A 57671-nucleotide genomic window follows, 5' to 3' on the forward strand; every position below is an offset into this window, starting at 1 on the left:
GCACCGGCATCGTGCACCAGGCCCCGGCCTACGGTGCCGACGACCAAGAGGTCTGCGCGGCCGCGGGCATCCCCGTGGTGCTCTCGCTCGACGACGGCGGCGTCTTCACGTCCCAGTTCGGCGAGGTCGCCGGCATGCTCTGGTCGGACGCGAACAAGCCGCTGACGAAGGCCGTGCGCGACGCCGGACGTCTGCTCCGCCAGGCGTCCTACGAGCACAGCTACCCGCACTGCTGGCGCTGCCGCAAGCCCCTCATCTACAAGGCCGTGTCGTCGTGGTTCGTCCGCGTGACCGAGCTGCGCGACCGCATGGGCGAGCTCAACCAGGACGTCAACTGGGTGCCGGACAACGTCAAGGACGGCCAGTTCGGCAAGTGGGTCGGCAACGCCATCGACTGGTCGGTGTCCCGCAACCGGTACTTCGGCACGCCGATCCCGGTCTGGGTCTCCGACGACCCGGAGCACCCCCGTACCGATGTCTACGGCTCGCTCGCGGAGATCGAGCGTGACTTCGGTCGCCTGCCGCTGAACGCCGAGGGCCAGGTCGACCTGCACCGCCCGTTCATCGACGACCTGACCCGCCCGAACCCGGACGACCCCACCGGGCAGTCCACGATGCGCCGGATCACCGACGTGTTCGACGTGTGGTTCGACTCCGGGTCGATGCCGTACGCCCAGGTGCACTACCCGTTCGAGAACGCCGAGTGGTTCGACGCCCACAGCCCGGCCGACTTCATCGTCGAGTACATCGGGCAGACGCGCGGCTGGTTCTACGTCATGCACGTGCTCTCCACCGCACTGTTCGACCGGCCGGCGTTCACGAACGTCATCAGCCACGGCATCGTGCTCGGCTCCGACGGTCAGAAGATGTCGAAGAGCCTGCGGAACTACCCGGACGTGTCCGAGGTCTTCGACCGCGACGGAGCCGACGCCATGCGCTGGTTCCTGATGTCGTCGTCGGTGATCCGCGGCGGCAACCTCGTCGTCACCGAAGAGGGCATCCGCCAGGGCGTCCGCGAGTTCCTGCTGCCGCTGTGGTCGACGTACTACTTCTTCACCCTCTACGCGAACGCCTCGGGCGCCGAGGGGTACCAGGCGAGCCGCAGCACGGCGAGCACCGACGTGCTCGACCGGTACCTGCTCGCGAAGACCCGGGTCCTCGTCGCGGACGTCACGACGCACCTCGACGCGCTCGACACCCCGCTGGCCGCCCAGGCGATCCGCGACTTCGCCGACGTGCTCACGAACTGGTACGTCCGCCGGTCGCGCGACAAGTTCTGGGCGGGCGCCGAGTCGTCCGCAGAGGCGACGGCCGCGTTCGACACGCTGTTCACGGTCCTCGAGACACTCGCCCGGGTGTCGGCGCCGCTGGCGCCCCTCGTCACGGAGGAGGTCTGGAAGGGCCTGACCGGCGACCGCAGTGTGCACCTGACCGACTGGCCGGACGCCGCTGAGTTCCCCGCCGACGACGCTCTGGTCGCGGCGATGGACCGCGTGCGCGACGTCGCCTCGAAGGGGCTCGCACTCCGCAAGTCGACCGGCAAGCGGGTCCGCCTGCCGCTGGCGACCCTGACGCTCGTCGTGCCGGACCCCGCCGCGGTCGAGCCGTTCGCGGACATCCTCCGCGACGAGCTCAACGTGAAGCAGGTCGTCCTCGAGGAGCAGGCCGAGGAGTCACTGGCGCAGTACGGCATCGAGCGGAAGCTCACCGTCAACGCCCGTGCCGCCGGCCCCCGCATCGGCAAGGCCGTGCAGCAGGTGATCCCGGCCGCCAAGAAGGGCGACTGGGTGGCGACCGAGACCGGCGTCACCGTCGGCGGCATCGACCTGGTCGAGGGCGAGTACACCCTCGACCTCACGGTCGCGGACGCGGCGACGGCCGTGGCGTTCCTGGACGGCGGCGGCTTCGTCGTCCTCGACACCGTCACGACGCCCGAGCTCGAGGCCGAGGGCCTGGCCCGCGACGTCGTCCGCGCCGTGCAGCAGGCCCGCCGTGACGCCGGACTCGACGTCGGCGACCGCATCGCCCTGACGCTCCGGGTCTCGACCGCCGCCGCCGACGCGGTGCGCGAGCACGACCAGCTGATCGCCGGGGAGACCCTGGCGACGACGATCGACGTCGTCGCGACCGACTTCGGCGCGGACGACCCCGCGACCGAGGTCGGCGACGACGCGAAGGTGTCCGTGGAGGTGGCACGCGCATGAGCGACAGCAACGAGTACGACGCGCACGACGACGACATGGCACCCGACGACACGGACGACCTCGCCCCCGACGGGGTCGAGATCCCCGTCGGCCCGGCCGGCGACACCGCCCCCGGCGACGCCCTGCCCTACGGCGGTGACGACGACGAGGTCAAGCGCGTCGAGGCCGCCCTGTACGCCCGGATCGGCGAGCAGTCGCCCGAGCACCGCCTGACCGCGACCCGCCGTGCCGTCGAGCTGCTCGGCGACCCGCACCTGGCGTACCCGGTCATCCACATCACCGGCACGAACGGCAAGACCTCGACGGCCCGGATGACCGAGAGCATCGTCCGCGCCCACGGCCTGCGCACCGGCCTGATGACCAGCCCGCACCTGGTGTCGATCCGGGAGCGCATCGTCATCGACGGCGAGCCCATCGAGTCGAGCCGCCTCGTCGAGAACTGGGACGACATCACCCCGATCCTCGAGATGACCGACGCCGAGCTCACCGCGAAGGGCGAGCTGCCGCTGACGTTCTTCGAAGCGCTGACCGTCCTGGCGCTCGCGTGCTTCGCCGAGGCGCCCGTCGACGTCGCCGTGATCGAGGTCGGCATGGGCGGCGAGTGGGACTCCACCAACGTCGTGCAGAGCCAGGTGCAGGTCTTCACCCCGATCGCGATCGACCACGCGAAGCAGCTCGGCAACACCGTCGCCGAGATCGCCCGGACGAAGTCGGGCATCGTGAAGCCGTCCTCGTCCGTGGTGTCGAGCGCGCAGACGCCCGAGGCCCTCGCCGAACTCGAGCGGGCCGCCGAACTCACCGAGTCGACCCTCGCGGTCGAGGGCACGGCCTTCCGGGTCACGAGCGACACCCCGGCCGTCGGCGGACAGCTCGTCAGCGTGCAGGGCATCGCCGGCACCTACGACGACCTGTTCGTGCCGCTGTTCGGCGCACACCAGGCCCACAACGCGGCCGTCGCCATCGCCGCCGTCGAGTCGTTCCTCGGCCGCGGCAGCCAGGCCCTCGACGAGGACGTGCTCAGCGAGGGGCTCGCGAACGCCACGAGCCCGGGTCGTCTGCAGCCGATCGCGACCGGGCCGACCGTCGTGGTCGACGCGGCGCACAACCCGCACGGCGCGAAGGCCCTCGCCGACGCGCTGCCGGTGGCGTTCCCGTCCGACCACGTCGTCGGCGTCGTCGGGATCCTCCGCGACAAGGACGCCCGCGGGTTCGTCCGCGCCCTGAAGGACACCGTCGCCACGTTCGTCGTGACGCAGCCGCCGGGTGAGCGGGCGCTCGACGCCGACGAGTTCGCCCGGGTCGTCGTGGACGAGGTCGGCAACGACCGGGTCGTCGTCGAGCCGTCGCTCGCCGGTGCCCTCCAGGAGGCCCGTGACCTGGCCGACGACGCCGACGCCGAGGACGCGATGGTCCTGGTCGCCGGCTCGATCGTCATGGTCGGCGCCGTGATGGAACTCGTGCACCGGGAAGGCGGGTCGAAGTGACGGACGCAGGACGGGCCTCCCGGCCGCCGCGCGCACCCCGGATGCGACGTCCGCGTCGCGACCGTGGGGCGCGCGAGAGCCTGCTGTCGATCACCCTGGTGCTCGAGGCGATCATGTTCTTCTTCCCGATGCTCGTCGTCTTCGGCAAGCACACCCTGCCGGCCGGGCTGGCCTTCGGCGGCGGGATCGCGGCGATCGTGATCCTGGCCCTCGCGTCCCGTCTGACCGGTTCCCGGGCCGGTGTATGGTTCGGGTGGCTGCTGCAGGCGGCCATCCTCGCCACCGGGTTCATCGAGCCCTTCATGGTCGCGGTGGGCGTGGTGTTCCTGGCGCTGTGGGTGTTCTGCTTCGTCAAGGGCGGTCAGCTCGACCGCCAGAACGCCGCCCGCCGAGCCGCACTCGGCGAGGACTGACCCACCACCACCCCCGAACCGCAGGGAGTCCCGCTGTGTCCGAACTCGAAGAGACCCTCGTCCTCGTCAAGCCCGACGGCGTCGCCCGCCAGCTCACCGGTGAGATCCTCCGCCGGATCGAGGCCAAGGGCTACGAGATCGTCGACCTGAAGATGCTGACCGCGCCGCGCGACCTGCTCGACAGCCACTACGAAGAGCACCAGGGCAAGCCGTTCTTCGAGCCGCTCGTCGAGTTCATGCAGTCCGGTCCGGTCGTCGCCGTCCGCGTGGCGGGCAACGGCGTCATCGCCGGGTTCCGTTCGCTCGCCGGCACCACCGACCCGACCTCCGCCGCGCCGGGCACCATCCGTGGTGACCTGGGCCGCGATTGGGGCCTCAAGGTCCAGCAGAACCTGGTGCACGGCTCCGACTCCACCGAGTCCGCCGCGCGCGAGCTCGGCCTCTGGTTCGCCTGAGCTGAGCTACTTCGACTGAGCCGAGTCGCAACGACGAAGGCCCCCGCACTCGAGAGTGCGGGGGCCTTCGTCGTTGTCCGGTGGCTACTTGCCGCCGTTCTGCTCCACGAAGGAGGCGAACGACTGCGCGTCGGACCAGGCGTTGGTGCCGGTGCCGTTGTACTGCTTGCCGTTGACGATGACGGTCGGCGTACCGGTCAGCTTCGGCAGGTCGGAGTTGGCGAGCGGCTGGGTCAGGACGCGGTTCGTGGCGTCACCGACCCAGGCGGCGAACTTCTGGTCGGTGATGCAGGACTGCACCTTCGCGTTCGTCGCGCCGGCCTTCTTCGCGATCTTGGCCAGCTCGTCGTTCGTCAGACCGCGGGTGTTCTCCGACGGCTGGTTCGCGTAGAAGGCGCTGTTGACGTCGAGGAAGGCCTCGGGGTCGTAGTTCGCGACGCAGGCGGCCGCGGCGGCCGAGCGGGTCGAGTACTTCGAGCCGAGCGAGGAGCGGTCGAGCAGGTTGAACGGGTGCACCTCGAGGGTGGCGGTGCCGTCCTTGACCCACTGCTTGATCTGGGTCATGTTGCCCGTCTCGAACTGGTTGCAGATCGGGCACATGTAGTCCTCGTACACGGTGATGTTCGCGACCGAGTCGTCCTGCTTCGTCGCCGTCGGCTTGCCGCCCTCGGGGATCGCCTTCGTCTCGACGGGGACGATCTTGCCGCTCTTCCCCGTGAGCAGGATGCCGTCGCTCGCCATGTTCTTCGGTCCGGGCCCGACGGGCTGGATCGAGTTCGCGACCACGAGCACGACGATCGCGACGACCGCAAGGGCGCCGACGATGATGCCGCTGATCAGGAACGTCTTGTTCCGTCGGCGGCGGGCCTGCTCCTTCTGGCGGGCCTCGCGGGCACGCTCGCGCGCGGCGTTGCGGCGCGCCTTCTTGCTCTCGTTGTCGCTCATCGGGAACGAGCGTAACGGCTCCGACCGTCGGGACCGGGTCCCTGCGCTGGGAAGACCCCAGGAATCAGGTGACACGTCACCGCGGAGGCGCGCCCGGCGCGGCCTGTGCGTGGTGCGTGCGCGGTCCGCGCGTGAGCGCAGACGGTCAGAGCGTGCTGAGGAGCAGCGGGAACTTGACCAGGATCGTCACGATGATGAACAGGATGTTCGCCAGCGGGATCGCCCAGCAGAACGGCAGGAGCGCGCGGCCCACCCGACGTGCGCCGGCGCCGAACGGCAGGTTGCCCTTCGCCAGGTTCCAGACCGTGGACACCCAGAACAGCGGGATCGTCATGGCCCAGACGAGCATGCACCAGAGGCAGAGGTACCCGATGAACCAGACGGTCTGCGTGAACAGCCAGGTGACGAAGACCCAGGCCAGGAACAGGCCGGCGTTGAAGAGGACCCAGAACCACTTCGTCCCGCGGAAGCCCGCCAGCAGCGCGACACCGACGGCGATCGGCGCGACGAAGCCCATCATGCCGAGCAGCGGGTTCGGGAAGCCGAACAGGTGCCCCTGCCACGTCGTCATGACGTTCGAGCAGTTGAGGAACGGACTGACGTCACACGTCAGTACCTTCTGTGGGTTCTCGTACTTCGCGAACTCGTCCACCACCAGGTTGAAGGCGGCGAACAGCCCGACGGCACCCGTCACGATCAGCAGGATCGCGACGGCGACGGGACGGCGGGGAGCAACAGACGTCGAACTCACGGCGTCATCTTCGCACGGGCCTCCCGGCGTTCTCCCTGACCGCGTGCGATGATGGGGGAGTCACCCGGCCGATCCGGGTGACGACGAGAACTTGCCGGGCCACCGCCCGGACGTGATGGTGCTGTGACAGAGCACCGTGACCGGACGACGCGTCACCTCCGACGCCGAGCCGCCGTGAGCCGGGTGCCCACGACGACCGGGCGCGGACGAGACGCCGATCGGTCACTGACAGCAGCGAGCGCGGGGGCGGAGTCGCCGCCCGCACCGATACGAGAGAGTTCCCGCCACCCTCGCGGGTGAGTGCGGGGTCGAGGAGTGCACCAGTCCATGGTGGAGCAGAACGAGAACCAGAACCAGAACACCGACGACGCGCCGAAGCGCCGAACCCGCCTGTTCGGCGGCCGTCGCGCCCGGTCCGGCGGCCTGGAGGCCCATGACCCGTCCGACACGTCGACCGACGCCGTCGAGACGGTCGCCTCGGACGAGGTCGACGAGGTCGATGAGGCGCCCGCAGCGGCAGCCGCGGTCGACGCCGCCGAGGCGCTCGACGCCTCCGACGGTGCCGACGTGTCGGACACCGCGGACGTCACCGACACGGCCGAGGCCGACGTCGAGGCGGCTTCGGTCGAGACAGCTGCGTCCGAGGCGGCCCCGGCCGTCGAGGTCGTCGTCCACACGACCTCGGGCGCGAGCACCGCGCCGGAGGACGTCAGCACCCTGACGGGCGACATCCCGGTCGTCAGCGACGCCGCCGAGCAGGACACCCAGGCTGAGGCGGCACCGACCGACGCCGTCGAGGGCTCCGACGCGGCCACGACGACGGACGGAACCGACGCGCCGGACGCGGAACGGGCCTCCCGTCCCGAGGACACGACCGCGCCGGCACCTGCCGAGCCGTTCGTCCCGAAGGCGACGAGCACGCTCAGCCTGATCTTCCACGCCCCGGTGCTGCCGGAGCTGCCGGCCCGTTCCGAGCGCGAGCACGACCGTGACCGCGGCGACCGGTACGACCGTTCCGACCGCCCCGAGCGTTCCGGACGCGGCTCCCGCTCCGGCCGGTACGACCGTTCGGACCGTTCGGACCGGTACGAGCGTGACGAGCGTGACGACCGCGACGACCGCGACGACCGACCGGCGCGCGACGACCGCGTCGAGCGTTCGGACCGTTCGGACCGCTGGGACGACGAGGACCGCGAGGAGCAGGGTGGCAGCCGCCGCCGGACCCGCCGCCGGGGGAGCAGCAGCGACCGCGAGCAGGCCGAACCGCGCCGCCGCGAGCCCGAGCTGATCACCGAGCCGCAGCGCATCAAGGGCTCCACGCGCCTCGAGGCGAAGAAGCAGCGCCGCCGTGACGGCCGTGACGCCGGACGCCGTCGCCAGGTCGTGACCGAGGACGAGTTCCTCGCACGCCGCGAGAGCGTCGACCGCCAGATGATCGTCCGGTCGAGCTCCTCGACCATCGAGATCGGCGTGCTCGAGGACAACGTCCTCGCCGAGCACTACGTCACCAAGTCGCAGAACGTGTCGCTGATCGGCAACGTCTACCTCGGCAAGGTGCAGAACGTCCTGCCGTCGATGGAGGCCGCCTTCGTCGACATCGGCCGCGGTCGCAACGCCGTCCTCTACGCCGGCGAGGTCGACTGGAACTCCGTCGACACCAGCCACGGCCGTCGCATCGAAGCCGCGCTCAAGCCGGGCGACAAGGTCCTCGTGCAGGTCACGAAGGACCCGGTCGGCCACAAGGGTGCGCGCCTGACCAGCCAGGTGTCCCTGCCGGGCCGCTACCTGGTCTACGTGCCGAACGGCTCGATGAACGGGATCTCCCGCAAGCTGCCGGACACCGAGCGTGCCCGTCTCAAGAAGATCCTCAAGGAGGTCCTCCCCGAGCACGCCGGCGTCATCGTGCGCACCGCGGCCGAGGGCGCCACCGAGGACCAGCTGACGCGCGACGTGCAGCGCCTCACCAGCCAGTGGGAGGCCATCGAGAAGAAGGTCCAGAGCGGCCAGGCCCCGGTCATGCTGCACTCGGAGCCCGACCTGCTCGTGAAGATCGTCCGTGACGTCTTCAACGAGGACTTCACCAAGCTCATCATCGACGGCGAGTCCGCCCGCCAGACGATCGACGAGTACCTGTCGGCCGTCGCGCCGGACCTCAAGGACCGCGTCGAGCTCTACCAGGGCCCCGACTCGTTCGAGGAGCACCGGATCAACGAGCAGATCGAGAAGGCGCTCGACCGCAAGGTCTGGCTGCCCTCCGGTGGTTCGCTCGTGATCGACCGCACCGAGGCCATGACGGTCGTCGACGTGAACACCGGCAAGTTCGTCGGCTCCGGGGGCAACCTCGAGGAGACGGTCACGAAGAACAACCTCGAGGCCGCCGAGGAGCTCGTCCGTCAGCTGCGTCTGCGCGACATCGGCGGCATCATCGTCGTCGACTTCATCGACATGGTGCTCGAGGAGAACCGGGACCTCGTGCTCCGTCGTCTCATGGAGTGCCTGAGCCGCGACCGGACCAAGCACCAGGTGGCCGAGGTCACCTCGCTCGGTCTCGTCCAGATGACCCGCAAGAAGATCGGTGTCGGTCTGCGCGAGTCGCTCGACGAGGTCAACGCCAAGGTCAACGACAACAACGCCGACCCGGGCCCGACCAAGGGCCGTCGCAAGCCCCGCGGCGGGAACGGCAACGGCAACGGGAACGGCACTGCCCCCGCGGCCGAGCCGAAGGCGTCGCAGGCGCACCAGATCACGGACGACGTGAAGCACGCGCTGTCCCGGATCGCCGCGTCGACGATCCCGCACGAGGAGTCCGACGTGCCGGTCACCGGCATCGCCGGTGCTGCGTCGCCGGTGTCGCCGGTCACGCCCACGTCGCCGGTCGCCCCCGCGGCCGAGGCGCCGAGCGAGTCGACCGGTGGCTCGAAGCGTCGACGTCGTCGTGGCAGCCGTGCCGGTGATGCCCAGCAGGCGAGCACGGATGCGCAGCAGGCGCCCGCCGATGCGCAGCAGGCCTCGGGCGACAGCCAGCAGGCGCCGCAGGCCCCGGACGCCCCGGAGACGCAGCACGCGCCGCTCGAGACGCCCGCTCCGGAGGTCGTGCTCCCCGCGACGACGACGGGTGTCCACACGCGGTCCACGCGATCCGAGTCCGCACCGGCGGAGTCCTCGTCGGCGCAGCGGTCCGCTGCCGCCGCCGAGCAGCCGGCTGCCGCACCCAAGGAGCGCCCCGCCGGTCGCCGTCGGGTCAGCTCGTCGGCCCCGGTCACGCCGGCCGACACGACGGTCGCCATCCTCGACATCCCGGTGGGGGTCGCCAAGCGCGAACCGCGTCGGGTGAGCGAGGAGGCTGCGGAGTCGCTCCTGGACTCGGTGCTGCAGGCACTGCCGGAGCCGAAGCAGCCCGGTCAGGGTCGTGCGCGGTCGCGTCGCGTCTCGTCGGGCAGCATCAGTGCCCCCGCGAACCCGACGGCCACCGAGGGCGACGGCACCGTCATCCTCGGGCAGTGATGTGACGGACGAGCAGCGTCCGACCGGTCGTGGCCCGGCTGCGGGTCACGACCGGTCCGGATCCGGCTGGGGTGCCGTGCCGCCGCGTGCGGTACCCCCGCCGGGGTCGTCCGGGCCCCGGTCGGCCCGTGTGCCCGTCGTGGCGCCCGGGGTGTCCACCCTGGCGACGACGGGTGCCGCCCTCACGGTGGTCAGCGTCGTCATGGTCGAGTTCCTGGCGGGACTGATCGGCCTGGTCGGCACGAGCACGATCGTCGGGCCGTTCCGGAGTCACGGCGGCACGAGCCTGGTCGAGGCGTTCGTGCAGAACGTCTTCGTCGCGCGCTTCCCGTTCTGGCTGGCGGCCTTCCTGGTGCTGGTGACCCTGGTGCCGGTGGTGCCCCGTGCGCCGCTGCCCGTCGTGCTCCTGCGCGCCGTCCTGGCAGGCGCTGCGGGCACGGTGGCGCTCGCCCTGGTCGGCATCACCACCGGGGCGTACGACGCCGTCCAGCAGCGGGGTCTGGGCGCCGGACTCGGTCGCTTGTTCGTGGAGGCCGTCACCACGCCGCTGCAGCTCGGGCTGCCGATGACCCTGATGCTCGTCGGCTCGGCGACGGCCGCGTGGCTGTGGCTCGGGCGACACCCGCGCTGACGGCTGCACTGCCGCACCGCGATGCCCGCGCTGCCGCGCCCGCGACACGCCGGTCCGGGGGTTCCGCGGAACCCGACTTCTCCGGCAGGTCGGAGTCGACGGTCAGCGCTCCGTGCGGGACGGCTTCCGCTTGTCGCGCTGGGGCACCCGCAGTCCGCTGGCGATCAGGCGCAGCACCAGTTCCCGCCCGGTCACGGCCGAGGCGCCGGAGGCCACCAGTTCGGCGTAGCGGTCCTGCGGCACGTCGTAGTGGTCGTGGTCGAACGCACGCCGCGGGACACCCGCCCGGTCGGCGAAGGCGTGCAGCTCGTCGTAGGATGAGTCACTGACCAGGTGTGACCAGAGCGTGTCGTGCGCGGGCCAGGCCGGGGGATCGATCAGCACGGTCATCCCTCGATCGTACGCGTGTCGGCGTTTGACCCGCCTGGTCGGATCGAGTATTCTCGATCCCTGGTGTCAGCGGGCCGTTCTGCCTGCGTCGCCGATCGTCCCGGGGTCACTCAGGACGCTCGCGCAGAAGTGGGCACCCGAGACTTCCCTCAAGCAGAGTTACGTAAGGATTCCACGTGGTTTACGCAGTAGTGCGCGCCGGCGGCCGTCAGGAGAAGGTCGAGGTCGGCTCGATCATCACCATCGACCGCATCAAGGCCGACGACAATGGCAACATCGACCTCGCGCCGGTGCTCCTCGTGGACGGGGACAAGATCACCTCCGCCGCGGCCGAGCTCGCGAACGTGACGGTCACCGCCGAGGTCCTGGCCGACCTCCGCGGCCCGAAGGTCGTCATCCAGAAGTTCAAGAACAAGACCGGTTACAAGAAGCGCCAGGGCTTCCGCGCGGACCTCACGCGCGTCAAGGTCACCAAGATCGCATAGGCGGGAGACAGACATGGCACACAAGAAGGGTGCGAGTTCCACTCGCAACGGTCGCGACTCGAACGCTCAGCGCCTCGGCGTGAAGCGCTTCGGTGGCGAGGTCGTCAACGCCGGTGAGATCATCATCCGCCAGCGCGGCACGCACTTCCACCCGGGCGCCAACGTCGGCCGCGGTGGCGACGACACGCTGTTCGCCCTCTCGGCCGGTGCGGTCGAGTTCGGCACCAAGGGTGGCCGCAAGGTCATCAACATCGTCAACGCGTAGTCGCTGACGACGAGCTTCACCGGGAGGGGCAGGCCGTGTGCCTGCTCCTCCCTTGCTTTTCCCCGCAACAACAACAGGAGTGACCCATGGCGACGTTCGTCGACCGCGTGACGCTGCACCTCTCAGCAGGCAACGGCGGCAACGGCTGTGTGTCCGTCCGTCGCGAGAAGTTCAAGCCCCTTGCGGGCCCCGACGGCGGCAACGGCGGTGACGGCGGTGACATCGTCCTCGTCTCCGACCCGCAGGTCACCACGCTGCTCGGCTACCACCGCTCGCCGCACCGCTCCAGCCGCAACGGCCAGCCCGGCATGGGCGACCACCGCAGCGGGGTCAGTGGCGACACGCTCGAGCTGCCCGTCCCCGTCGGCACGGTCGTGTACGACGAGAACGGCGACGTGCTCGCGGACCTCACCGAGCCCGGCATCCGCGTCGTCGTCGGCCCCGGCGGCCAGGGCGGTCTCGGCAACGCCGCGCTCGCGACCACGAAGCGCAAGGCCCCCGGCTTCGCACTGCTCGGCACCCACGGCTGGAGCGGTGACGTCAGCCTCGAGCTGAAGACCATCGCCGACATCGCCCTGGTCGGGTACCCGAGTGCCGGCAAGTCCTCGCTGATCGCCGCGATCTCGGCCGCCAAGCCGAAGATCGCCGACTACCCGTTCACCACGCTGACCCCGAACCTCGGCGTCGTCGAGTCGGGCAGCACGCGCTTCACCGTCGCCGACGTCCCGGGTCTGATCGAGGGCGCGTCCGAGGGCAAGGGCCTCGGCCTCGAGTTCCTGCGTCACGTCGAGCGCTGCGAAGCCCTGCTGCACGTGATCGACTGCGCCACGCTCGACAACGGCCGTGACCCGATCAGCGACCTCGACGTGATCCTCCACGAGCTCGAGCAGTACCCGGTCCCCGAGGGTCAGGTCCCGCTGCTCGAGCGCCCGCAGCTCATCGCGCTCAACAAGATCGACGTGCCGGACGCCGCCGAGCTCGCCGCCTTCGTCACGGCGGAGTTCGAGTCCCGCGGCTACCGCGTGTTCCCGATCTCCACCGCGTCGCACAAGGGTCTGCGCGAGCTCACCTTCGCCCTGGCCGACGTCGTCGAGAAGGCCCGCACCGAGCGCGCCGCCGAGCCCGCGGTCGAGCGCATCGTGCTCCGTCCGAAGGCCGTCGACGAGAAGCCCTTCACGGTGCGTGCCGAGGGCGGCGAGGAGCACCGCTTCTACCGCGTCCGCGGCGGCAAGCCCGAGCGCTGGGTGCAGCAGACCGACTTCACCAACGAAGAGGCGATCGGCTACCTGGCCGACCGGCTCGCCAAGCTCGGGGTCGAGGACGGTCTGTTCAAGGCCGGAGCCGTCGCCGGGTCCACCGTGGTCATCGGTGGCGAGGGCGGCATGATCTTCGACTGGGAGCCGACCCTGACCTCCACCGCGGAACTCATCACGAGCGCCCGCGGGACGGACTCCCGACTCGACCTCAACGCCCGCCCCACGCGCAACGAGCGTCGTTCGGACTACTTCGAGCGGATGGACGCCAAGGCCGCAGCCCGTGCCGAGCTCGAGCAGGAGCGCATCGCCGGCCTGTGGGCAGACGACGACACCGCGGCCCAGTCGGTCGAGCAGACGACGTCCGAGCGCGACTGAGCACATGGCCGGACCGAACACCGGGGCGAGCTCGGACACCGTGCCCGGACCGAGCACCGTCGCGGAGCGTGCGGACATCCCGCGCGCCCGCCGGATCGTCGTGAAGGTCGGTTCGTCCTCGGTCAGCGGTGACAACGCCTCGCAGATCGGTCCGCTCGTCGACGCCCTGGTCGGCGCCTACCGCCGGGGCACCGAGGTCGTCCTGGTCTCCTCCGGCGCCATCGCCACCGGGTTCCCGTTCCTGGGGCTCGAGGGGCGTCCGGAGGACCTCGCCACGCAGCAGGCCGCAGCAGCGACCGGGCAGGCGGTGCTGGTCTTCCGGTACCAGAAGGAACTCGACCGGCACGGGGTGACCGCGGCGCAGGTCCTGCTCACCGCGGGTGACCTGCAGAACCCCACGCACCGGGTGAACGCCCGACGGGCGATGAACCGGCTGCTCGAACTGCGGGTGCTGCCGATCGTGAACGAGAACGACACCGTGGCCACCCACGAGATCCGGTTCGGCGACAACGACCGGCTCGCGGCGCTCGTCGCCCGACAGGTCGAGGCAGACGCCCTGGTGCTGCTCTCCGACGTCGAGGCCCTGTACACGAAGCCGCCGGAGCAGCCCGGCGCCACCCGCATCGACGAGGTCCCCTTCGGCGACGAGCTCGCCGGGGTCACCTTCGGGTCGATCGGGGCAGCCGGGGTGGGCACCGGGGGAGCCGGTACCAAGGTCGCCGCGGCCCGCCTGGCGGCCGAGGCCGGCACGTCCGTCCTCGTCACGGCCACCGCGCTCGTCGAGCGCGCGCTCGGTGGCGAGCACGTCGGCACCTGGTTCCGGGCCGCACCACGCACCTGACGGTGGCCGCAGGGCGGACGGGAGGCACGCCTCCAGTCCGACTCGTCACCGCGGACTGCTGACCTAGGATCGGGTCATGTCGCTCACCGCTCCCGCGCAGGCCCACGCGGCCACGCCCCTCGTCGACACGCTGACGGCCGCCCGGGCCGCCTCGACGGTGCTGGCGACCACGCCGACGGCCGGCAAGGACGCCGCCCTGCGGGCGATCGCACTCGAACTGCGTGCCGGCACGGCGGAGATCGTCACCGCGAACCACGAGGACCTGGTCGCGGGGGAGGACAGCGGGCTCAGCTCGGGTCTGATCGACCGGTTGCGGCTCGACGTCGACCGGGTGGACGCACTGGCGGACGCGGTCGAGCACGTGGTGGGGCTGACCGACCCGGTGGGGGAGCACGTCCGTGGCTCGGTGCTGCCGAACGGACTGCAGCTCGCGCAGGTCCGCGTGCCCTTCGGCGTCGTCGGGGCCATCTACGAGGCGCGCCCGAACGTCACGGTCGACATCGCGGCCCTGGCGCTGAAGTCCGGCAACGCGGTGGTCCTCCGAGGCGGGTCGGCAGCGCAGCGCACGAACGCGGTGCTCGTCCGTCGGATCCAGGACGCGATCGCCTCGGTGGGGCTCCCGCGGGAGCTCGTGCAGACGATCGACCCGCTCGGACGCGCCGGGGCGACCGAACTCATGCGTGCCCGCGGACTGGTCGACGTGCTCATCCCGCGGGGCAGTGCCTCGCTCATCCAGACCGTCGTCACCGAGTCGCAGGTCCCCGTCATCGAGACCGGTGCCGGCGTCGTGCACGTCTTCCTCGACCAGTCCGCACCCCTCGAGCGGTCCGTCGACATCGTCCTCAACAGCAAGGTGCAGCGACCGAGCGTGTGCAACGCCCTCGAGACGCTGCTGGTGCACGAGCGGGCGGCCGAGCGCCTCCTGCCGGTGCTGGCCGACCGTCTCCGCGCCGCCGGGGTGACCCTGCGGGGCGACGACGCCACCCGGACGATCGTGCCCGGGGTGCTGCGGGCCACCGAGGCCGACTGGGCGACCGAGTCGATGGACCTCGACCTGTCGATCCGCGTCGTCCCCGACGTCGACGCGGCGATGGCGCACATCGCGCAGTGGTCGACGCACCACACCGAGTCGATCGTCACGAACGACGTCGACACGGCCGAGCACTTCCTGGCCGGGGTGGACTCCGCCGTGGTGATGGTGAACGCTTCGACGCGGTTCACCGACGGCGGGGAGTTCGGGTTCGGCGCCGAGGTCGGCATCTCCACGCAGAAGCTGCACGCCCGGGGCCCGATGGGGCTGCCCGAACTCACGAGCACCAAGTGGCTCGTGCGCGGGCAGGGACACATCCGCGGCTAGGATGGTCCGGAGTCTTCCTCGATCGATCGGAGCACTGCCAGATGTCACTCCTCGCTGAGGCCGCAGAACACGCGGCCGGCGTCCCCGCGATCGTCTTCCCGATCGTCGCGGCCTGCGTCTTCACCCTCCTCGGCTTCGTCACGTGGAGCTTCCGCGACGTCGCCTACCGCCACTCGCACAAGTTCCAGGCCACCCGGCAGCACGAGACCGGTGTGGACGAGTTCGGCCACTCGAAGATCTGATCCGCCACCCGATGCTCGAGAGCACGGGTCGGCCGCGCATCGGGGTGATGGGCGGGACGTTCGACCCGATCCACCACGGTCACCTCGTGGCAGCGTCCGAGGTCGCCAAGCACTTCGACCTCGACGAGGTCGTCTTCGTCCCGACCGGCCAGCCGTACATGAAGTCCGGCGTCACGGATGCCGAACACCGGTACCTGATGACCGTGATCGCGACCGCGGCGAACCCGATGTTCACGGTCAGCCGCGTCGACATCGACCGGCCCGGACCGACCTACACGGTGGACACCCTGCAGGACCTCCACGAGCAGCGGCCCGACGCCCAGCTCGTCTTCATCTCCGGGGCGGACGCCGTCCAGCAGATCGTCGACTGGAAGGACCACGACGGCCTCTGGGACCTCGCGCACTTCGTCGCCGTGACCCGGCCCGGCCACCAGCTGAGCATCACCGGACTCCCAGAACGGGACGTTAGTGTGCTCGAGGTCCCCGCGCTGGCGATCTCCTCGACCGACTGCCGCGACCGGGTACGGAGCGGGTCCCCCGTCTGGTACCTCGTGCCCGACGGTGTCGTCCAGTACATCTCGAAGCACCATCTGTATCGGAGCGTTGCATGAGTCCGTCCGACGCGCAGCCGCCGCTGTCGCGGCGTCAGATGCGTGAGCGCGAGCGCGCCGCCTCTGGCGGTGCCCAGCCCGTGACGCCGCCGCCGACCGTCGCCGCCGCCTCCACCACGCCGGAGGCCCGTCGTCGCCCCGGCTCCCACGTCGCCCCCGGGGCGGCCTCGGCCGCTCAGGCGGCACCGCGATCCGCAGGTGCCGCGACCGGTGTGTCCGACGTTCCCCCGGCCTCCGCGACCGAGATCGTCCCCGGCACGGGCGGGATGTCCCGTCGGCAGCTGCGGCTGCTGCGTGAAGCACAGCAGCAGGGTGGCCGTCCGGTCCCGCTGCAGAACCCGACCCCGCAGTCGTCCGACCGCACCGTGCAGGACGTCCTCGGCACACTGACGGACCCGTCCGCCGGGCCCGCTCCCGACGCGCAGGTGCCGCCGCTGTCGACCCCGGTCGAAGCCGCAGCCGCCGGCATCGGTGCGCAGTCGTCCCTCGTGCCGCTGACGGTCGACGGGCCGACGGACGACCTGGTCCACGAGGGCCGCGCCGACGAGGACCGGGCCGACGAGGACCGGGCCGACACCGACATCGATGCCGACTCGCGCGTCGACTCCGACTCGCTCGCCGGATCTGACGAGACTGCTGTCGACGCCGAGCCGTCCGTCGCTGCGACTGATGCTGCACCGGCGGACGTCGACTCCGATGACGACGCGGCCCCGGCGATCGAGGACGACGAGCCCTCGCACTGGCAGGACCCGAACCCCGAGATCTCGCACCTCGAGCCCGCAGCCGTCGAGCAGGCCACCGAGGCCGACGGCTCCCCGGACGCCATCGAGCCCCTCGAGGAAGCCGCTGCGCACGGCGAAGAGCCGCGTCAGCACCGCACGACCTGGGCCCCGCACGACGCCGACCCCGACGCGATCATGGCCGCGACCGACGACGTCGCCGCGCCCGCCACCGACCTGCCCGCAGCGGCCCCCGGTGTGTTCCCGCTCGACCTCGACGACGACGACACGAACGAGGTGCCGGTCGTGGTGCCCGCGGACGCCCCCGTCTCGCGACCGTCGTCCGCTGCGCAGCCCGGGTTGACCCCGCGCCCGACGTCCGCCGACGCCCCGCGCGAGCCGAAGCCCGTGACGACGGCCTTCCAGCCGCCGGCCGGCCACTGGTCGACCTTCGCGCACGACTCCAACGACGCCGAGGTGCACGACGAGGAGACCGGCACCCGCCGCGTCGCCGAGTCGCACACGAACGCACTGATCCTGCCGAACTCGGCGCTGGCCGACCCCACCGGTGCGTTGAACGCCACCGGCGAGGTCATCCTCACCGGGTCGATCGACCTGCCCTCCTCGCTGTCCTCGACCGGGTCGCACCGGCCGATCGACGGTGCCGAGGTCGACCGCCTCCTCGAGCAGCACGACGAGCAGCCCGACACGGACGCCAGCCCGGTCCGCGCGAGCCGTGCCGTGTCGAGCCACACGTCGACGCGCCAGGTCGTGCTCGCAGCCGCCAAGCCGAAGGACTCGAAGACGCCGGTCGTGCTGGCCGTCGCCGCGAGTGCCGTCGGTGTGGTCGCGGCCGGTGTCATCGTCGTCGCCCTCGTCGCGACGAACTTCTTCGGCTCCTGAGCGAGCCCGGAACACCCACGACCAGCTCGGACCGTCTGGCCCCCACACCAGCCACGGTCTGGCCTATGATCGTGACCCATCATGAACATCCAGGCGACCGCGTCGGGATGACCACCGGAAGGAATCCGTGACCGCCTCCGCTCGCGCACTCGAACTGACGCAGATCGCCGCTCAAGCGGCGGACTCCAAGCAGGCCGAGGACCTCGTCGCCCTCGACGTCACCCGACCGCTCCAGCTCACCGACGTCTTCCTGCTCGCCACCGGCCGGAACGAGCGCAACGTGCTCGCCATCGCCGACGAGATCGAAGACCGTCTGCTCCAGGCGGGCGCCAAGCCGCTGCGTCGTGAAGGCCGGAGCGAGGGCCGCTGGGCGCTCATCGACTTCGGGGACATCGTCGTGCACGTCTTCCACGAGGAAGAGCGTCAGTACTACTCCCTCGAGCGTCTCTGGTCGGACTGCCCGGTCATCCCGCTCGAGCTGCCTTCCGACCAGGCGCAGGCTGCCGAACAGTCGGCCTGACACCGGCCGCCAGCGCGACGCGCCCGGGTGGCGGTGACGATTTCGTCACCCGGTGTTCGCGTGGTGTACGCTGTACTGGTGCCTCCGGGGAACCGGAGGAACGCGAACTGGCCTTCTGGTCAGTCGTTCTGGGTCTGTGGCGCAGCTGGTAGCGCACCTGCATGGCATGCAGGGGGTCAGGGGTTCGAGTCCCCTCAGATCCACCAGAACCGGGAAGCCCCGGCACTCATCGAGTGCCGGGGCTTCCGTCGTTCCGGAGCCGGAGCCGGTGCTCGACTCGGGGCTCGACACCGCGGTGCCGATACGCTGAGCGCATGAGCAGCGCTGCACCCCGGTCCGGAACCCAGACGTCCATCGCCGCCGGCGGGTACACCGCCGACATCGCGAGCGTCGGAGCCACCCTGCGGGCACTGCGGCACGACGGCCGAGACCTCGTCACCACGTTCGACGCCGACGAGGTCCGCCCGGTCTTCCGCGGGGCCGTCCTCGCACCGTGGCCGAACCGCGTCGTCGACGGCCGGTACACCTTCGACGGGGTCGAGCAGGAGCTGGCGCTGACCGAGCCGAAGCGGTCGCACGCCCTGCACGGGCTCGTGGCCTGGACCGACTTCGCCGTGCTCGAACAGGACGCCGACCGGGTCGTCCTCGCGACCACCGTGCAGCCGCAGGAGGGCTACCCCGCCCGTGTCGAAGTCCGGGTCGAGTACCGCCTGGACGCCGACGGCCTGCACACCACCATCACCGGCACCAACACCGGGGACGACCGTGCTCCGTGGGGGACCGGCCCGCACCCGTACCTGGTCGCCGGCGCCGGCACGGTCGACGACTGGACGCTGACGCTCCCTGCAGCCGAGGTGCTCGAGGTCACCGAGGACCGGCTCATCCCGACCGAGCTGGTGCCCGTGCACGACGAGTTCGACCTCCGCCAGCCGACGGCCATCGGCAGTCGCTTCATCGACCACGCCTTCACCGGCTTCGACCGCGACGCCGACGGCATCGCCGCCATCACCGTGGCCGCGGCCGACGGGCACGGCGTCCGGGTCGCCTTCGGCACCGACTGCGGGTGGGCCCAGGTGCACACCGCCGACCACGTCGTCCCCGAGTACCACCGCTCCGGACTGGCCGTCGAGCCGATGACGTGTGCCCCGAACGCCTTCAACGCCGACGCCTTCGCCGGTGACGTCGACGCCGGCCTCGTCGTGCTCGAGCCCGGCGCCGCACACGCCGCCACATGGACGATCTCGGCAGTCTGAGCGCCACGCCGGACCGTCCCGTGGGCTCGCCGCGGATCGTCGTCCAGCGCCTCGCCGACGTCCCCGACCTCGGGGAGCTGGCCGCGGGCAGCGCCGGGGACCTCGTCTGGCTCGACTCGGCGCTGCCGGCCGGCGCACCCCCGGCAGCGTCACGCCGTGCGGCCTGGTCGGTCCTGGCGGTGTCGGACGGCCCCTTCGCCGCACGACTCCGGCACCAGGACCGGATCGCCCACGTCACGGTGTCCGAATCGGCCGTCCGGTGGTTCGGACCGAGCCGGACCGAGGACCGCCCGGCCTTCGCCGTCCTCGACGAGCTGCTGCACGCCATGCCGACGCTCGACGAGCCCGTGCCGGGGTGCGCGTTCGCCCTCGGCTGGGTGGGGTTCCTCGGCTACGAACTCGGCCGCGAGGTCGACGGACCCGACCGGACCGCGGACGGACACGCCGACGCCGACCTCCGGTTCGTCGACCGGGCGGTCCTCGTCCACGCGGACGGTCCCGCCTGGGCGGTCGCGATGGTGGACGACGACGCGCCGACGGCTTCGCGAGCGAACCGCGCGTGGCTCGCGGAGGTGCTCGTGTCGACGACGCGGGACGACGTGCCGGTGGTGCCCCCGGGCCTCCCGGCCGGCGGCGCGACCGACGACGTGGTCGTGGTCGGGCGTGTCCCAGCGGCCAGCGCTGTCCCGGTGGCCGACGGCCGCGTCCGGGAGGCCCGTGGGCGCGTCCGCCGCGCCGCTTACGAACTCGCCGTGGACGCGTGCCGACACGAGATCCGCGAGGGCAACGCGTTCCAGGTGTGCCTCACGACCGCCTTCGCGGTGCCCGACCCCGAGTCGGCTGGGCCGTCTGCGCCGCCGAGCCGCGACGACGACCGGTACCTGGCTGAGTACCGACGCGTGCGCGCGGGGGACCCGGTGCCGTTCGGCGCGTACCTGCGCTGGGGGGACCTGCGGATCGCCAGCCGCTCGCCGGAACGGTTCCTGCGGATCGACGCGGACGGCGGCGTGCTCGCCGAACCGATCAAGGGCACCCGTCCCCGCCACCCGGACCCGGCGACGGACGCGGCGACACGCGCGGAGCTCGCCGGCAGCGCGAAGGACCGCGCCGAGAACGTGATGATCGTCGACCTGCTGCGCAACGACCTGCTGCGGACGGCGCGCCCGGGCACGGTGCACGTGGGGCGGCTCTGCGAGGTCGAGTCGTACGCCAGCGTGCACCAGCTGGTGTCGACGGTCGCCGGGGTGCTGCCGGCGGGGGCCCGACGCGCCCTGGTGGTGCGGGCCGCGTTCCCGCCGGGGTCGATGACCGGCGCACCGAAGCGCAGCGCGACGGCGATCGCGGACCGCCTGGAGGGCGCGCCACGCGGGGTCTACTCGGGGGTGATCGGGTACTTCTCGGCGAGTGGGGCGGTCGATCTGTCGGTGGGGATCCGGACACTGGTGACGGTCCTCCGGCCCGACGGCAGCGTGCGGAGTCGGTCGCTCGGCGCCGGTGGTGCGGTGACGTGGTCCTCCACCGCGGCGGACGAGGCAGACGAGGTCGAGGCGAAGACCCGGTCGGTGCTCGGCGGGGTCGGGGCCGCGGCGCACTGGTAATCAGACCCTCCTGACCAGTCGAACGGGTGTTCGACCGGTTGTCCACCGGATGTCGGTGCCGGTTGACATGATCGAACACATGTTCGAATATGAGGGCATGCAGACGGCGGCGGCACTCCGGTCGCCCGATGAGCGAGGCGACCGCGGACGCGGGGACCTGGAGCACATCGGGCGGAACGGTGCTGCTCGGGACGGTGTTGGTGTGCGTGCTGGTGCTGGTGCTGGTGCTGGTGCTGGTGCTGCGGGTGTGCGTGCTTCCGACCACGTCAGTGCAGCTCGGGCGGCGCTCGACCGGATCACCTCGCTGCGGTCCCGGGTCGCCGACATGGAAGCGACCCGTGTGGACACCGAGGGACTGCCCACGGCGGACGCCCTCGCGCCGCTGTTGCCGGGCGGTGCCATCCGTGCCGGGGGCACGTACTCCGTGCCGGAGTCGGTGCTGCTCGCCCAGACCATGCTGCAGGCGGCCTCCGCGGCCGGAGCCTGGTGCGCCGTGGTCGGGGTGCCGTCCTTCGGTGTCGAAGCCGCAGCGGCGGCCGGCATCGACCTGGACCGACTCGTCCTGGTGCCGGACCCGGGCGACCAGTGGCTGGCGGTCACCGCGGCCCTCGCCGACGTCGCCCAGATCGTCCTCACCCGGCCGCTCGGCCGGGTGGTGCCCGGTGACGTCGCCCGGCTCTCCGCTCGACTGCGACAGCGCGGGGCCGCCCTCGTCGCGCTCGGGTCCTGGCCCGGTGCGGACGTCACGCTGCGCGTCACCGAGTCGCACTGGAGCGGCATCGGCCAGGGGCACGGCTACCTCACCGAACGGCGGGTGACCGTCACGGCATCCGGTCGTGCCGGAGCCGTCCGGCCGACGAGCACGGAGCTGCTGCTGCCCGCGGCGGACGGTTCGGTCCGCGCGGCGGTCCCGGTGGCGGCCTCGGCCGGTGCACGGGTCCTGCGTCCCGTGGCGGTGGCCTCGTGAGCCCCCGCGGACGCCGGGCGTTGGCCGCCGGACCGCGTGGCGGTGCCGTGCTGCCGGGTGCCGGAGGGTCCCGAGCCGGGCTGCCCGGGGTGGGGCTGCCCGGCTCGGAGGCCGTCCGGGCCGATGCGCTCAGCCGCGGTGCCGGTCTCCCCGAACCCCCGCCGACCCGGACGATCGTGCTCTGGTGCCCGGACTGGCCCGTCATCGCGGCTGCCCGGGCCGCCGGTGCACCGCCGGAGCGGCCGTTCGCCCTGATCGCGAAGGGCCTGGTCTTCGCGAGCTCCGCCTCGGCACGCCAGGTCGGGGTGGTGCGTGGTCTGCGGGTCCGCGAAGCGCAGGCGCGCTGCACCGACCTCGTCACGCAGCCCTACGACGACGCCCTCGACCACCGGGCCTTCGAACCGGTCATCCGCGCGATCGAGGCCGCAGCACCCGGGGTCGAGGTCCTGCGCCCCGGGACGATCGCGCTCCGTGCCCGCGGACCGGCGCGCTACCACGGTGGTGAGCGGGCAGCGGCGACCATCCTGGCCGGCATCGCCGCCGACCACGGGGCCCCCGGTGTGCGAGCCGGTGTGGCGGACACCCCGTTCGCGGCGGAGCAGGCAGCCCGGGCACGGCCGACCCGCCCGGGGGAGCGCGTCCGGATGGTGCCGGTCGGCGGATCGGGCTCGTTCCTCGCCCCGCTGCCGCTCGGTGTGCTCGGCGACCCCGACCTGGCGATGGTGCTCGGGCGCCTCGGCCTGACCACGCTCGGCGACTTCGCCGCGCTCACCGACGAACAGGTGCGCGACCGCTTCGGCGTGCCCGGGGCGTTCCTGCACCGGCTCGCCGGCGGCCGTGATCCGCGTGAGGTCTCCGCGCGGGACGTCCCGCCCGACCTCGAGGTCCAGGCGTCCTTCGAGCCGCCCCTCGACCGTGCCGACCAGATCGCGTTCGCCTTCCGCCGTTCCGCCGACGAGTTCGCGGCGAAGCTCCGGGCGGCGGGGCTCGTGGCGACGACCATCCGCGTGGGCATCGTCGACGAGCGGGACGTCCTGCTCGAACGGGTCTGGGCACACCCGCGGTGGTTCGACGCCGCCGACGTGGTGGACCGGGTGCGCTGGCAGCTCGCGGGCGGGGTCGACCCCACCGGGCTCGAGGCGCCGGTGACCACGGTCGTGCTCGAACCGGTCGCGGTGGACGACCTGGCGAACCACGAGCGCGGGCTCTGGGGCTCCGGACCGGACGAACGGGTCCACCACGGGTTGGCCCGCGTGCAGGGCATGGTCGGACACGACGGGGTCGTCACGCCCCGCATCGGCGGTGGTCGCACCCTGGCCGAACGCATCGTGCTCGTGCCGTGGGGCGACGCCCCGGCCGGTGGCGAGCGCGCGCTGGCCGTGGTGCGGGACCGCCCGTGGCCCGGCAAGCTGCCGGGTCCGCCACCGGCGACGGTCCTCGAACGACCCCGCCCGGTGGACGTCGTGGCGGCGGACGGCGGGTCCGTGGACGTCGACGACCGCGGCACCCTGACCGGCGAACCCGAACGGTTCCGCTCCGACGGTGACCGCGGGGGGCGGTTCTCCGCCGTCACGGCCTGGGCCGGTCCCTGGCCGCTCGTCGTGCGCTGGTGGGAGTCAGGCGGACGACGACTGCACCGGCTGCAGCTCGTGGACGACGACGGGCGGGCCTGGTACCTGGTCCTCGCCGACCACCGCTGGTGGGCAGAGGCGATCGCGACGTGAAGGACGGTTCCTGATGGGGTACAACAACCCGCCGATCCCGTGGTCGCAGTTCGAGCGCGCCCTCTCGGACAAGCGCAGCCCCGGCACGACCCCCGAGGGCGACGGCGGTGACAGCCCGGCCTGGTCACGGAAGCGCGCGCCGTACCGGCCGACGGACCTCGCGACGCCGGACGCACCGACGGCCGTCCCGTACGCCGAACTCCACGCGCACTCGACCTTCAGCTTCCTGGACGGCGCGAGCCCGCCGGAGCACCTGCTGGAAGAGGCAGCACGCCTGGGCCTGCACGGACTGGCGATCACCGACCACGACGGCTTCTACGGGGCAGCCCGGATGGCCGAGGTCGCCGAGACGTACCCGAGCATCACCACCGTCTACGGCGCCGAACTGTCGCTCGGGCTCACCGAGCCGCAGAACGGCGTCCCCGACCCCGAGGGCTCGCACCTGCTGCTGCTGGCCGACGGGCAGGACGGGTACCACCGGATGGCCGGCGCGGTGACGGCTGCGCACCTCGCCGCGGGGTCCGAGAAGGGTCGGCCGCGGTACGACCTCGACGACCTGGCGGAACGCTCGGGCGGGCGGTGGCGGGTGCTCACCGGCTGTCGGAAGGGCAGCGTCCGCCAGGCCCTCGAGCGCGGCGGTGAGAGCGCGGCCGAGCAGGCCCTCCGCGCGCTGCTGGACCGGTTCGGCACCGGCAACGTGGTGGTCGAGCTGTCGGACCACGGCGACCCGCTCGACAGCGCCCGGAACGACGTCCTCGCCCTCCTGGCCGACCGGCACGCGCTGCCCGTCGTGGCGACCGGCAACGTCCACTACGCCACCCCGGACCGGTTCCCGGTCGCGACCGCCCTCGCCGCGGTCCGGGCCCGCCGCAGTCTCGACGAGATCGACGGGTGGTTGCCCGCCGCCGACACCGCGCACCTGCGCTCCGGTGCCGAGATGGCGCGGCGGTTCGCACGGTGGCCGGGTGCGGTCGAGCGGAGCGTGGAACTCGCCGACGAGCTCGGGTTCGCACTGCGGACGGCGAAGCCCGGTCTGCCCGACCTCGACGTGCCGGACGGGCACACCCCGATGAGCTGGCTGCGCGACCTCACCTGGCGCGGGGCCCGCCGGTTCTACCCGGGTGACGCCGACGGGGTCGACGCGCACAAACGGGAGCGCATCGAACGCGAACTGTCCGTCATCGAGGACAAGGGCTTCCCCGGGTACTTCCTCATCGTCCGCGACATGGTGCAGTTCGCCCGCAGCCGGGGGATCCTCTGCCAGGGGCGCGGGTCGGCGGCGAACTCGGCGGTCTGCTTCCTGCTCGAGATCACCGCCGTCGACTCGATCCGGTACGGCCTGCCGTTCGAACGGTTCCTGTCGTCGATGCGCGACGAGGAACCCGACATCGACGTGGACTTCGACTCCGATCGGCGTGAAGAGGTGATCCAGTACGTCTACGACAAGTACGGCCGGTTCAACGCCGCACAGGTCGCCAACGTCATCACCTACCGGCCGAAGGGTGCCGTGCGGGACATGGCGAAGGCACTCGGCCACAGCCCCGGGCAGCAGGACGCCTGGTCGAAGCAGGTCGAGCGGTGGGGCTCGGTCACCGAGAGCCAGGACCACGACATCCCGCAGCCCGTGGTCGACCTGGCCCAACAGGTGCTCGGGTTCCCGCGGCACCTCGGCATCCACTCGGGCGGCATGGTCCTGACCGACCGGCCCGTGGGCGAGGTCGTGCCGATCGAGCACGCCCGGATGGACGGCCGGACCGTGCTGCAGTGGGACAAGGACGACTGCGCCTACATGGGGCTCGTGAAGTTCGACATGCTCGGGCTCGGCATGCTCGCCGCACTGCAGTACTCGTTCGACCTGGCGGCGGACCACTGCGGGGAGCGGTGGGACATGCACTCCATCCCGAAGGAAGAGCAGGGCGTCTACGACCAGCTCTGCCGTGCGGACACCATCGGGGTGTTCCAGGTGGAGTCCCGCGCCCAGATGGGCACACTGCCGCGGCTGCTGCCCCGACGCTTCTACGACCTGGTCATCGAGGTCGCCCTGGTCCGTCCCGGGCCGATCCAGGGCGGCGCGGTCCACCCGTACATCCGGCGTCGGACCGGCGAGGAACCGGTGACGTACCTGCACCCGGCACTCGAACCGGTGCTGGAACGGACGCTCGGGGTGCCGCTGTTCCAGGAGCAGCTCATGCAGATGGCGATCGCCGTCGGGAACTGTTCCGGCGACGACGCCGACCTGCTCCGCCGGGCGATGGGGTCCAAGCGCGGCCTCGAGAAGATCGACCGGCTGCGGGACAAGCTCTACCGGGGGATGGCGGAGAACGGCATCCACGGCGAGGACGCCGACACCATCTACGCCAAGATCCAGGCGTTCGCGAACTTCGGCTTCGCGGAGAGCCACTCGATCAGCTTCGCGCTCATCGTCTACGCCAGTGCGTGGATGCGCCTGCACTACCCGGGAGCCTTCCTGGCGGCACTGCTCCGGGCGCAGCCGATGGGCTTCTACTCACCCCAGACCCTCGTCGCCGATGCCCGGCGACACGGCGTCAGTGTGCTGCGGCCGGACATCCTGCGGTCCGAGGTCGACGCCAGCCTCGAACCCTTCGAGGACCAGGACCGGCCCGGCGGCCCTGCCGGTCATGCTCCCGGCGGCTCTGCCGGCCATGCTCCCGGCGGGCTGGGGGACGCGTGCCTGGCGACGGAGCAGCCGCCGGTGCTGCCCTTCGACCGGGACGCCGCGGACGACACCGCCGCCCACCGTCGGGACGGCGCGTTCGCCGTGCGGCTCGGGCTGGCCGAGGTCGCCTCGCTCGGCCGACGCAGTGCCGAGCGCATCGTGGCCGAACGGCGGGCGAACGGCCCCTTCACCGACATGTCCGACCTGGCACGTCGGGTCGGTCTGACGACGGCGCAGCTCGAGGCCCTCGCCGCCGCCGACGCGTTCGAGTCCCTGGGCATCGACCGTCGTGCCGGCATGTGGTCCGCGGCGCAGGCTGCGGCGGAGCGGGCCGACCAGCTGCCGGACACCCAGGTCGTCGTGCAGCCGCCGTTGTTCGGGCAGATGACGAGTGGGGACGTCCTCATCGCGGACATGTGGTCGACGGGGATGTCGACCGATGACCACCCGATGGGACACCTCCGGCCGGGGCTGTCGGACCGCGGGGTGCTCAGCGTCGAGGACACCCGGACGGCGGAGACCGGCCGACGGGTCGAGGTCGGCGGCATCGTCACACACCGGCAGCGTCCGGCGACGGCGTCGGGGATCACCTTCCTCAACGTCGAGGACGAGTCCGGACTGGTGAACGTCATCTGCAGCGTCGGCGTCTGGGGGAAGTACCGGCGAGTGGCGCGTGAGTCGCCGGCGGTCGTCGTGCGGGGGATCCTCGAACGCTCACCGGACGGCGTGGTGAACCTGGTGGCGGACCGGATCGAGCACCTGCCCCTCGCGGTCCGGACCCGGTCCAGGGACTTCCAGTGACCAGCCTTCCAGTGACCAGCCGTCCAGCGACCAGCCTTCCAGCGACCAGCCGCCCAGTGACCCGGTGCCCAGCGACCCGGTTCGCCGAGGCGTGTCAGCGTGCCGGGCTCGGTGCGGTCCGCACCTCCGGGACACGGATGGTGACCTCGAGGCCGCCGGTGGGGAGGTTGCGGAGGGTGGCCGAGCCTCCCGCCCGTTCGGCGACGGCCCGGACGATCGCCAGTCCGAGGCCGGAGCCGCCGGGCATCGGGATGCCGGGGGCGGCGTCCGGGTCGCGACGGGACGTGCGGGCCTCGTCCGGCCGGGTGAAGCGGTCGAACGCGACGGGGACGAACGACTCGGGGACACCGGGGCCGTCGTCGGTGATCTGCAGGACGCCCTCGCCGGGGGTGGTCCGCCAGGTGACGACGACGCTGCCGCCGCGGGGGAGCGCGGCGACGGCGTTGCCGGCGGTGTTCGTGACGAGTTGTGCCATCCCGCCGGTGTCGAGCCGGTACTGCGGTTCCACCGTGCCGCCGCCGATGCCCGGGCCCGAGCCGCCGACCGCGACGGGTGGGTCGAGCTCGAAGTCGACGGTGACGTCCTTGGCGCTCGCGATGAGCCGGACGCGGTCGACGGCGGCCATCACCTCGTCGCCGAGGTCCGACCACGCGGTGGCCGTCTCCGTGGCACCGTCGGCCGATCGGCGTTCCGACTCCTCGATGCGGGACAGGGTGAGCAGGTCGTTGGCGAGCCTCGAGAGCCGGGCGACGCTGGTCTTCGCCCGCTCGATGTGGGCGGCGAGGGCCTGGGCGTCGTCCCCGTCGAGCGAGGCCAGGTCGAGCTGGGTGGTGAGGATCGCGAGCGGGGTGCGCAGCTCGTGGCTGGCGTCGGACACCATCTGCCGTTCCCGCTCGGTGGCCTGGCGGGTGCGGGCGAGGAAGGCGTTCAGGGTCGTGGCGAGGGACGCCAGTTCGTCCTGGGCAGGGCCGACCGGCAACTCGGCGCGTTCCGGGGCGACGGAGAGTCGTTCGGCCTCGCGACGCATCCGGGTGACGGGACGCAGCGCGGTGGTCGCGAGCACCCAGGACGCGACACCGAAGGCCACCAGGATCGCCAGTCCGGTGACGGACAGCGTCGTGGTGAGGTCGTCGACGACGATCGCCTCGGCCTGGGAGTTGCGGGCGGCGACCACGGTCCAGCGGCCGGCCTGGTTGACGGGGTGCTCGATGACGACGCGGTACTCCGAGTCGCCCACGTCGATGACGGAGGTGCCGGCGGGGGTGGTGCGCAGGCTGCCGAGTGCCTGTTCGAGACGGCCGGGCATCGACGACAGGGTGATGTCACCCGTCGGCGAGACCACGGCGACGAACTGGGCGTTGCCCGGCGGCGAGAGGTTCGGGTCGCTGTCGACCTCGAGCGTTGCGACGTACGGGTCGGTGTCGGCGTCGAGCAGTGTCTCGGTGGCGCGCGCGACGACGCTGACGACCTGCAGCCGCATCACGAGCACGAGCAGCGCGATGACGACGGCCGCGATGACCGTCGACCCGATGGTGATGCGGAGTCGCAGCGACAGCGCGCCCACGGTCCACCGGGGCGGCCGCGCGGGTGCTGCCGCGTCCGACCGCGTCACGCGGTCGTCACGCGCCGATCAGGTCGAGCCGGTAGCCGCGACCACGGACCGTGCTGATGGCGACGGTGGCCTCCTGCGCGACGAGCTTCTTGCGCAGGTACGAGATGTACTGCTCGACGACGTTCGGGTCGACGTGCTGCGAGCCGTCCCAGACCTCTTCGAGGATCTTCGGCCGGTCCACGACTGTGCCGACCGAGCGGGCGAGCAGCCGGAGCAGCGCGAACTCGGTGGGGCTCATCGCGACCCGCTGGCCCTTGATGGACACGCGGCGGGCTTCGGAGTCGATGGAGACGTCGCCGACCTCGATGGTGCGGGGGGCGCCGACCGGCTCGCGACGACCGAGGGCGCGGAGCCGGGCGGTCAGTTCGGCGAACGCGAACGGCTTGGTGAGGTAGTCGTCGGCGCCGGCGTCGAGCCCGAAGACCCGGTCGTCGACGGCGTCGCGTGCGGTGACGAGCAGGATCCGGACCGGGTCCTCTCGCTCGCGGACACGTCGTGCGAGTTCGAACCCGGACATGCCGGGCATCATCACGTCGACCACGGCGATGTCGTACGCCTGCTCACCGAGGGCGATCAGCGCCTCGACGCCGTTCTCGACCGCGGTGACGCGGTACCCCTCTGCCGCGAGCCCGCGCTCCATGAGCGCGCGCATCTCGTCATCGTCCTCGACCACCAACAAGCGCATCTGGACCTCCTGCGACCCATCGTGGCACCGAACCGGCTCCGGCGGGCGGATCGGTACCCGCGAGGCCTGAACACCGTCACAGCAGATCTGGGCTCCGGCTGCGCCCTGTGGACAGGTCGAGACCCGTCGGTACTGGCCGATCGCATCGCGTTGCTATGCTCCGGCCCGGACGCTGTACCCGACAGACCGTCCTGTACTTGGGGGCACCATGCACGACCCGGACCATCCGGAGATCGTCCGCTTGCGCGCCGAACTCGACTCCGCCTGGAAGGGCGTCGTCGGCCTCGGCTCGCTCGACGGACCACATCGCGACCGCGTCGTCGCCGACCTGCACACCGCCGTGCCGGACGCAGCGGGGCGCGCTGCGCGTGCCGCCGGCCGGGAGGCGGTGGTCGCCGAGATCCGCCGGTTCGCCGACCTCGACGTGGCCGGCTCCGACCCGTCCTGGCCGGCCGCCGGGGTGTGGGCGGACGTCCTCGAGACGGCACGCCAGGCAGCGTGTGGCATGGACGAACCGGTCCACTGAACCGTCGAACCGGTCTGCTGGCCCGTTCCGCGGCTCGGACCGCTCAGTCGTCCTCGCCGAGCAGTTCCTCGCGTACGCGTCGGACGTCCTCGAGCAGCGCCCCGATGAGCACCCAGTGCCGCGAGTTCGGCCGGACGACCGCGAGCGGCGCCGTCAGCGCGTGCTCGACCGCGGTCTCCTCCGGACCCTCGGCGAGCTCACCCGGCGTCAACCGTGTGGACTCGACCTGGGCCCCGAGGCGGCGGACGTCCGAGCCGATCCGGGCGACCTCGGTGGCGATCCGGCCGACCATCGGGTCGTCCCGGAGGTCCGGCGCCGTGTTGTCCCGGACGGCGCGGGTCATGCCGGTGACGCGGGTGACGAGGACGCGCAGGTGTTCGGCGACGGCGACGTCCCGCTCGAGGATCGTCCGGTGCCGTCCGCCGCGGGGGTTCATGGCGAGCGAGTCCCGGGCCGAGGTGAGTGCTGCCTCCGTCCGGGCGTGCTGCTGGCGGAGCGCCCGGGCCTGCAGCAGCGCCGCGTGCCACTGCTCGTGGTCCCACCCCTCGGTGAGTCCGACGGCGATGCGCTCGAACGCCGCCGCGGTGTCGCGTGCCAGGCGGGCGACGGCCAGGTGTGCCGGTTCGAGCAGCACCGGCGGCACGATGACGGCGTTCACGACGAGGGCGACGACGGCTCCGATCACGGTCTCGAGGATCCGGTCGGCCGAGTAGTTCGGCGTGACGACCCCGGCGGTGAGCACGAGCATCCCGCTGATGCCGACCTGGGTGGCCGAGGTGGGCGTGAGGCGCAGGGCCCAGGCGAGCAGGATCGCCAGAACGACGACGAGCAGCACGATCCACACCGCGTCACCGAGCAGCAGGTGCACCCCGGTCGCCAGGACCACGCCGAGCAGGACCCCGGCACTGCGCTCCAGGCCCTTCACGAACGACTGGTTGATGCTCGGCTGCACGACGAGCAGGGCGGCGATCGCGGCGAACGTCGGGAACGGTCCCCGGATCAGCAGCTCGCACAGCAGCACCGCCGCGACCACCGCCACCGCGGTCTTCACGACCTGCAGGAAGGGGGTGCGGCTGGAGCTGCGGAGGCGCCTGACCGGGTTCACCCCTCCACGCTAGCCAGGACCCGCACGCCGAGCCGACCGACTACGCCACGAATCCGCGCACACACGGTTGACTGTCGCCGTGTGGCCGAACCATGAGCGCGTCATCCCCGAGGCCTTCGCCGGGTCGGGGACGAGCGTCGTCGCTGCCCGCGCGCACTCGGTCGAACCGTCGGGCAACGGCTACCTCTACGGCTACGAGGTGGACACCGTCGACCGGAACGGCCAGCGCGCCACGGTCCTGACGTACGTCGACACGGGCGGCACCCACGACCAGAACAGCGCCATCGTCACCGACCCCGCGTCGGGGGAGCCGGTGTCGGTGTGGGCCTACCCGAACGACCCGGGCCTCCCGGTCCTGCCGCAGGTGACGTACCGGGACGCCGTCGCGGAGCTGCTGACCACCCTCGGCATGCCGGTGACGGACCCGACCCTGACGGTGGCCGCGTACCGACCCGGCAAGCGCGCCGTGGTCCGTGTCGACGCGCCGGAGCGCACCCTCTTCATCAAGATCGTCCGCCCGCACCGGGTCGCCCCGATCGTCCGGACGCACGAGCAGTTCGCCGCGGCCGGTCTGCCGGTGCCCCGCGTGCTGTCGAGCCGTGGGGACGGGCTGCTCGTCCTCGAACTCGTCCGGGGCGTGCCGGCCGGCAGCCGGATCACCGAGATCGCCGACGACCCGCGCTTCGTGGCGTCGCTGGCGGCACTCACCGGTCGCATCGCCGCGGTGCCGATGACGCAGCAGGCTCGGGCCGACGCGATGGACCACGCGGACTGGCACCGCCGGACCCTGACGACCGCGCTGCCCGGCGACGCCGAGGAGATCGACCGCCTGTACGACGCGATCGGACGTCGGTCGATCGGCTGGAACGCGGCACAGAAGCAGGTGGTGCACGGCGACCTGCACCTCGAGCAGGTGTTCGTCGACGAAGACGAGCCGTGGCGCATCTCGGGTCTGCTCGACATCGACACCGCCGGGTGGGGCCACCCGGTTCGCGACGTCGGTGCGGTCGTCGCGCACCTCGTCGTGACCGGGCTGTGGCACCGCTCCCGTGGCGACGTCGACCGCGGGGCCGCCGCCGAGCGCCTCGCAGACGCGGTCGCGCGCGACTGGGCAGCCCGGAACCCGCAGGAGGCCGAGCGTCTCGGTCCGGCGATCGGCGCGCAGCTCCTCGCGCACGCGGGTGGGCAGGCGACCACCGGGTCGGCGAACGGGATCGCGACGGCGGAACAGCTGCTCGCGGCGACGCGAGCCGCCCTGGCGGAACCGGCCCCGGGCCTCCCCTCCGGTGCCGGCCGGCCGCGGTCCGCACCGCGCGTCTGACGCGGTCCGCACCGCGCGTCTGACGCGGTCCGCACCGCACGTCTGACGCGGTCCGCACGCACGTCCGTCACGGTCCGCGCCGCCGTCGTGCCGGTCGCGCCGTGTCCCGGCCGGGAGGCCCGCCACGCGCGGGGTGTGGAGAGTCGCCTCCGTCGGGGGCTGGGGAGTAAACTGACCGCGCACGCACGGCGTGCTCGCATGTCGCGGCGATCCCTGCCGCGACGACCGGTCGCTGGCCGGTGCGGGCCGCAGCCGCGTCGCCTGGCAGGTCAGACCTCCAGGACGTTCTCCGGGGGACCTCCTCCGGGATGGGGGCGTGCGTGAGACGCCGCCGGACTCCCGCGCAGACCGTCACATCGACCACCGGCCCGCACCTGGGCCCGCGATGCGGCCTGTCGGATCGATCCGGCGTGCTGCGGGCCACGGCGGCCCGTGGTGGACACCGGTGCGACGGCCACGACACGGGGCAGCCGCACCACACGACTTCCGCCCGTACCGGGTGGCTCGCCCCGACGAGGGCGGAACAGGAGGAGCCTTGGCTCGATCAGGTACCCGTCGCGCTGCCGGTGGCACGCGGACGGCTGCGCGCCGGACCCGGCCGCTCGACAACGACGGCCTCATCCCCGTCCTCGCCCGCGCCGTTCGTGAGGTCGAAGCCGCAGCACAGCGCGGCCCCCTCAAGGCGACGAACCGCACGAAGTTCCAGGCGGTCGCCCTGCTCATGCGCGAGGAGCGTGCCCGCGTCAAGGCGGACGCCACGCTCACGGACTCGCAGCGTGCAGAGCAGCTGAAGCGCCTGGACGGTGTCGCGACGATCCTCGCGAAGACCGCGGCGCGGGACACCAGCGTCATCCAGCTCCTCACCGAAGAGGCGCAGGTCTCCGAGGCGACCCGCACCGTGAAGCGCGACATGATGATCGACGCCGGTCTCGAACTGCAGCCGGAGGACCTGGTCATCGCGGCCGAGCCCACCGCCGCGGTCGAAGCCCCCGAGCGGTCCGTCGTGCCGCAGTCGGTCGTGCGTCGTCAGCTCGCCAACCCGTTCCTGCCGCCGGACTTCGCGCTCGCCGACCAGCCCGTCGCGCACCCGCGGCGCCTGGCGAACTGGGAGCTCTTCGGTCCGCTCTTCAAGTCGTTCGAGTACGGCGCCGGCGGGGGAGCGGCCTCGATGCCGCTGCCCGAGCCGACGACGCTGCAGACCCCGGCCGGTGCCTCGCTGATGAAGCACCAGGCGGAACTCGTCACCTCGGCAGCGCGGGGGCACCGCACCTTCCTGCTCGCCGACGAGCCGGGCCTCGGCAAGACCGCGCAGTCGCTGATCGCCGCCGATGCTGCCAAGGCCTTCCCGCTGCTCGTCGTCGTGCCGAACGTCGTCAAGACGAACTGGGCCCGTGAGGCCGAGCGCTGGGTCCCGAACCACCGCGCCACGGTCATCCACGGCGACGGCCAGGACCTCGACGGGTTCGCCGACATCATCATCGTGAACTACGAGATCCTGGACCGGCACGTCGGCTGGCTCGGGTCCTTCGGGTTCAAGGGCATGGTCGTCGACGAGGCGCACTTCATCAAGAACAAGGACTCGCAGCGGTCGAAGTTCGTGCTGCAGCTCGCCGAGAAGATCCGCGAGCGCACCGCGAACCCGCTGCTCATGGCACTGACCGGTACGCCGCTCATCAACTCGGTCGAGGACTTCCGCACGATCTGGGAGTTCCTCGGCTGGATCGACGACAAGAAGCCCCGCGCGCAGCTCATGAACGAGCTCGAGGAGATCGGGCTGACCCCGGCCGACCAGGGCTTCTTCAGCGAGGCGCGGAAGGCCGTGATCGACCTCGGCATCGTCCGACGCCGCAAGGTCGACGTGGCCGCGGACATCCCGGCACGTCGGATCGCCGACATCCCGGTCGAGCTCGACGGCGACGAGGGCCGCTCCATCCGCGACGCCGAGCGCGAGCTCACCGCGAAGCTCGTCAAGCGCTACCACCAGGCGCTCGCCGCCCGCACCGGCCAGGCGCCGGTCGAGGGCATCGACGAGAAGCTCGTCCGCCAGGTCGCCCGCTGGGAGCTCGAGGACCAGGACGCCTCGTCCACCGGCGAGAACGTGTTCTCGATGGTGCGTCGCATCGGCCGTGCCAAGGCGCAGCTCGCGGCGGACTACGCGGCGCAGCTCGCCTCGAACGTCGGCAAGGTCGTGTTCTTCGCGAAGCACCTCGACGTGATGGACCAGGCGGAAGAGGTCTTCGCCCGCCGGCACCTGCGCACCGCGACGATCCGTGGCGACCAGACCCCGGCGCAGCGCACGGCCGAGATCGACTCGTTCGTGAACGACCCGGACGTCGCCGTCATCGTCTGCTCGCTGACCGCGGCCGGCGTCGGCCTGAACCTGCAGGTCGCCTCCAACGTCGTCCTCGCCGAACTGTCGTGGACGAGCGCCGAGCAGACGCAGGCGATCGACCGCGTGCACCGCATCGGTCAGGAGGAGCCCGTCACCGCGTGGCGCATCATCGCCGCGCAGACGATCGACACCAAGATCGCGGAGCTCATCGACTCGAAGGCCGGGCTGGCCGCACGCGCGCTCGACGGCTCGGACGAAGAGGTCGTCGACTCCGGCGACATCCAGCTCGACGCGATGGCGGCGCTGCTGCTCGACGCGCTGTCGCGGTAGCGCGCGGCGCGGCGCGGGCGCGTGCGCTGGCGCTGGCGCTGGCGCGGGCGCCCGGCTGGCGCCGTTCGGCTGCGCACAACAGGAACCCGCTCGAACCATGGGAGACCGTGGTTCGAGCGGGTTCCTGTTGTGCGGGTCCGGCTGGCGCCGGGGCCGCCGGGGCCGCCGGGGCCGCCGGGGTCGCGGGCGCCGCGGCGCAGCGGGTCAGACGCGGGACTGCACCTCGGCCAGGGACGGGTTCGTCGCCGTGCTGCCGTCCGGGAAGACCAGCGTCGGCACGGTCTGGTTGCCGCCGTTGACCTCGGCGACGAGTTCGGCCGTCCCGGGGGTGGTCTCGATGTCGACCTCGCGGAAGGGCACGCCCGCCTTGGTCATCTGGTTCTTCAGCCGGGCGCAGTAGCCGCACCAGGTGGTCGTGAACATGGTGACGCCGCCGGCCTCGGGCACGAACGCGTCACGGGTGATCGTCTCGCTCATGTGCTCACGGTAACCCCGGATCCCGGGAGGCGCTTGACCGCCTAGTCCTACATAGGTAGGTTGATGACATGGAACCGTTGGTCCGCGTCACCGCACCCACGCTCGACGTCCTCGCCGCCCTCCTCGCCGCCGAGGGGCCGGCCTGGGGACTGCGGCTCATCAAGGAGCTCGGTCGCCCGTCCGGCACCGTCTACCCGATCCTCGAACGACTCGAGCGGCAGGGGTGGATCACCTCGGACTGGGACGACGACGCCGATCGGCCCGGCCCGCGTCGCCGCCTCTACGAGTTCACCGCCGACGGGCAGCGGGCCGCGACCGACCTGGTCGCCGCCCGACGCGCGGCCGAGGCCAACGCCTCCCGTCCCGCCACCCGTCCGAGCACCCGGCCGGTGACCTCGTGAGCGCCCTCAGCCGTGTCCTCGTCGACACCGCGGTCGCCGTCTCGCCGGCCGAACACCGGACGGTCCGCCGCGAGCAGTGGCACGCCGACCTCCGCGACGCGGCCGAGCTGGGGCTCTCGCCGACCGCCCTGGCCTTCGGCGCCCTGACCACCGCACTGTTCCACCGCCGAGGGGCTCGGCGCACCACCTGGGGAGACACCATGACCACCACACCGTTCGCCGCACCCGCGGCACCGCACACCATCCGGACCGTCCCGCTGCTGGTCACGGTGGCCGTCCTGTCCGTCCTGATGGCGGGACCGTGGCTGATCCTGCAGCCCAACTCCGGGTACGAGAGCGCCGTCGACCGCATGATCGGCGTCGGCGGTGTCTGGCTGCTGCTCGACCTGGTGCCCGGTGCTGCGATCAGCGCGGCGATCCTGCTCCTGCCCGACGCCGCTGCCCGCCGTCGGCGCCTCGGTGCGGTCCTCGTCGCCGCCGCAGCCGTCGGGGCGGTCGTCGCGCCGTTCGTCGGACCGCCGTCCGGGTGGCCGGTGAGCATCCTGCCGACGGTCGTGCCGCTCCTCGTGGCACTCGCCGGCTGGCTCGTCGCCATCGACGCTCCGGGCCGTGCCTGGCTGCTCGTGCTGCTCCCGCTCGGAGCGGCCGCCGTGGACGCGGCCGGGGTGCTCTGGCCGCTCGTCCCCGCCCGACTCGTCCCGTGCCTCCTGGCCCTGCCGGCGCTCTCCGTCGTCGTCGCCGGACTGCTCGCCTGGACGACCTCGCCCCTCCGCCGGCGCACCCGTGGCGAGGACCACGCCCCCACCCTGGTAGACAAGACCGTGTGAGCGACACGCACCTCGAGATCGAGCGCACCTACGACCTGTCCGCCGACGCCGCACTGCCCGACCTGGTCGGCGTCGGTGGCATCATGCAGACCGACACCCAGGAGCCGTTCGAGCTCGACGCCACCTACTGGGACACCCAGCGGTACGACCTGGTCGCCGCCCACGTCACCGTCCGTCGGCGCACCGGCGGACACGACGCCGGCTGGCACATCAAGCGCGCCGAGTCCGACACCGTCCGCCACGAAGAGCACTTCCCGCTCACCGAGGACCCGGACACCGTGCCCGTCGAGGTCCTCGCCGCACTCTTCACCGAACGGCGTGGCCGCGGACTGCGCCCCGTCGTCCGGATCACCACCACCCGCACCGTCACCCGCCTGCTCGACGAGGACGGTGACCAGGTCGGCGAACTCGCCGACGACCAGGTCGTCGCCGAACGCCTCGACGACGACGCGCCGGACCACCCGACCACGTGGCGGGAGGTCGAGGTCGAAGCCGTCGAGGGCGTCGACCCGCAGATCGCGCACGAGCTCTTCGCCGCCCTGGACGGTCGGTTCGCCGCCGTCGGCGCCGGCCCCGCCGCAGTCGCGTCCAAGCTGGCACGTGGGCTGGCGGGGGCACCGGCACCGCGCCTCCAGACCGAGGAGAAGCCGCACAAGGGCACCGCGGCCCGCGCACTCACCAAGCGGTTGCGGAAACTGCGGGGCACGCTGCTCCGCCTGGAGGCCGGACTCCGGTCCGGCGCTCCGACCGACCTGTCCGAGGTGGCTGAGACCGCCCTCGGCATCGCCGCGGTCCTCGGCTCGTACCGGCCGGCGTTCGCCGACGGCGACGAGATGGACCGCGCCGCCGCTGCGGCCGATGCGCTCGCGGCCGTCACGGCACGAGCCGCCCTGGCGGAGTACCTCGTCGACCGGTTGCCGCGAGCCTCCAGCCCGGCGCAGGAAGCACTCATCGACTCGATCACCCGCGAGCGGATCCTGGCCTCCACGCGCCAGCGCCGCGACGACGCCACCCGCGAGGTCCTGCTGTCCCTGCACGAGGAGTCGTTCCTCGAACTGCTCGACGCCCTCGACGACGCCGTCGAACGCCCCCAGCCGACCGAGTGGGCACTCCGCGACCCGAAGCGCGTCGCCCAGGACGTCTCGGCGATCGAGAAGCCGCGCGTCCGCGACCTCGTCCGTGCAGCGGTCGGAGACGACCCCGCCGATGAGGCCGGTGACCGCGAGGCCACCCAGCGCGCCTGGCACGCCACGCTCCGGGCCCGGATGGCGATGGACGTCCTCGGCGACGACGCGTTCCCGCACGCGCTCTGGAAGCGGATCGGCACCGCGGCCGACGTGCTGACCGAGCGGGTCCGGTCGCTCCACGCGCTCGAGCAGCTCCGCGTGCAGGCCGGCATCGCCGAGCGCGCGGGTGAGGGCACGTTCGGGTACGGCGTCCTGGCCGGCGACCGGGTCCGCGTGGCCGAGGAGTCCTACGACGAGGCGGTGCACGCGCTCAACCGCGTGTGACGCACGGTCCGTCCGCACACGACGACGGCGCGCACCTGAGCAGGGTGCGCGCCGTCGTCGTGTGCCCGGGCCGCAGGGCTACGGGGCTGCGGTGCCGTGGGGCTGCGGTGCCGTGGGGCTGCGGTGCCGTGGGGCTGCCGGTCAGCCCGCCGCGATCGGGTCCGCGCTCGCCGCCGCGGGGGAGACGTCGGCCAGGCCGAGCACGTCGAGCAGCCAGGCCAGCTCAGACGCACGCTCCTTCCACGAGTCGTACCGACCGCTGACGCCACCGTGTCCGGCGGACATCTCGGTCTTCAGGAGCACCGGCGCACCGACCTCCCGCAGCTTCGCGGTCCACTTCGCCGGCTCGACGTACAGCACGCGGGTGTCGTTGATCGAGGTCACGGCGAGGATGCGCGGGTACTGCACGTCGTCGCGGACGTTCTCGTACGGGGTGTACTCGCTCATGTACCGGTAGACCTCGGGGTCGTGCAGCGGGTCGCCCCACTCGTCCCACTCGATGACGGTCAGCGGCAGGTCCGGGTCGAGGATGCTCGTCAGTGCGTCGACGAACGGCACCGCGGCCAGGATGCCCGCGAAGCGCTCGGGCGCCAGGTTCGCGACGGCGCCCATCAACAGACCGCCGGCGCTGCCGCCCTCGGCCACGAGACGCTCGGGTGTCGTCCGGCCGCTGTCGATGAGGTGCTCGGCGACGGCGACGAAGTCGGTGAACGTGTTCTTCTTCGTCAGGGTCTTGCCGTCCTCGTACCAGTGACGGCCCAGTTCGCCACCACCGCGGACGTGGGCGACGGCGAAGACGACACCGCGGTCGAGCATCGACAGACGCATCACGCTGAAGCCCGGGTCGATCGAGTGCTCGTACGAGCCGTACCCGTACAGGTGCAGCGGGGCCGGGGCGTCCGCGTCGACGGCGTCACGGCGCCACACGAGGGAGATCGGGATCCGTGTGCCGTCGGACGCCGTCGCCCAGTCGCGCTCCTGCACGTAGTCGGCCGGGTCGTAGCCGCCCAGTACCGGCTGCCGCTTGAGCACCGTGACCGCACCGGTCGCCAGGTCCAGGTCGCTCACCTCGGACGGGGTCACGAAGGACGTGTAGCCCAGCCGGAGCGTCGGCTGGTCCCACTCGGGGTTGCCGCCGAGCCCGGCCGAGAACAGTGCCTCGTCGAAGGGGACCTCGTGGGCGTCGCCGTAGCCGTCGCCCACGATCGGGATGATCGCGATCCGGGGGAGTGCCTCGGACCGGTACTCGAGCGCCAGGTGCCCGGCGAAGGCGTCCACCGACTCGATGCGTCGTTCGGGGTGGTGCGGGACGACGACACGGCGGTCGGACTCGGACGTCGGGTCGTCGGCGGGGACGTCCACCAGCTCGAAGTTCTCGGCGCCGTCGTTGTGCAGGACGAGCAGCCGGTCGCTGCCGCCGACGATGGCGTGTTCGATCTCGTACTCGACGCCGTCGCGACGGGGCCACACGACGCGGAACTCACCGGTCGGGTCGGACGCGTCGAGGACGAGCGCCTCGGAGGTGATCTTCGACCCGAGCGCGATGACGATGTACTGCGACGAGCGGGTCACACCCACGCCGACCCAGTAGCGGTCGTCGGGCTCCTCGAACACCACGACGTCGGCGTCCGCCGAGGTGCCGACGGTGTGGCGCCAGATGCGGTCCGGACGCCAGGAGTCGTCGACGGTCGGGTAGAACACGTAGCGGCCCGAGGGGTCGAACGTGGCGCCGGCCCCGGTGTTCGGGATCGTGTCGCCGAGGTCCTGCCCGGTCTCGAGGTCACGGACGGCCAGGGTGTAGCGCTCGTCGCCCTCGACGTCGACGCCGTAGACCAGCCGACGACCGTCGTCGCTGATGTCGTAGGTGCCGAGCGAGAAGAAGTCGTACCCCTCGGCCAGGGCGTTGCCGTCCAGGACGACCTCTTCGCCGGGCAGGGTGCCGGCGCTCGCCGATCCCGGAGCCCCCGCCCCGGCGGTGTCCGATCCCGCAGTGTCCGCCTCGAGCGACGGCGGGGTCCAGTCGTCCGGCCCGCTGATCGGGGCGCGGCACTGCACGCCGTACTGGCTGCCCTCGCTGGTCCGGGTGAAGTACCACCACTGGCCCATGCGCACGGGGACCGAGAGGTCGGTCTCCTGCACGCGGGTCTTGACCTCGTCGAAGAGCCGCTCACGGAGGGCGCCGAGGTGCTCGGTCTGCGTCTCGGTGTACCGGTTCTCGGCTTCGAGGTACGCGATGGTGTCCGGGGACTCCTTGTCGCGCAGCCACTCGTAGTCGTCGACGAAGTCGATGCCGTGGTGGGTCCGCGTACGAGGCCGCTTGGCGGCGGTCGGCGGGGTGGTCACGTCGTGCTCGCTGGTCACCGGCCCACCCTATGCGCTCAGGATGGAGGCCCGACCCGGCTCCGGGGCAGCGGCTGCCGGTCCGGCCTGCCCCGGTACGGCCCGCCCCGGTGTCGGCACTGCCGCCGCCCGGATGCGCTCAGCCAGCGCATCGAGCTCCGCCAGCACGTCCGACGCCACCCACGCCCGGTCGTGTCGTCGCTCGGTCACCGGGCGCAGCACACCCGCGTCGACCAGCTCGTCGATCACGGCGTCCGTCCACGGCAGGTCCGGCGGCAGCGCAGCGGTGATCGCCGCTTCGGTCAGCACCGGGTCGGCGAGCAGGACGCGCAGCACCGTCGAGTCGTGTGCCACCCGATCCCCGAGACCCGCCGGGTGCACCGCGGCACGGTCCTGCTCGAGCTCGTCCAGCCGGAGGGCCGCGTACTCAACCTCGTCGCACACGGTGCCGATCGCCGCGGCGACCAGGCGCACCACGCCGTCGACGTGCCCGTCCCGGTAGCGGACGAGTTCGGCGAAGTACCCCGCCCGGTCCGCCACGAGCGCCGCCGCGACCGGGACCACGAGCGAGGAGGTCAGTCCGCGCCGGCGGAGCACCGCGTTGACCAACGCCCGGCCGACCCGCCCGTTGCCGTCGGTGAACGGGTGCACCGACTCGAACTGGGCGTGGGCGATCGCCGCCTGCACGACCGGGTCGAGGTCGTCTCGCTCCAGGAACGCGAACAGGTCGTCCATGGCGTCGGGGACGTCGTCGGCCGGTGGCGGGACGTACGCGGCGTCCCGCGGTGACGCGCCGCCACCGATCCAGTTCTGCACCTGCCGCCAGCGCCCGGCCACCGGACCGTCGACCGGGTCGTCCCGCATGAGCACCGCGTGCGCGTCGAGCACCGAGCGCTCGGTGATGCCGACCTGCCCGGCGTCGTCGATCATCGCCCGCAGGGCCGCGGTCGCGCCGACCATCGCGGTGGCGCTGCCGTTCGCGCGGATGCCGACCAGGGCGCGGGCGTAGTCGTCGAGCGTCGCGTGCTCGTCCTCGATCCGGGAGGACGAGACGGCCTCGGTCCGGGCGAGCAGCAGGTCGAACGTCGCGGTGCGGTCGCCCAGACGTCGGTCGAGGTCGGCGAGCCGCTCGGCGACCCGCGACACCAGATCGGCGGTGCCCGATGACGGGGTCCAGGTGCGGTCCGCGATCCGCGGCGGCAGGGAGCAGCGGACCGAGTGGACCATCCGGTCGGCTCGTGGCGGCCGCCCGCTGCTCCGCCACGGTCGGGTCGTCGTCCGGTGCGCAGGCCAGCCGGGCCGGGTGTCGTCAAGGTGCATCGTGCCTCCGCTCGTCGGGTCCGACAGAAGGTACCGACCACCGAGCGGGCAGCACCAAGAACCTGTATTCCGTACACGAACTCCGTGGCGTCCGGCGACGGCATCGGTACCGTTGTGGGATGACTGACAACTCGTTCGTGATCACCGGTGCCCACGTCGTCCCCGTCGACGGCGACGCGTTCGACGGCGGCGCGGTCGTCGTGCAGGACGGCCGCATCACGGCGGTCGGACCCGACGTCGTGGCACCCGACGGCCTGCCCGTGGTCGACGCTGCCGGTGCCTGGCTCCTGCCCGGCTTCGTCGAGGCGCACGGCCACGTCGGCATCCACGAAGAGGCGAACGGTTCGGCGGGCAACGACACGAACGAGATGACCGGCCCGAACATGGCTGCCGTCCGGGCGATCGACGCGGTCGACATCGACGACGAGGGCTTCCGCGATGCCCTGTCCGGTGGCATCACGAGCATCGTCGTGAAGCCCGGCTCCGGCAACCCGATCGGTGGCCAGACCGTCGCGATCAAGACCTGGGGTGGCCGCACCATCGACGAGCAGCTCATCTCGGACGCCGTGAGCATCAAGAGCGCCCTCGGCGAGAACCCGAAGCGCGTCTACGGCGAGAAGGGGCAGACGCCCTCCACCCGCCTCGGCGTCGCCAAGGTGATCCGTGAAGCGTTCGTCGCCGCGCAGGACTACCGCGCGGCCCGCGACGCCGCCCACGCGAAGGACGAACCGTTCACCCGCGACCTCACGAAGGAGGCACTGGTCCGCGTCCTCGACGGCGAGCTCGCCTGGGACCAGCACACCCATCGGCACGACGACATCGCCACCGCGGTCCGTCTCGCAGAAGAGTTCGGCTACCGCCTGGTCGTCAACCACGGCACCGAAGCACACAAGATCGCGGGCCTGCTCGCCGAGAAGGGCATCCCGGTGATCTACGGGCCGCTGTTCACCAGTCGCTCCAAGGTCGAGCTGCGCGATCGCGGCATCCCGAACCTCACGACCATCGCTGCGGCCGGCGTCCGGGTCGCGATCACCACCGACGCACCCGTCGTCCCGATCAACATGCTCGTCACCCAGGCGACGATGGCGGTCCGGGACGGCCTGCCCCGACAGACCGCGCTCGAGGCGATCACCTCCGCACCGGCCGACATCCTCGGCTTCGGTGACCGGGTCGGCCGCATCGCCGAGGGACTCGACGCCGACCTCGTCCTCTGGGACGGCGACCCGCTCGACGCCACCAGCCGCGCGCAGCGGGTGTGGATCGAGGGCAAGCAGGTCTACGCGTACGTCGACGGGCAGGGTGTGACGACCCCGCGCTGGTGACGACGCGGATCGACACGTGACCAGGCGTCGGGCGGGAGGCGCGGCGCAGGCCCGCACCGCGCCTCCCGTCCGACCCTGGGCTCGACCAGGCCAGGCCGGTGCGGGCGGGGCCGGTGCGGGCCGGCCCGGGCCCGTTCAGTCCTGGCGCGACAGCAGGAAGTCGTTGATCCGCTCGGTCATGCCGAGGTCCATCTCCTGCGGCACGCCGTTGACGGTGTGGATCGGCGCCGCCTGCCGGATGCTCGACACCAGCCACAGCGCGTCCGCGGCCCGCAGGTCGTCCAGGGTGACGAGTTCGTAGGCGGTCTCGATGCCCTCCTGCTCGGCGAAGCGGAAGACGTCGGCCTGCGTGGTGCCGTCGAGGATGCCGATGTCGGTGCGCGGGGTGACGAAGCGACCGCCGACGGACATGATGAGGTTGGCGCGGGTGCCCTCGAGGACGTAGCCGTCGGTCGAGATGAAGAGCGCGTCGTCGGCACCGCGTCGGACGGCCTCGCGGAGCGCCGCCATGTTGATCGCGTACGACAGCGTCTTCGCCCCCTGCAGCAGCCACGGCGAGGTCCGTTCGACGTCGTGCCGGTAGCCGCGGTCCAGCGTGACGACCCCGATGCCCTCGGTGCGGTCGCGGGTCTGGTCGGCGGACGGTGCGGCGTAGACCCAGCCGGTGGGACGGCCGAGGCCCTCGACGCCGCGGGTCAGGACGGTCTTGGCGGAGGCCTCGCGCACCGGGTCGAGCCGCGCGCAGGCGGCCTCGATCGCCTGACGCCAGGCGTCCAGGTCCGGCTCGGGCAGGTCGAGCTTCGCGGCGGACCGGCCGAAGCGGGCGAGGTGAGCCTCGAGGGCCTGTGGACGGCCGTCGATGACCGTGATCGTCTCGAACACGCCGTCGCCCCGGGTGAGGCCGAGGTCCATCACCTGGATGTGCTCCTCGAGCGGCTTCGCCCAGGTGAACGCGTCGGCCTCCGGGTCGTGCGGCGCTGCGGCGCGGGAGGGCTGGTTGAGGACGGCGAGGACGGTGTCGGTCATGCCCCCATCCAACCCCAGACCGGTGTCAGCGAGCACCGGTGTCAGCGAGCACAGGTGTCAGCGAGCGCGGTTCTCAGCGCGCACCGGGCAGCGCGTCCATCAGCTTCCAGACGGCCTCGGTGAGTTCCGGGTGCTGGAGCGCGATGCGCCGGAGGCGGTGGTACTCCTCGCCGTGCTCAGTGCGCTGCCCCGATGCCGGGTGCGACGACCACTGTGCGCTGCGCTGACCGATGCGGACGTCGACCTCCATCGCCTCGGCACGGAGGATCAGGACGACCTGCTCGTCGACGCTCGGCAGCGTGTGCATGAAGTCCCAGGGATCGTCGCCCTGCCGACACCGGTGTTCGACGATGACCGAGATCTCCTCGGCGGCTTCCGCGCGCAGCACCTCGAGGCTGCGCCCCGTCCTGCGAGACTCAGCCATGACGCCCCCACAGCACGCCTGCCATGCAACGAGCGTACGTCATCGGATCGGCCACACTGGACCACATGACGGAGCGCGACGAGAGCAAGACCCAGCACCCGGCCGTCGTCGTCGTGTACCTCCTGCGGAACGGTCCGGACGGGCCGGAGGTGCTGCTCGGCGAGAAGCGACGCGGTCTCGGCACCGGTCGTGTGGTCGGCCCCGGCGGCAAGCGTGAGGGCAGCGAGACGGCGGTCGAGACCGCCGTGCGCGAGGTGGCGGAGGAGGTCGGCCTCCGTGTCGACCCGGCCGACCTGGAGGCCCGTGGCACGTTGGACTACCGGTTCCCGTTCCGCCCGTCCTGGTCCCAGGTCTCGGACGTCTTCGTGTGCCGCCGCTGGCAGGGCGACCCGTCGGGCGGCGACGAGCTGGAGCCGCGCTGGGTGCCGGTCCGGGACGTCCCCTACGACGCGATGTGGGACGACGCGCGCTACTGGTTGCCCGCGGTCCTCGACGGGGGCCAGGTGGACGCCCGGGTGGTGTTCGCGGAGGACAACGCGTCGGTCGCCGGGTTCACCGGGACGGGGATCGGCGAGCCCGTCTGAGCCGCCGCGCCACATCTGCCGGACCTGCCGCGTCAGCGTCGGCGTTGCCGGGCCGCGGAACGCCCGTCAGCGTGCCCGTCAGCGTGCGCGCTGGGTGGGGGTGGTACCGGTGCGGGCGGCTTCGGCCTCGGCCATGACGTCGGCGTCCCCGCTCTGCCCACCGAGCGGGCGGACGAAGAAGTCGACGACGCCGAACGCGATCGCGGCGATGAGGGCGAACATCGCCCAGCCGTCCCAGAGCCCGGCGACGCTGCGGCCACCACTCGGCGCGAGCACGATGCTCGTGACGTAGGACAGCGCCGCGATGACGAGGAAGACGACGACGATCGTCATGAGCAGGCGGTGCCAGGCGGTTCGGGTCATGATCGGACCAGGATAGCCGTCGCCCCGGCGCTCATCGACGGGCCCTCCCCGCCGGGCACTCACCGACGTGGGTTCAGCGGCTCGTTCTCGAGTCCGTCGCGGCCGCCGGTGAAGACGTCCCCGGCGGCACGTTCGTCCTCCCAGTCGTCGTCGCGCAGGACCTGCAGCGTCCCGGTCTCGGTCGAGATGAGGCCGTTCCGCTCGAGTTCGGCGTCACGCTGGCGGCCGAGGAACTCACGGTTCGCGGTGTTCGCGTCCTGGAACATCGTGGTCCGGCCGGTGACGATCGCGCGGATCCGGCGACGCTCCCACCACTTCTTGCCGAGGAACATCAGGACGAGCCCGGCCGCGGCGTAGCAGCCCATCGTGATCAGCCCACGCTCCGGACCCGGGCCGACTCCGTAGAGCTGGTGCTTGATCATGTCGACCATGCTCGAGCCGACGACGACGTTGTTGAGCCAGGCGAACGGCTCCGGCATGAACCACTTCGGGTAGGCGCCACCGGAGGACGGCATCGACAGGAAGACGAAGCAGATCATGGCGGGAGCGGCGATGAACCGGCCGACGAAGTAGCTGAGCCCGTTCACCGCCAGGCCGATCGCGACGATCCACCCCCACGCGATGAGGACGAGCGGGACGAAGTGGCCGTGGATGGCACCGACGACCGGGCCGGCGAGGGTGTTCGTGATGAGCGAGATGACCAGACCGCCGGTGACGATGACCGCCATGCGGGTGCGGTGGCGGAGCGGGCCGCCCATGATGCCGATGAACATCGCGACCATGTAGCCGCCGATGCACCACGCGAGCATCACGTACATCCCGACCGTGCCGTACTCGTCGTACGCCGGCAGGGGAGCGAGCTCGGTCACCCGGGGAGCGGTCAGCCCGGCACCGGTCAGCACGGCGCTCAGGGTCGCCGGCACCAGGTTCGCGACCTGGAACTGGTGCGCGCTGGCCTTGAACAGCTCGTTCGCCGACGGGTCGTACGCCACGGCGATCGTCCCGGCGAGGACATCGCGCTTCGCGCTGGCGAGGGAGTCGTAGGAGGAGAACAGGTACTCGCCCGGGAGCGCCTTCTGCACGGCCCCGACGAGGGTCTGGTCGCTGCCGACGATGCCGATCGGCACGTCGTGCGGGTGCGGGGCGTGGAACGCGAAGACGTAGCAGAGGCAGAAACCGACGATGAAGAACAGCGGCATCCACAGCTGGAGCCCGATGAGCTGCAGCGACGGGTGCAGGGTGGCGTACCAACGGCGGTAGCGGCCGATGTGTTGCTTCGGCGGCGGCGTGGGGCGTGCCTCCCGGCCGGGGCGGTGTGCCGGGCGTGACCGGTCGTCCGCGACCCGCGCCGTGTCGCCGGCGCTGCGCGTCGGGAGGTCGTTGTTCCTGCGTGCTTCGTTCCGCGGCGTGCTCACTCGGCGGTGCGCTCCTGTCCTGTCGTCTGGCATCCCAGGGTACGCCTGGGTACCGGAGTGAGGACCGGTCAGGAACGACTGCGGGAGGCCTGCGCCGAGTCCATCGCGAGTTCTTCCGCATCGAGGGTCACGAGCACGCGGCGCATGACCTCTTCGTCGAGGTTGCCCTTCTCGCGTTCCTCGAGGACGATCTCGCGCCGGCGGTCCAGCAGCTCGCGCCGGATGTCCTGGATCTGCGCACCGCGGAGACGCATCGCGGTGTTGCGGTCGTCCGTCTCCTCTTCCTCGGCGTCCTGCCGGAACGTCTCGGCCTGGCGCTCCAGCCGGGCCTTGAGGCGGGAGACCACCGAGTCGACGGCGTCCGATCCGTACCGCGTGCCCCACTCCGGACGGCGCTTGTCGAGCAGCTCGATCGCGGCGACGGTGGTCCGCTGGTTGAGCAGCATCTCGCTGCGCCGGTCCTTGTCGTCCTCGCCCGGGTCCTGCACCTTGAGCGCGCGGATCACGAACGGCAGCGTCAGCCCCTGCAGCAACAGGGTGCCGACCGTGACGATGAAGGCGATCACGAAGATCGTGTCCTGGGCGGGGATCTTCGTCGGGCTCGCGACGACCGAGACCGCGGCGGCCAGCGTCACCACGCCACGCATGCCGGTCCACGAGATGACCGTCAGTTCTCGCCAGTTGAGCTTCGGCTCGGCCGTGCCTCGGATCCAGCGCAGGGAACGGTGCCCTCGGGAGGCGCGGATCCGCAACGGACGGATGAACCGGCCGTGCAGGCGGTTGCGTGCGTACGACTCGAAGATGAAGAGCGGACGGACCACGATCACCACCACCAGGACGACGGCCGCGGCGGTCAGCGTCTGCCCGAGGCTCCGCTCGCTCTCGACCAGGTCCTGCACGACCGTGTTGAGCTGCAGCCCGATCAGCGCGAAGACGAAGCCCTCGAGGATCACGTCGACACTCGTCCAGAGTGGACGCTCCTGCAGGCGGGTCGCGTAGCCCTCCTTGGGGGAGTTGTAGCCGATGTACAGCCCCGCGGTGACGACCGCGATGACGCCCGAGCCGGAGAGCTCCTCGGCCAGGATGTACGCCACGAACGGCAGCAGGATGCTCATGATCGTCTCGACCACCGGGTCGTTGATCCGCATCCGGATCCAGTGCACGACCACGCCGAGGACACCGCCGACGACCAGGCCGACGCCGATCGCCAGGCCGAAGATGCCGAGGTCCTGCCAGATCGTCAGTGACGCACCGGCGATGATCAGCGTGAACACGCGGACGAGCGTCAGCGACGCGGCGTCGTTGATCAGGCTCTCGCCGGACAGGACCGTCATCACGCGGCGGGGCAGGCCGAGCTTGCGGCCGATCGCCGCGGCGGACACCGCGTCCGGCGGCGCCACGATCGCACCCAGGAGGATCGCGGCCGGCCACGTCATGTCGGGGATGATCAGGTAGGCGGCCAGGCCCACGGCGAGCGCCGTGATGATGACGAGGAAGATGCCGAGTCGTCGGATCTGTTTGATCGACCCGCGGAAGCTCTGCCACGACACGTCGAGCGCCGCCGAGTAGAGCAGCGGCGGTAGGACCACCGTGAGGATGACCTCCGAGTCGATCTCGATGTGGGGCAGACCGGGGATGAACGACACGCCGAGGGCGACCGCGGTGACGAGGAGCGGAGCCGGGAGTCCCCATGCGCGGGCGAACCCGGTGACGGCGAGCGATCCGACCAGCAGGATGAGCAACTCGGCGATGTCCACGGGTCCATCTTCCCATCCCGAGGGTGTGGACCTGAGCAGATGTGAAGGGCAGATGAACAACAGGTGTCTGCTCGGCTTGCCCGATGCCCCTCCGCCTGGGACACTTGCCCGCGGTGGACATCACGCTCATAGTCGTCCTGGTCATTGCGTTGGCCCTCTTCTTCGACTTCACAAACGGTTTTCACGACACCGCCAACGCAATGGCGACCCCGATCGCGACCGGCGCCATGAAGCCCACGGTGGCGGTCTCCGTCGCAGCGGTGCTCAACCTCGTCGGGGCGTTCCTCAGCACAGCTGTGGCGACGTCGATCTCGCACGGGCTCATCAACGAGGGACCCGGTGGCGTCGCCATCAGTCCGGAGATGATCTTCGCGGGGCTGATCGGCGCGGTGGTCTGGAACATGATCACGTGGCTGCGCGGCCTGCCGTCGTCGTCCTCGCACGCGCTCTTCGGTGGCCTCATCGGCGCCGCGATCGTCGGTGCCGGGTTCGACTCGGTGAACTACGCGGCGCTGCTGACGGTGGTGATCATCCCCGCCTTCCTGTCGCCGGTGATCGCGGCCCTGGTGTCGCTGCTCGCCACGCGGATCGCCTACCGGATCACCCGTCGCCCGGTGTTCCCGAACGAGCGCGGCGGCTTCCGCGTCGGCCAGATCTTCACCTCGTCGATGGTGTCGCTCGCGCACGGCACGAACGACGCGCAGAAGACCATGGGCGTCATCACGCTCACACTCATCGCGTCGGGTGCCCAGTCGGCGAACCAGGGCGTGCAGTTCTGGGTCGTCGTGGCGTGTGCGCTCGCGATCGCCCTCGGCACCTACACCGGTGGCTGGCGCATCATCCGCACCCTCGGCTCCGGCATCACCGAGATCCGGGCGACGCAGGGCTTCGCGGCCGAGGCCTCCACTGCCGCGACAATCCTGGCCTCGAGCCACCTCGGCTTCGCGCTCTCCACCACGCAGGTGTCCTCGGGCTCGATCATCGGCGCGGGCCTCGGTCGTCGCGGGTCGAAGATCCAGTGGTCGACAGCGGGCAAGATCGTCATCGCCTGGTTCATCACCCTGCCGGCAGCCGCCGCGGTCGGAGCGATCGCCTCCGGCATCGCCCGCTTCGGCGTGATCGGCCTGGTCATCGACGCCGTCGCCGGTGGGATCGTGGTCCTCGGCCTGTACCTCTGGTCGCTGCGCAAGCCGCACGACTCGGCCATCGAGATCGACGTCGCCGCGAACGCCGTGCTCACCCGCAAGGAGCAGCGCGGCCTGCAGCGCAAGAAGCGTGCCGAGGCGGTCGCCGCCCGCCGCGCCGAACTGAGCCGTGAGCGGACCCTCCGCCGCATGGCCGGACGCAAGGGAGGCCGTCGCTGATGGGCATCGACTGGGGAGCGTTCCTGCTCGTGGCACTCGTCGCCGTCGTCTCGGCCTGCTTCGTCGTCTCTGTGTACTCGGTCGGGCTGCGCTTCTGGAGCGCCGCCGACACCCGTGCGGGCAAGTACACCGTGAAGGACGACGGCACGATCGGCCCGGCCACCGCCGGCTTCCCCGACCCGAACGCCGCCGCCGGGGCCGTCCGGATGCTCCGGGCGCTCGCCGTGGTCTGCTTCGTGCTCTGCGGCGCGGCCGTGCTGTACGGCATCTATCTGATCGTGCCCGCCTTCCACTGACGCGCGGCACGTCCTCTCCGGCAACGGCCGGCCTCCGGGCCGGCCGTTGCTGCGTTGTGGGGTGCGCCCGTCCGCCCTTGGCGGCGTGAGCGGGCGGAATGCCAGGGCGCGTGACGGGCGGACCGTGCGTTCTCGCCCGCTCGCCGTCTGCGGACGGGAGGCGCGGGGCTGGCTGGTCCCGCGCCTCCCGACCGCCCGTGGCAGCGTGAGCGGGCGAAACACCAGGGTGCGTGGCGGACGGACCGCGCGTTCTCGCCCGCTCGCCGTCCCCTGGGGCGAACGGGCGGAGTGCCAGGGCGCGTCAGCGGGTCACGGCGCGTTTGCGCCCGCTCGCCGTCGGATCGGCGTGCTTGGCCGACGGGATGCGCTTGGTTGGCTGGTGCCGCGCCTCCCGTCCGCCTCGTGCGTGAGCGGGCGGAATGCCAGGGGGAGTCGCGGACGACCCGCGCGTTCTCGTCCGCTCGCGGTCGTCCCTGAGGCGAGCGGGCGGAATGCCGGGGCGCGTCAGCCGCGCACGGCGCATCTGCGCCCGATCGACGTCGGACCAGCCTTCGGCCGGCGGCAGGGGAGGCGCGGGGCGGGCTGGCCCCGTGTCTCCCGTCCGCCCGTGGGCATGAGCGGGCGGAACGTCAGAGTGCGCGGCCGTCGCACCACCCGTTCTCGCCCGCTGGCGGATGCCCCTGAGGCGAGCGGGCGGAATCCCTGGGCCCGTCCGCCGCGCACGGCGCGTCCGCGCCCGCTCGCCGGCGGGGAAGCCGGCCGTTGGCGGACTGGAGGCACGAGGCGGGCACGGCCGCGCCTCTTGTCCGCCCTGTGGCGTGAGCGGGCGGAACGCCAGGCCGGGTGGCGCGCGCACCCAGCGGTCCCGCCCGCTCGCCGTCAGGGAAGCCGGCGGCTGGCGGACGGGAGGCCCGTGGCCGGCCGGGTGCCGTGCCTCCCGTGCCGCAGGTGGTGAGTGGGCGGAATCCCGTGGTGCAGGACGAGGTGCCCCTGGTGTTCCGCCCGCTCGCGCTCCGCCTCGCCCACCCGGCGGCGCGCTCTGCCCCGCCCCGCCGACACGCCCTGCCCCACCCGCCGCACCCGCCCGCCCGCCGCACCCGCACCCACCCCCACCCGCCACCCGCACCCGCACCTCCCGCACCGGCCGGACGGTCGCGGACTACCCTCGACACGTGACCCGCGACGGAGAGGAACACCACGTGACGAGCGCTGCCACCCGCACCGAGACCGATTCCCTGGGCTCGAGGGAGGTGCCCGTCGATTCGTACTGGGGCATCAACACCCTCCGGGCGATGGAGAACTTCCCGATCGCCTCCGTGCCGATCGCGGTGTACCCGGACCTCGTCGCCGCTCTGGTGACCGTGAAGCAGGCGGCAGCCCGGGCGAACCGGGCGATCGGGGTCCTCGACGACGAGCGCGCCGACGCCATCGACCGTGCCGCGCAGGAGGTGCGTGACGGTGCCCTCCGCGACCAGTTCGTCGTCGACGTGGTCCAGGGCGGTGCCGGCACGAGCACGAACATGAACACGAACGAGGTCCTGGCGAACCGGGCCCTCGAGCTCCTCGGCCGCGAGCGGGGCGACTACGCGTACCTGCACCCCATCGACCACGTGAACCGCAGCCAGTCGACGAACGACACGTACCCGACGAGCATCAAGATCGCGATGATCTACGGGGTGCGCCGCCTGGCCGACCAGCTGGAGCAGCTGTCGGACGCGTTCGCCGAGCGGGGCCGCGCCTTCGCGGACGTCCTCAAGGTGGGTCGGACGCAGCTGCAGGACGCCGTGCCGATGACGCTCGGCCAGGAGTTCACGGGCTTCGCGCACACCATCCAGGAGGACGTCGTCCAGCTCCGCCGCGTGGTGCCGCTGCTCGGTGAGATGAACCTCGGCGCGACCGCGATCGGCACCGGCATCACCGCGGATCCGCTCTACCGCGACGAGGTCCGCAGACAACTCGCCGAGGCGTCGGGCGTCGACGTCGTCACCGCGCCGGACCTCATCGAGGCGACGAGTGACGCCGGCTCGTTCATGACGCTGTCCGGCACGGTGAAGCGCAGTGCGATGAAGCTGTCGAAGATCTGCAACGACCTGCGGCTGCTGGCGTCGGGGCCGCAGGCGGGCCTCGGTGAGATCACGCTGCCGCCGCGGCAGGCCGGGTCCTCGATCATGCCGGGCAAGGTGAACCCGGTGATCCCGGAGGTGGTGAACCAGATCGCCTTCGCCGTCGCCGGGGCGGACACCACGGTGACGATGGCGGCCGAGGGCGGGCAGCTGCAGCTCAACGCCTTCGAGCCGATCATCGCGCACTCGATCCTGCAGTCGCTGCAGTGGATGGCCCGCGGCTGCGCGACCCTCCGCGAGCACTGCGTCATCGGCATCGAGGCGAACGAGGCCAAGCTCGCCGCACAGGTCGACACGAACGTCGGTGTCGTCACCGCACTGACGCCGTACATCGGCTACGCGGCGGCGGCGTCGATCGCGCACACGGCGTTGACGACGTCGACGCCGATCTCCACGCTGGTGATCGCGGCGGGCCTGATGGACGAGCACCAGGTGCACCGCGTCCTCAGCCCGGCGCGCCTGTCCGGCATCGAGATGGCCACGGGGGCGATCCCGGTGATCACCGAGGCGATGCTCCAGCAGCACGCCCGCGACGCGGCCCCGCGTCCGCCGCTGGCCTGACCCGACCCGCAGGCGAACCAGCTGGACCCCCTGACGGACGGGAGGCCCGTGGCGGCCCCGCCGCGCGCCTCCCGTCCGTCCGCGGCTCACGCAACGAGCACAGTGCCGCTCAGGGCATCGGCCGCTCGCCCGCGCGCACCTGCCCCGCCACCCGCCGGAGCTCGTCGTCCTCGGGTGAGGCCTCGTCGTCGGGGAGCTCCGCCGCCGCGGCCCGCACCTGTGCCGCCGCCGCGATGTCCTGGTCCCGCCACCGGGCCAGCGTGAAGTTCCGGGTGACGTCGCGGAGCGGCAGCCGGATGGTCTCGTCAGCCTCGATGCCGGCGAGCAACTGGCGCATCCGGATCACCTCGGAGTCGAGCTCCCCGCCGACGACGAGCACGAAGTTCGAGATGTACAGGTACACGAGCAGCAGCAGCGCCCCACCGAGCCAGCCGTAGGCGCGGTTGCCGCCGCCGATCGTCTCGACGTAGACCGCGAAGCCGACCGTCGCGATCGCCCACGTCCCGATCGCGAAGCCGGCGCCGGCAGAGACCCACCGCAGCTGCGGCGTCCTGACGTTGGGGGTGGCGGTGTAGAGCACGGCGACCATGACCACCAGGTCCGCGGCGAGGACCGGCCACTTCGCGACGTTCCAGACGTCGTCGACCCAGGACGGCCAGCCGACCTGCTGCACGATCGCGGCGGAGATCACCGGGGTGCCGAGCAGGATGACGAGTGCGACGGCGCCGCCGACCATGATCAGCAGCGTGACGAGGAGCATCATGCTGCGGAACTTCCAGATCCGCCGGCCCTCCTCGACCTCGTAGGCGGTGTTCATCGCCCGGCCGAACGCGGTCGCGTACCCGGACAGCGACCACAGCGTCAGGACGAGTCCGACGGTCGCGCCGAGCCACGGGTTGTCGAGGGTGAGCAGTTGCCGCAGCGGGGTCTCGAGGTGCTCGGCCGTCTCGGGCCGCACGATGACGCCGAGGATCCCGATCACGTCCGCGACGCTGTCCCCGCCCTGGTCGACGACGGCCAGCAGCGACACCACGGTCAGGGCCGTCGGGAACACGGTGAGCAGCGCGAAGAACGTCAGCGACGCGGCCGAGTCGACGACCCGGTGCCGGATGACCGAGTGGTACGTCCGACGCACCACCGCCCGGACACCCGAGCGGCGCAGGTCGCGTTCGCGGCTCGCCGGCATGGGATCGACCGTACCGGCTCCGTCAGTTCGCGTTCGGGTGCAGGGCGTCGTACCGGCGGAACGAGGGGACCATCCGGAGCAGCAGGGCGACCAGGGCGATGATGAGGACACCGCCGATCACCGGCGGGTAGGCGAACCCGGCCGCGACGACCAGGCCGGCGTAGAGGTCGCCGACGCGCGGGCCGCCGGTCACGACGACGATGAAGATGCCCTGCAGTCGACCGCGCATGCCGTCCGGTGCGGCGGCCTGGAGGATCGTCCCGCGGAACACGCTGCTCACGTTGTCCGCACCGCCGGCCAGCGCGAGGAACAGCGCGCAGAGCACCAGCGCCGGCAGGATCCCGGTCGAGAAGGTCTCGGACGGCCGCCCGCCGAGGAAGTGCGCGCAGGCGACGACGACACCGAACGCCGCGATCGCTCCGCCGTAGACCGTGATCGCCCAGCCGACGGCCTCGCCCTGGCGTCGCACGTGGCCGAGCGGCCCGGAGAAGATCCCGGAGAGCAGTGCACCGATCGCGTACGCCGCGGTGAGCGCCCCGACGGTGATCGACCCGCCGCCGACGACCAGCGCGCCGATCGCCGGGAAGAGCACGCGGGGCTGGCCGAAGGTCATCGCGATGATGTCGAGCACGAAGGTCATCGTGATGTTGCGGGAGCGCCGGAGGAACCTCGCCCCCTCGATCAGCGACGACAGTCCGGGGCGCAGGGCGTCGTGCTCCGGGGCCATCCGGGGCAGCGTGACCACCCCGAGGAACGCCGCACTGAACAGGACGACGTCGACCGTGTACGTCGGCGCGAAGCCGAACGCGGCGACGAGCACCCCACCGACCGCCGGGCCGACCGTCACCGAGAAGCCGGCGCTGATGCTGTTCAGGGCGCTCGCCGCGGGCAGCAGCTCGATGCCGACCAGGCGTGGCACGATGGCGGCGCGGGAGGCCCCGATGACGGTGCCGGCGACGGCGTTCACCGTGACCAGCACGTAGAGCAGTGCGACGCTGTCGAGGCCGAGCCAGGCGTGCGCGGCGATCATCGCGGTCGACACCCACGCCAGGACGGCCGACACGAGGGCCACGGTGCGGCGGTCGAACGCGTCGGCGAGCATCCCGCCGTACAGACCGGCCAGGATCATCGGCACCAGGGAGATCACGCCGACCAGGGACACCATGAAGGTCGAGCGGGTGATCTCGTACACCTCGAGCCCGACGGTGACGCTCGTCATCATCGTGCCGATGCCGGCGATCGAGCTGCCGATCCAGAGTCGGGCGAAGGCGGGGGAGCGGCGGAGCGGGGTCAGGTCGGCGAACAGGGAGCGGCGGGGCTTCGCGGGGGCATCTGGTGTCACGGTGGAACCATTCTGTGGCCTGGAGGCCGCCTGCGGGGCCCCGTTTCGTTCTCTGGTTGACTGACGGACATGACTGACCTGAACAGCAAGCCCGAGTTCGACGCTCCCGAGGGCCCGGCCCCCACCGACCTCGTCATCACCGACATCGTCGAGGGTGACGGCGCCGTCGCCGAGTCCGGCTCGACCGTCAAGGTCCACTACGCCGGCGTCGAGTACGAGTCCGGCGAGGAGTTCGACAGCTCCTGGGGCCGTGGCGAACCGATCGACTTCCCCCTCGCGGCGCTCGTCCGCGGCTGGCAGGAGGGCATCCCCGGCATGAAGGTCGGCGGGCGCCGCAAGCTCGTCGTCCCGCCGGAGCTCGCCTACGGCCCGGCCGGCGGCGGACACTTCCTGTCCGGCAAGACCCTGATCTTCGTCATCGACCTGCTCGGCGTCCGCTGATGGCGGGCGTCCCGGCGGTCCCGACCCTCGAGCTGAACGACGGGCACCGGATCCCGGCGCTCGGCCTCGGCACGTACTCGCTCGACGGGGACGAGGGGATCCAGGCGGTCGGTGCGGCGATCACGAGCGGGTACCGCCTGCTCGACACCGCACTGAACTACGGCAACGAGGACGCGGTCGGCGAAGCGGTCCGCCGCGCCGACGTGCCGCGCGACGAGTTCGTCGTGACGTCGAAGCTGCCGGGACGCCACCACGGCTACGACGAGGCGCACCGTTCGGTGGACGAGACCCTGGCGAACCTGGGGCTCGACCACCTGGACCTGTACCTGATCCACTGGCCGAACCCGTCGGTCGGTAAGTTCGTCGAGACCTGGAAGGCGTTCGTCGACCTCCGCGACAGCGGCAAGGTCCGCTCGATCGGTGTCTCGAACTTCACGCCGGAGCACCTCGACCGGATCATCGACGCCACCGGGGTCGCCCCGGCCGTCAACCAGGTCGAACTGCACCCGTACTTCCCGCAGGCCGAGCTCCGCGCCGTGCACCAGCGGCTCGGCATCGTCACCGAGAGCTGGAGCCCGCTCGCGAAGCAGTCGGAGCTCCTCACCGAGCAGCCCGTCACCGCCGCGGCCGCCGCGCACGGGGTGTCGGCCGGCCAGGTCGTGCTCCGTTGGCACGTCCAGCTCGGTGCCGTCCCGGTGCCGAAGTCGGGCGACGCGGACCGCCAGCGCGAGAACCTCGACGTGTTCGGCTTCACGCTGAGCGACGACGAGGTCCAGGCCATCTCCGCGCTCGAGCGCGGTCGGCTCTGGGACGGCGACCCGGACACACACGAAGAGATGTAGCCGAGCGCGTTCGCGTCGAGCCCGACCGGGGCAGGGGGATACGATTGGTCCCCCTGTCCCGAAGGGTTGCGAGTGTCCGAAGCGCGTGTTTCCGAACCCACCGAGATCGACCGTGAACGCGGCTACGTCGACGGTCTCTTCCACCGACTCGACGAACTGACGGCCGAGGCCGCCCAGCGACTCGCCGAGACCCGCCGACAGACCGTCGGCGGCAACCACCAGAGCCGCAGCGAGCGCGACGCCTTCGCGCGACTCTACGAGGACACCGTCGCCACGCTCGAACGCGTCGGCGACCGGCTGGTCTTCGGCCGGCTCGAGGTCCAGGACCCGCCGGCCGACGAGGACGCCTTCCGGTACATCGGTCGCGTCGGCCTCCGCGACGCCGACCACCGTCCGCTGCTGCTCGATTGGCGCGTCCCCGGTGCCAGCGCGTTCTACCAGGCCACCGCGGCGCACCCGATGGGCAT

The 57671-nt window shown here is 71.9% G+C and carries 50 protein-coding genes and 1 tRNA gene (2 of these 51 cut by a window edge); 35 read left to right on the forward strand and 16 right to left on the reverse strand.

Annotated features, from left to right (window positions below; translation table 11 throughout):
• The 4 genes in view from ileS to ndk are tightly spaced (at most 35 nt apart) and all read left to right on the forward strand, a layout consistent with a single transcriptional unit that may run on beyond the window.
• Nucleotides 1–2204, forward strand: the 3' portion of a protein-coding gene (ileS, locus tag DEI97_RS05410; protein ID WP_181439362.1) for an isoleucine--tRNA ligase. 1078 nt of this gene lie to the left of the window's left edge; only the last 2204 of its 3282 coding nucleotides appear in the window; the start codon falls outside the window, past its left edge; its stop codon occupies nucleotides 2202–2204.
• Nucleotides 2201–3688 carry a bifunctional folylpolyglutamate synthase/dihydrofolate synthase gene (locus DEI97_RS05415; RefSeq protein WP_111076202.1) on the forward strand — a complete coding sequence of 496 codons (1488 nt, stop codon included), beginning with the start codon at nucleotides 2201–2203 and terminating at the stop codon, nucleotides 3686–3688. The genes ileS and DEI97_RS05415 overlap by 4 nt, the downstream gene beginning before the upstream one ends.
• Entirely contained in the window at nucleotides 3685–4101 is a 417-nt protein-coding gene (locus tag DEI97_RS05420; RefSeq protein ID WP_146248243.1) for a DUF4233 domain-containing protein, read from the forward strand. The genes DEI97_RS05415 and DEI97_RS05420 overlap by 4 nt, the downstream gene beginning before the upstream one ends.
• Before the next feature lie 35 nt (nucleotides 4102–4136).
• A complete protein-coding gene (ndk, locus tag DEI97_RS05425) occupies nucleotides 4137–4556 on the forward strand; it encodes a nucleoside-diphosphate kinase (RefSeq protein WP_111076204.1) in 420 nt (139 codons plus the stop codon).
• A gap of 84 nt (nucleotides 4557–4640) precedes the next feature.
• Here the strand turns inward: ndk and DEI97_RS05430 are convergent, their stop codons facing one another.
• Both DEI97_RS05430 and DEI97_RS05435 read right to left on the reverse strand, forming a co-directional pair.
• On the reverse strand, nucleotides 4641–5501 hold the full coding sequence (locus DEI97_RS05430; RefSeq protein ID WP_111076205.1) for a DsbA family protein: 861 nt from the start codon (nucleotides 5499–5501) through the stop codon (nucleotides 4641–4643).
• A 145-nt stretch (nucleotides 5502–5646) separates the two neighbouring features.
• Nucleotides 5647–6252, reverse strand: coding sequence for a vitamin K epoxide reductase family protein (locus tag DEI97_RS05435; protein ID WP_111076206.1), 606 nt, complete (start codon nucleotides 6250–6252; stop codon nucleotides 5647–5649).
• Nucleotides 6253–6579: 327 nt separating this feature from the next.
• On the opposite strand from DEI97_RS05435, the gene DEI97_RS05440 reads away from it, so the two are divergent.
• Together DEI97_RS05440 and DEI97_RS05445 are read left to right on the forward strand one after the other, a co-directional pair.
• Nucleotides 6580–9756, forward strand: a complete 3177-nt coding sequence (locus DEI97_RS05440) for an Rne/Rng family ribonuclease (RefSeq protein ID WP_111076207.1) — start codon at nucleotides 6580–6582, stop codon at nucleotides 9754–9756.
• Nucleotides 9757–9907: 151 nt separating this feature from the next.
• A complete protein-coding gene (locus DEI97_RS05445; protein WP_146248244.1) occupies nucleotides 9908–10387 on the forward strand; it encodes a hypothetical protein in 480 nt (159 codons plus the stop codon).
• Nucleotides 10388–10489: 102 nt separating this feature from the next.
• On the opposite strand, the gene DEI97_RS05450 is transcribed toward DEI97_RS05445, so the two are convergent.
• Complete coding sequence (locus tag DEI97_RS05450) at nucleotides 10490–10777, reverse strand: DUF4031 domain-containing protein (protein ID WP_111076209.1); 288 nt, start codon at nucleotides 10775–10777, stop codon at nucleotides 10490–10492.
• Nucleotides 10778–10953: 176 nt separating this feature from the next.
• Here DEI97_RS05450 and rplU point away from each other — a divergent pair, with 176 nt between their 5' ends.
• The 15 genes from rplU to DEI97_RS05525 all read left to right on the forward strand — a co-directional run bounded on the left by rplU (nucleotide 10954) and on the right by DEI97_RS05525 (nucleotide 27371).
• Nucleotides 10954–11262, forward strand: a complete 309-nt coding sequence (gene rplU, locus DEI97_RS05455) for a 50S ribosomal protein L21 (protein WP_111052511.1) — start codon at nucleotides 10954–10956, stop codon at nucleotides 11260–11262.
• Between the two features lie 13 nt (nucleotides 11263–11275).
• Nucleotides 11276–11527, forward strand: a complete 252-nt coding sequence (gene rpmA, locus DEI97_RS05460) for a 50S ribosomal protein L27 (RefSeq protein WP_110903977.1) — start codon at nucleotides 11276–11278, stop codon at nucleotides 11525–11527.
• 86 nt (nucleotides 11528–11613) lie between these two features.
• Nucleotides 11614–13158, forward strand: coding sequence for a GTPase ObgE (gene obgE, locus DEI97_RS05465; protein ID WP_111076210.1), 1545 nt, complete (start codon nucleotides 11614–11616; stop codon nucleotides 13156–13158).
• A gap of 4 nt (nucleotides 13159–13162) precedes the next feature.
• Nucleotides 13163–13999, forward strand: coding sequence for a glutamate 5-kinase (gene proB / locus DEI97_RS05470; protein ID WP_111076211.1), 837 nt, complete (start codon nucleotides 13163–13165; stop codon nucleotides 13997–13999).
• A gap of 76 nt (nucleotides 14000–14075) precedes the next feature.
• Nucleotides 14076–15356 carry a glutamate-5-semialdehyde dehydrogenase gene (locus DEI97_RS05475; RefSeq protein ID WP_111076212.1) on the forward strand — a complete coding sequence of 427 codons (1281 nt, stop codon included), beginning with the start codon at nucleotides 14076–14078 and terminating at the stop codon, nucleotides 15354–15356.
• A 41-nt stretch (nucleotides 15357–15397) separates the two neighbouring features.
• Complete coding sequence (locus DEI97_RS05480) at nucleotides 15398–15598, forward strand: hypothetical protein (RefSeq protein WP_110903974.1); 201 nt, start codon at nucleotides 15398–15400, stop codon at nucleotides 15596–15598.
• Between the two features lie 11 nt (nucleotides 15599–15609).
• Nucleotides 15610–16209 carry a nicotinate-nucleotide adenylyltransferase gene (nadD, locus tag DEI97_RS05485; protein WP_111076213.1) on the forward strand — a complete coding sequence of 200 codons (600 nt, stop codon included), beginning with the start codon at nucleotides 15610–15612 and terminating at the stop codon, nucleotides 16207–16209.
• The gene (locus DEI97_RS05490) at nucleotides 16206–17831 is read left to right on the forward strand and encodes a hypothetical protein (RefSeq protein ID WP_111076214.1); all 1626 of its coding nucleotides are present in this window, start codon (nucleotides 16206–16208) and stop codon (nucleotides 17829–17831) included. The genes nadD and DEI97_RS05490 overlap by 4 nt, the downstream gene beginning before the upstream one ends.
• 127 nt (nucleotides 17832–17958) lie before the next feature.
• On the forward strand, nucleotides 17959–18351 hold the full coding sequence (gene rsfS, locus DEI97_RS05495; RefSeq protein WP_111076215.1) for a ribosome silencing factor: 393 nt from the start codon (nucleotides 17959–17961) through the stop codon (nucleotides 18349–18351).
• Between the two features lie 130 nt (nucleotides 18352–18481).
• A tRNA-Ala gene (locus DEI97_RS05500) sits at nucleotides 18482–18557 on the forward strand.
• A 108-nt stretch (nucleotides 18558–18665) separates the two neighbouring features.
• Nucleotides 18666–19604, forward strand: a complete 939-nt coding sequence (locus tag DEI97_RS05505; protein WP_111076216.1) for an aldose 1-epimerase family protein — start codon at nucleotides 18666–18668, stop codon at nucleotides 19602–19604.
• Nucleotides 19583–21202 carry an anthranilate synthase component I family protein gene (locus tag DEI97_RS05510; protein ID WP_111076217.1) on the forward strand — a complete coding sequence of 540 codons (1620 nt, stop codon included), beginning with the start codon at nucleotides 19583–19585 and terminating at the stop codon, nucleotides 21200–21202. The genes DEI97_RS05505 and DEI97_RS05510 overlap by 22 nt, the downstream gene beginning before the upstream one ends.
• A 325-nt stretch (nucleotides 21203–21527) precedes the next feature.
• Entirely contained in the window at nucleotides 21528–22169 is a 642-nt protein-coding gene (gene imuA' / locus DEI97_RS05515; RefSeq protein WP_258376796.1) for a DnaE2-dependent mutagenesis accessory factor ImuA', read from the forward strand.
• Nucleotides 22170–22342: 173 nt separating this feature from the next.
• Nucleotides 22343–23893 carry a DNA polymerase Y family protein gene (locus tag DEI97_RS05520; RefSeq protein ID WP_258376798.1) on the forward strand — a complete coding sequence of 517 codons (1551 nt, stop codon included), beginning with the start codon at nucleotides 22343–22345 and terminating at the stop codon, nucleotides 23891–23893.
• A gap of 13 nt (nucleotides 23894–23906) precedes the next feature.
• The gene (locus tag DEI97_RS05525; RefSeq protein WP_111076219.1) at nucleotides 23907–27371 is read left to right on the forward strand and encodes an error-prone DNA polymerase; all 3465 of its coding nucleotides are present in this window, start codon (nucleotides 23907–23909) and stop codon (nucleotides 27369–27371) included.
• Nucleotides 27372–27465: 94 nt separating this feature from the next.
• Here DEI97_RS05525 and DEI97_RS05530 read toward each other — a convergent pair whose 3' ends face one another.
• Both DEI97_RS05530 and DEI97_RS05535 read right to left on the reverse strand, forming a co-directional pair.
• Entirely contained in the window at nucleotides 27466–28935 is a 1470-nt protein-coding gene (locus tag DEI97_RS05530; RefSeq protein WP_258376797.1) for a sensor histidine kinase, read from the reverse strand.
• A gap of 55 nt (nucleotides 28936–28990) precedes the next feature.
• Entirely contained in the window at nucleotides 28991–29668 is a 678-nt protein-coding gene (locus DEI97_RS05535) for a response regulator transcription factor (protein WP_110903965.1), read from the reverse strand.
• Nucleotides 29669–29876: 208 nt separating this feature from the next.
• On the opposite strand from DEI97_RS05535, the gene DEI97_RS05540 reads away from it, so the two are divergent.
• Entirely contained in the window at nucleotides 29877–30194 is a 318-nt protein-coding gene (locus DEI97_RS05540) for a hypothetical protein (RefSeq protein WP_111076221.1), read from the forward strand.
• Between the two features lie 43 nt (nucleotides 30195–30237).
• Here DEI97_RS05540 and DEI97_RS05545 read toward each other — a convergent pair whose 3' ends face one another.
• Entirely contained in the window at nucleotides 30238–31299 is a 1062-nt protein-coding gene (locus DEI97_RS05545) for an FUSC family protein (RefSeq protein WP_111076222.1), read from the reverse strand.
• A gap of 79 nt (nucleotides 31300–31378) precedes the next feature.
• Here DEI97_RS05545 and DEI97_RS05550 point away from each other — a divergent pair, with 79 nt between their 5' ends.
• Nucleotides 31379–32620 (forward strand): aminoglycoside phosphotransferase family protein, encoded by a 1242-nt coding sequence (locus tag DEI97_RS05550; protein WP_111076223.1) that lies wholly within the window; start codon nucleotides 31379–31381, stop codon nucleotides 32618–32620.
• Between the two features lie 535 nt (nucleotides 32621–33155).
• Nucleotides 33156–35282, forward strand: a complete 2127-nt coding sequence (locus DEI97_RS05555; protein WP_111076224.1) for a DEAD/DEAH box helicase — start codon at nucleotides 33156–33158, stop codon at nucleotides 35280–35282.
• Nucleotides 35283–35486: 204 nt separating this feature from the next.
• Here DEI97_RS05555 and DEI97_RS05560 read toward each other — a convergent pair whose 3' ends face one another.
• Nucleotides 35487–35759, reverse strand: a complete 273-nt coding sequence (locus DEI97_RS05560; RefSeq protein ID WP_111076225.1) for a mycoredoxin — start codon at nucleotides 35757–35759, stop codon at nucleotides 35487–35489.
• 68 nt (nucleotides 35760–35827) lie between these two features.
• On the opposite strand from DEI97_RS05560, the gene DEI97_RS05565 reads away from it, so the two are divergent.
• From DEI97_RS05565 to DEI97_RS05575, 3 genes are read left to right on the forward strand one after another with little or no spacing between them, the layout of a single operon-like run.
• Complete coding sequence (locus DEI97_RS05565) at nucleotides 35828–36160, forward strand: PadR family transcriptional regulator (RefSeq protein WP_111076226.1); 333 nt, start codon at nucleotides 35828–35830, stop codon at nucleotides 36158–36160.
• Nucleotides 36157–36987 carry a hypothetical protein gene (locus DEI97_RS05570; protein ID WP_181439363.1) on the forward strand — a complete coding sequence of 277 codons (831 nt, stop codon included), beginning with the start codon at nucleotides 36157–36159 and terminating at the stop codon, nucleotides 36985–36987. Before DEI97_RS05565 ends, DEI97_RS05570 begins: the two co-directional genes overlap by 4 nt.
• A complete protein-coding gene (locus DEI97_RS05575; RefSeq protein WP_181439364.1) occupies nucleotides 36984–38498 on the forward strand; it encodes a CYTH domain-containing protein in 1515 nt (504 codons plus the stop codon). The genes DEI97_RS05570 and DEI97_RS05575 overlap by 4 nt, the downstream gene beginning before the upstream one ends.
• A gap of 141 nt (nucleotides 38499–38639) precedes the next feature.
• Here the strand turns inward: DEI97_RS05575 and DEI97_RS05580 are convergent, their stop codons facing one another.
• Nucleotides 38640–40859, reverse strand: a complete 2220-nt coding sequence (locus DEI97_RS05580) for a S9 family peptidase (RefSeq protein ID WP_111076228.1) — start codon at nucleotides 40857–40859, stop codon at nucleotides 38640–38642.
• A 9-nt stretch (nucleotides 40860–40868) separates the two neighbouring features.
• Nucleotides 40869–42065 (reverse strand): Fic family protein, encoded by a 1197-nt coding sequence (locus DEI97_RS05585; RefSeq protein ID WP_181439365.1) that lies wholly within the window; start codon nucleotides 42063–42065, stop codon nucleotides 40869–40871.
• A 212-nt stretch (nucleotides 42066–42277) separates the two neighbouring features.
• On the opposite strand from DEI97_RS05585, the gene DEI97_RS05590 reads away from it, so the two are divergent.
• A complete protein-coding gene (locus tag DEI97_RS05590) occupies nucleotides 42278–43480 on the forward strand; it encodes an amidohydrolase (protein ID WP_111076230.1) in 1203 nt (400 codons plus the stop codon).
• Nucleotides 43481–43615: 135 nt separating this feature from the next.
• Here DEI97_RS05590 and DEI97_RS05595 read toward each other — a convergent pair whose 3' ends face one another.
• Entirely contained in the window at nucleotides 43616–44506 is an 891-nt protein-coding gene (locus DEI97_RS05595) for an aminodeoxychorismate lyase (protein ID WP_111076231.1), read from the reverse strand.
• A gap of 73 nt (nucleotides 44507–44579) precedes the next feature.
• Nucleotides 44580–44930: a tryptophan synthase subunit alpha gene (locus tag DEI97_RS05600; protein WP_111076232.1), complete on the reverse strand. Its 351-nt coding sequence runs from the start codon at nucleotides 44928–44930 to the stop codon at nucleotides 44580–44582.
• A 65-nt stretch (nucleotides 44931–44995) separates the two neighbouring features.
• On the opposite strand from DEI97_RS05600, the gene DEI97_RS05605 reads away from it, so the two are divergent.
• Nucleotides 44996–45514, forward strand: coding sequence for an 8-oxo-dGTP diphosphatase (locus DEI97_RS05605; protein ID WP_181439366.1), 519 nt, complete (start codon nucleotides 44996–44998; stop codon nucleotides 45512–45514).
• 78 nt (nucleotides 45515–45592) lie between these two features.
• On the opposite strand, the gene DEI97_RS05610 is transcribed toward DEI97_RS05605, so the two are convergent.
• The 3 genes from DEI97_RS05610 to DEI97_RS05620 all read right to left on the reverse strand — a co-directional run bounded on the left by DEI97_RS05610 (nucleotide 45593) and on the right by DEI97_RS05620 (nucleotide 49049).
• A complete protein-coding gene (locus tag DEI97_RS05610) occupies nucleotides 45593–45877 on the reverse strand; it encodes a hypothetical protein (protein WP_111076234.1) in 285 nt (94 codons plus the stop codon).
• A gap of 59 nt (nucleotides 45878–45936) precedes the next feature.
• Entirely contained in the window at nucleotides 45937–47292 is a 1356-nt protein-coding gene (locus DEI97_RS05615) for an ABC transporter permease (protein WP_111076235.1), read from the reverse strand.
• A gap of 68 nt (nucleotides 47293–47360) precedes the next feature.
• Nucleotides 47361–49049, reverse strand: a complete 1689-nt coding sequence (locus DEI97_RS05620) for a cation:proton antiporter (RefSeq protein ID WP_111076236.1) — start codon at nucleotides 49047–49049, stop codon at nucleotides 47361–47363.
• Between the two features lie 113 nt (nucleotides 49050–49162).
• Here DEI97_RS05620 and DEI97_RS05625 point away from each other — a divergent pair, with 113 nt between their 5' ends.
• From DEI97_RS05625 to DEI97_RS05635, 3 genes are all read left to right on the forward strand, one after another.
• Nucleotides 49163–50413, forward strand: a complete 1251-nt coding sequence (locus DEI97_RS05625) for an inorganic phosphate transporter (RefSeq protein WP_111076237.1) — start codon at nucleotides 49163–49165, stop codon at nucleotides 50411–50413.
• Nucleotides 50413–50709 (forward strand): hypothetical protein, encoded by a 297-nt coding sequence (locus DEI97_RS05630; RefSeq protein ID WP_111076238.1) that lies wholly within the window; start codon nucleotides 50413–50415, stop codon nucleotides 50707–50709. Before DEI97_RS05625 ends, DEI97_RS05630 begins: the two co-directional genes overlap by 1 nt.
• 1172 nt (nucleotides 50710–51881) lie before the next feature.
• A complete protein-coding gene (locus DEI97_RS05635) occupies nucleotides 51882–53393 on the forward strand; it encodes an aspartate ammonia-lyase (protein ID WP_258376745.1) in 1512 nt (503 codons plus the stop codon).
• Between the two features lie 109 nt (nucleotides 53394–53502).
• Here the strand turns inward: DEI97_RS05635 and DEI97_RS05640 are convergent, their stop codons facing one another.
• Both DEI97_RS05640 and DEI97_RS05645 read right to left on the reverse strand, forming a co-directional pair.
• Nucleotides 53503–54579: a YihY/virulence factor BrkB family protein gene (locus tag DEI97_RS05640; RefSeq protein ID WP_111075517.1), complete on the reverse strand. Its 1077-nt coding sequence runs from the start codon at nucleotides 54577–54579 to the stop codon at nucleotides 53503–53505.
• Nucleotides 54580–54601: 22 nt separating this feature from the next.
• Entirely contained in the window at nucleotides 54602–55921 is a 1320-nt protein-coding gene (locus DEI97_RS05645) for an MFS transporter (RefSeq protein WP_111075516.1), read from the reverse strand.
• A 69-nt stretch (nucleotides 55922–55990) separates the two neighbouring features.
• On the opposite strand from DEI97_RS05645, the gene DEI97_RS05650 reads away from it, so the two are divergent.
• The 3 genes from DEI97_RS05650 to DEI97_RS05660 form a co-directional block, all read left to right on the forward strand.
• On the forward strand, nucleotides 55991–56362 hold the full coding sequence (locus tag DEI97_RS05650) for an FKBP-type peptidyl-prolyl cis-trans isomerase (protein WP_111045050.1): 372 nt from the start codon (nucleotides 55991–55993) through the stop codon (nucleotides 56360–56362).
• Nucleotides 56362–57204, forward strand: coding sequence for an aldo/keto reductase (locus DEI97_RS05655; protein ID WP_111075515.1), 843 nt, complete (start codon nucleotides 56362–56364; stop codon nucleotides 57202–57204). Before DEI97_RS05650 ends, DEI97_RS05655 begins: the two co-directional genes overlap by 1 nt.
• Nucleotides 57205–57276: 72 nt before the next feature.
• On the forward strand, nucleotides 57277–57671 hold the 5' portion of the coding sequence (locus DEI97_RS05660) for a HelD family protein (RefSeq protein WP_111075514.1). It continues 1864 nt past the right edge of the window; only the first 395 of its 2259 coding nucleotides appear in the window; it begins with the start codon at nucleotides 57277–57279; the stop codon falls past the right edge of the window.

The sequence above is a fragment of the Curtobacterium sp. MCLR17_032 genome (genome assembly GCF_003234795.2).
Lineage (GTDB): Bacteria > Actinomycetota > Actinomycetes > Actinomycetales > Microbacteriaceae > Curtobacterium.

Excerpts from the sequence above, each read along its gene's own strand:
- DEI97_RS05415 (WP_111076202.1), top strand. The coding sequence starts at position 2,201 with ATGAGCGACAGCAACGAGTACGACGCGCACGACGACGACATGGCACCC.
- DEI97_RS05430 (WP_111076205.1), bottom strand. The coding sequence starts at position 5,501 with ATGAGCGACAACGAGAGCAAGAAGGCGCGCCGCAACGCCGCGCGCGAG.
- DEI97_RS05440 (WP_111076207.1), top strand. The coding sequence starts at position 6,580 with ATGGTGGAGCAGAACGAGAACCAGAACCAGAACACCGACGACGCGCCG.
- DEI97_RS05450 (WP_111076209.1), bottom strand. The coding sequence starts at position 10,777 with ATGACCGTGCTGATCGATCCCCCGGCCTGGCCCGCGCACGACACGCTC.
- rpmA (WP_110903977.1), top strand. The coding sequence starts at position 11,276 with ATGGCACACAAGAAGGGTGCGAGTTCCACTCGCAACGGTCGCGACTCG.
- obgE (WP_111076210.1), top strand. The coding sequence starts at position 11,614 with ATGGCGACGTTCGTCGACCGCGTGACGCTGCACCTCTCAGCAGGCAAC.
- proB (WP_111076211.1), top strand. The coding sequence starts at position 13,163 with ATGGCCGGACCGAACACCGGGGCGAGCTCGGACACCGTGCCCGGACCG.
- DEI97_RS05475 (WP_111076212.1), top strand. The coding sequence starts at position 14,076 with ATGTCGCTCACCGCTCCCGCGCAGGCCCACGCGGCCACGCCCCTCGTC.
- DEI97_RS05480 (WP_110903974.1), top strand. The coding sequence starts at position 15,398 with ATGTCACTCCTCGCTGAGGCCGCAGAACACGCGGCCGGCGTCCCCGCG.
- nadD (WP_111076213.1), top strand. The coding sequence starts at position 15,610 with ATGCTCGAGAGCACGGGTCGGCCGCGCATCGGGGTGATGGGCGGGACG.
- DEI97_RS05490 (WP_111076214.1), top strand. The coding sequence starts at position 16,206 with ATGAGTCCGTCCGACGCGCAGCCGCCGCTGTCGCGGCGTCAGATGCGT.
- DEI97_RS05505 (WP_111076216.1), top strand. The coding sequence starts at position 18,666 with ATGAGCAGCGCTGCACCCCGGTCCGGAACCCAGACGTCCATCGCCGCC.
- DEI97_RS05510 (WP_111076217.1), top strand. The coding sequence starts at position 19,583 with ATGGACGATCTCGGCAGTCTGAGCGCCACGCCGGACCGTCCCGTGGGC.
- imuA' (WP_258376796.1), top strand. The coding sequence starts at position 21,528 with ATGGAAGCGACCCGTGTGGACACCGAGGGACTGCCCACGGCGGACGCC.
- DEI97_RS05525 (WP_111076219.1), top strand. The coding sequence starts at position 23,907 with ATGGGGTACAACAACCCGCCGATCCCGTGGTCGCAGTTCGAGCGCGCC.
- DEI97_RS05535 (WP_110903965.1), bottom strand. The coding sequence starts at position 29,668 with ATGCGCTTGTTGGTGGTCGAGGACGATGACGAGATGCGCGCGCTCATG.
- DEI97_RS05540 (WP_111076221.1), top strand. The coding sequence starts at position 29,877 with ATGCACGACCCGGACCATCCGGAGATCGTCCGCTTGCGCGCCGAACTC.
- DEI97_RS05560 (WP_111076225.1), bottom strand. The coding sequence starts at position 35,759 with ATGAGCGAGACGATCACCCGTGACGCGTTCGTGCCCGAGGCCGGCGGC.
- DEI97_RS05565 (WP_111076226.1), top strand. The coding sequence starts at position 35,828 with ATGGAACCGTTGGTCCGCGTCACCGCACCCACGCTCGACGTCCTCGCC.
- DEI97_RS05585 (WP_181439365.1), bottom strand. The coding sequence starts at position 42,065 with ATGGTCCACTCGGTCCGCTGCTCCCTGCCGCCGCGGATCGCGGACCGC.
- DEI97_RS05590 (WP_111076230.1), top strand. The coding sequence starts at position 42,278 with ATGACTGACAACTCGTTCGTGATCACCGGTGCCCACGTCGTCCCCGTC.
- DEI97_RS05595 (WP_111076231.1), bottom strand. The coding sequence starts at position 44,506 with ATGACCGACACCGTCCTCGCCGTCCTCAACCAGCCCTCCCGCGCCGCA.
- DEI97_RS05600 (WP_111076232.1), bottom strand. The coding sequence starts at position 44,930 with ATGGCTGAGTCTCGCAGGACGGGGCGCAGCCTCGAGGTGCTGCGCGCG.
- DEI97_RS05605 (WP_181439366.1), top strand. The coding sequence starts at position 44,996 with ATGACGGAGCGCGACGAGAGCAAGACCCAGCACCCGGCCGTCGTCGTC.
- DEI97_RS05610 (WP_111076234.1), bottom strand. The coding sequence starts at position 45,877 with ATGACCCGAACCGCCTGGCACCGCCTGCTCATGACGATCGTCGTCGTC.
- DEI97_RS05630 (WP_111076238.1), top strand. The coding sequence starts at position 50,413 with ATGGGCATCGACTGGGGAGCGTTCCTGCTCGTGGCACTCGTCGCCGTC.
- DEI97_RS05640 (WP_111075517.1), bottom strand. The coding sequence starts at position 54,579 with ATGCCGGCGAGCCGCGAACGCGACCTGCGCCGCTCGGGTGTCCGGGCG.
- DEI97_RS05650 (WP_111045050.1), top strand. The coding sequence starts at position 55,991 with ATGACTGACCTGAACAGCAAGCCCGAGTTCGACGCTCCCGAGGGCCCG.
- DEI97_RS05655 (WP_111075515.1), top strand. The coding sequence starts at position 56,362 with ATGGCGGGCGTCCCGGCGGTCCCGACCCTCGAGCTGAACGACGGGCAC.